A 57,671-nucleotide genomic window follows, 5' to 3' on the forward strand; every position below is an offset into this window, starting at 1 on the left:
TTTAATCAAGGAATCGATAGAGATTTATAATCAATTACGGCCGCACCTTAGTTTAGGAATGAAAACCCCAAATGAGGTGCATGAAAAAGCCAGTTGGGAATACCAACTGGCTTAATAAAAACCGTCAACCTATTTTAGGACTAGACAACCTCATTAAACTGGGTTATCAATATCAACAAAATGATGAGTTAAGCCAAATTGAGTCGCTAAATGCTCACCCAATGCTTTAATCCCATAGCGTTCGGTCGCATGATGCCCTGCACTAAAATACTGAATTCCCTGCTCTACTGCGCTGTGGTAGGTGCGCTCCGACATTTCTCCACTAATAAACGCATCTGCGCCAGCATTAACCGCGATATCAATATAGTCTTGTGCGCCACCTGTACACCACGCCACTCGTTTGATCTGTTCGACCTCAGCACCAAAATAAACAGGCATGCGGCCTAGGGCATGATGCAGACGTCCAGCAAATGCCTCGGGGGATTCTGGCGTCACTAACTCGCCTTGCCATACTAAACCTTGCGCAACCCCTTCTATTGATGCCGCATTAGCCATTCCCATTTTACGTCCCAGTTCGGCGTTATTGCCGATTTCTGGATGCCCATCGACGGGTAAGTGATAGCCTAATAGATTAATATTATTGTCCATTAAGGCTTTAATACGCCGATACTTCATGCCGGTTATTACCTCTGGCTCGCCTTTCCAAAAGAAACCATGATGCACTAGCAATGCATCGGCATTAAGCTCAACCGCTCGCGCTATCAATGCCTGACAGGCGGTAACACCGGTCACAATAGTGGTTATGTCATTGCTGCCTTCAACTTGTAAGCCGTTTGGCGCATAGTCCTTGTATAACCCTACCTGTAAATACTCATTGAGGTATGCGGTTAATTCTGTACGTTTCATTTACTTTCCTCAGCTAACAATACTTGCTTTAACCCTTTAATTGCTCGCGACCAGCACTGATGTTGGACCGGACACAGACCAATTGGCTAGCGAACTCACTGCCAGTATATAACAGTGTATTGAATAATTAACCTAGCACGAGCAATAAAGCGGCGCGGGTGAATCACTTAGAATAACAGCGCTTTGCACAGAGTAAAAATCCTGCAAGTAGTGGGTCTCATAAATGCAAATTTCAGCGTCTCATGTCACTGAAATGCATTGAATGTTAGTGAAAATTGGACATTTTAGTGCTTTGCGCTATAAAATTAGGCCAAACCTTCAAGTAAACATTATAAATAAACAGGTTATTACTATGTCAAAACTGACCAAAGAAGAAGTGATCAGCGCACTGGAGTCAGCCCTTTCTAAGCAAGAAGGAAAGGCTGTTGCGATTGAGCAAAAAGGTAGCTGGTACAAAATCGATGGCGGTAAGTCGCTACGTTTTAGCGAACTTGAAACTATGCTTGCAGAAATGGGTGGTGAAGCACCAGCGGCTAAAGCTGAACCAGCTAAAGCACCTGCTGCCAAAAAGAGCGCTGCAAAACAACCAGCAGCCAAAAAAGCTGCAGCTAACAAATCTGGTGGCAAAACACCTAAAGAGCTATGGCGTGAAAAGTTGGCAGGTAAAGGCCAATTGCCACGTGGCTTTTAATCATTAGCAACAGAAAATATTAAGGAGCCAGATGGCTCCTTTTTTTTGCCAAATAACCCTCCAAATAGCTAACAGCGTTCAAATATCAGAATAAACTGTCACTTTTATTTGCTTTCCCCCTGCAATCAAAAATCGCGGTAGCAAAGCACCAGCGCAGCATTACCGATAGTGAAACCAAGCTCACAGTTTGCCAACAACGCCGCCAATATGTGATTAGTATTATTTGTATCCGGGCCGCATACTATTATCATCCGCACTCAAGTTGGCTAACTGTCGGCTCACTATCGTGCAACTGAATCAAGGTAATACGCGCAATGAAAGGCATCATCTCTATTCAATCTCATGTGGTATTTGGTCACGCAGGCAACAGCTCGGCAATATTTCCTCTGCAGCGCATGGGAATAGAAGTGTGGCCGATACACACGGTGCAATTCTCTAACCACACTCAATACGCTCAAGGATGGACTGGGCGAGCTTTTGCTGCTAGCGATATCGATGATCTCGTCAATGGCCTGATCAATATCGACCAACTGCGCCACTGCCAGGCGGTGATAAGCGGCTACCAAGGCAGTGCTGAGCAATGCCAGGCCATTATCAACACCGTTACCAAGGCTAAACAACACAACAGTGATGCCATTTATGTTTGCGACCCAGTTATGGGCGATCCACAAAAAGGGTGTATTTTAGCTGATGGGATAACAGATGCGCTGATAAAGCACGTGATGCCCATCGCGGATGTGATTGTACCGAATCAATTTGAGCTGGCTCAATTTACTAAAATGGCCATTAATAACTTAGAAGATGCTCGAAAAGCGTGTGATAAAGCCTTGTCTTTAGGCCCTAAAGTCGTGCTGGTGAAGCACTTACACAGTGTATCAGATACACATTTTACAATGATGCTAGCCACGCAGGAGGGGCACTACCTCATCCAACGTCCTCAGCTTACCTTTGACAAACAACCCGTTGGAGTGGGAGATCTCATTACCGCCCTTTTCACTGCGGCGTTACTTCAAGGCCAAGATACCGTTGCGGCATTTGAACACGCAACCAACGCCAGCTATGGAGTATTAACTGAGACGCAAAAACGACAACAATGGGAATTACAAACCATCGCCGCACAGCAACAATTGGTATCGCCAACGGCAAACTATCGCGCTGAACGTTTGTAATCTGTTGTACTGCGTCTTAGCTGACTAAATCACTAGCTAGTAGCCAGGCAACTTTGCGGCTTACATCGCCATATCAACCCGTACGCCGCTGGCTAGATACACCACTCTCACCTCATCTCCGGCATTAAATATCATGCCGGGGTCTTTGTCTTGGATCACCATCACTCGCTCATCATCTTCATAGCGGATCATCAACTCTACCAATTGTATTTGTTGGTAATAGCTTTGACCTGAGCGATGGCCTATTCCGCCACCCAATATGGCACCTAACACGGTCGCCACATCTTGGCCGCTACCGCCACCAAACTGATGACCAATAACGCCACCAATTAATGCGCCACCAAAGGTGCGCCAGCCCTGATTACGGTCTTCAACCAGCTGGCTTTCGGTAATATTGCGTACCGACTCAACTGTGCCATATTCGACTTTTTGCACTGGCTGTGCAGTATTACGATCATAATTGGCCGATACGTTAAAGATACAGCCAAAAATTAACCAAACATAAGCAAGTGCATGTACTTGAGGTTTCAACATCGCTATTTTTCCGCTAACTTATTAGTAGGCCCTATAAGGAATTTTACTCAAAAGTGAACTCTCTGTCTTATTTAAATAATGACCTCGCCCCCTTCCCCTCACCTGAGCAAGCCCTCAGGGATCCAAATGGGTTGCTGGCCATTGGCGGAGATTTACACCCAGACAGGCTGTTAAGCGCTTATTACAATGGAATATTTCCTTGGTTTAATGCCGATGACCCTATCTTGTGGTGGTCACCGGATCCACGTGCCGTATTTGTGCCTGGCAGTTTGCACATCAGCAAGAGTTTACGCAAATTTGTCCGTAAACAAGCTTGGCGCTTTACCATTAATCATGCCTTTGATGATGTCGTCAAAGGGTGCGCAGCACCAAGGCCTGATCAAGATGGCACTTGGATAACGGCCGACATTGCCACTGCCTATGGTCTATTACACCAACAACGCCAAGCCCATTCACTAGAGGTGTGGCATGAAAAAGAGTTGATTGGTGGCTTATATGGAATAGCCATTGGCCAAGTGTTTTGTGGTGAATCTATGTTTCATCGACAAACCAATGCCTCAAAAGCCGCCATGATGATGTTGCATCAATATTTATTGGCCAATCAATTTAAACTGATTGATGCACAAGTTGTGAACCCGCATTTAGAGTCTTTGGGGGCGAAAGCATTAAAACGCAGTGATTTCATTTCTCTATTAAAACGTTTTCGTGATAATCGCGTCGCCGATGATGTCTGGCATCCCAAGGAGATATTCCTTGACCTCTAAGTCACAAACCATACAACTTGGTATGACTGGTACCTTCGCCTGTAGTTATCTGCCTAGCAAGCAAGAACAACTGCTAGTACTACAAGAAGATCATCTGAACGATAATTTGTTTGAGCATCTACTGGCGCTTGGCTTTAGGCGCAGTGGCGGCACGATATATAAACCACAATGCCCTCAATGCAATGCCTGCTTGCCGATTCGTATTCCTGTTGAGCAGTTTGTGCCTTCTCGGCGTCAAAAACGTACCATGCGCAATAATCGCGACCTAAGCTGGCGTATAGCCGATGCCCACACACCTGCGCAATACGCTTTGTATGAGCGCTACGTAAACGAGCGCCACAAAGACGGACCAATGTACCCAGCTACACCGGAACAATACCAACAATTTGTGAAAGCGAAATGGACCTCGCCAATCCTGATAGAAATATTGCATGAAGATGAACTGATTGGCGTCGCTGTCACCGATGTACTGCCTAACTCGCTTTCGGCAATCTATAGTTTTTTTGCCCCTGAGCAACATAAACGATCATTAGGCAATATGATGATTTTGATTCAGTTGCAACTGGCGAAACTGATGCGCAAATCGTTTATCTATTTAGGTTACCAGATCGATGAATCTCGCAAAATGAACTACAAACGCAATTTTCACCCCTACCAGGTTTTAACCCAACAGGGATGGTTGCAAAGTGAAATAGACAAGTAATACCAATCAGTATAAGAATTTGATCTACTCAGCGCGCTTTTGGCAAACTAATTCAAGGCCGGCTAATTCAAAGTGAGTACTGAAACAATGGTTGCTCCCTTGTGAGGTTATTCAACGCAGAAGTAGGTAGCCAAAAACGCGCCAGAATGGCGAGTTTTAGCGATTCTGATGCTGTGTTAACGAGCTTAACCGTAGAATAACTATGCTCTTCACTCGTTGCCTTGCCTCAGAACCGCTAAACTCTCGCTGAGTGACTAAATGTTTATGCTGATTGGTATAATCATCACTTAAACGCTAAGTTTTAGCTGCGAAACTTAACCTGAGCTTTACAGCGGCTTGATTTTGCGGCATGATACGCCCGTTTTTAATATTTGAAGGCTAACAGGATAACTGATTAATGGCGAAAGAAGACAACATTGAGATGCAAGGCACTATTCTTGAAACCTTGCCAAATACAATGTTTCGAGTTGAGCTTGAGAATGGACACGTAGTAATTGCCCATATCTCTGGTAAAATGCGTAAAAACTACATCCGTATTCTAACGGGTGATAAGGTCACAGTTCAGCTGACCCCTTATGATCTGAGCAAAGGGCGCATCGTCTTCCGTTCACGCTAAGTTAGCTAACGACGTATTATTAAAAACCAGCTGTTCGCTGGTTTTTTTATGCCTGATCTCAACAAAAAATAAAAAACCGCTTACTAGAAGCGGTTTTTTCATAGCTAAGTTAAATCAGTTTTTAGCTGGTGACCTTTTCCTGGCTGTGAGTTTCAATCACAATCTCATCGCCGTTAGCATCGACATGGGCTACGCCACCTTTTTCAAGGTTGCCGAACAAAATCTCATCGGCTAATGGGCGCTTAATCAGCTCAGTCACGACTCTTGCCATTGGGCGTGCCCCCATGGCTTTGTCATAGCCTTTCTCAGCTAATAACGTCCGTGCTTCATCACTGACCTCTAAAGTTACTGATTTATCGTCCAGCTGCGCCTGAAGCTCTACTAAGAACTTATCAACCACTTTAGCAATAACTGTCATATCAAGATGATTAAACCAAATGATCTCGTCGAGTCTATTTCTGAACTCAGGAGAGAACACCTTGTTGATCTCAGACAGAGCATCTTGACTGTGATCTTGCTGTTTAAAGCCAATTGATTTACGCACGGTTTCTTGCACACCGGCGTTAGTGGTCATCACTAACGTCACGTTTCTAAAATCAGCTTTGCGGCCATTATTGTCAGTCAAGGTACCGTGATCCATCACCTGCAATAGCAAGTTGTACACATCTGGGTGGGCTTTCTCAATTTCATCGAGCAATACCACACAATGTGGATGCTTAATTACGGCGTCAGTTAACAAGCCACCTTGATCGTAACCCACATAACCTGGCGGTGCACCAATCAGCCTTGAAACAGTATGGCTTTCCATATACTCCGACATGTCAAAGCGCACTAAATTAAGCCCTAGGCATGATGACAATTGATTAGTCACCTCGGTTTTACCCACACCTGTCGGTCCAGCGAACAAAAAGCTACCTACGGGTTTTTTATCGACCCCTAAGCCACTTCTTGATAACCGAATAGCGGAGCTTAGCGCTTCAATCGCTTGATCTTGACCAAACACCACCATCTTCAGATTGCGCTCAAGATTCTTAAGCATATCTTTGTCGGTAGCCGACACTGACTTCTCAGGAATTCGCGCTATTTTGGCAATAATGGCTTCAATTTCTAGCTGGCCAATGGTTTTCTTGCGGCGGCTTCGCGGTTGCATCGCCATACGCGCCCCAGCTTCATCTATCACATCAATGGCTTTGTCAGGCAGGTGACGGTCGTTAATATGCTTATCGGACAATCTCGCTGCAGTGCTTAACGCCGCTTGTGTATATCGCACGCTATGGTGCTCTTCGTATTTAGACTTCAGCCCTTGCAGGATCTTAGTGGTTTCTGCAACCGAAGGCTCATTGATGTCTATTTTTTGGAACCGGCGTGCTAAGGCGCGGTCTTTTTCAAAAATACTTTGGTATTCTTGGAAAGTCGTCGAGCCCATGCAGCGTAAGTTACCACTAGATAGCAGCGGCTTTAACAGGTTAGATGCATCCATCACCCCGCCTGATGCGGCACCAGCGCCAATGATGGTATGAATTTCATCAATAAATAAAATGGCATGCTCATCATTTTTAAGCTCTTTAAGTAACGCCTTAAAACGTTTCTCAAAATCACCACGATATTTGGTGCCGGCTAGCAATGCGCCTAAATCCAATGAATAAACAGTTGCCTCTAGCATCACTTCTGGTACTTCTTCATTGACAATGCGGTACGCTAGCCCTTCAGCTATAGCGGTTTTACCAACACCAGCCTCCCCCACCAGTAAAGGGTTATTCTTACGGCGACGACATAGAATTTGAATCGAGCGCTCAATTTCATCAGCTCGGCCGATCAAAGGGTCAATATTACCGGCCTTAGCTTCTTCATTAAGGTTGGCGGTAAACTGGGATAACTTGCTCTTTTCCTCTTGCGCCTCGCTTTGGTCCTCTATTTGCTCTTGCTCTGATGGCGAGTCGATTTCATCTTTGCCCACCCCGTGGGAGATATAATTCACCACGTCTAATCGTGTGATTTCACCATTGCGCAGTAAATAGACCGCTTGTGACTCTTGTTCGCTAAAAATAGCAACCAGCACGTTCGCGCCAGTCACTTCGTTGCGCCCAGACGATTGCACATGAAAAACGGCGCGCTGTAGTACTCGTTGAAACCCCAGCGTCGGCTGAGTTTCGCGGTCATCTTCTGGATCGGAAATAATTGGGGTTGTTTGTTGAATAAAACTGGAGACTTCTTCGCGCAACTTATCTAAATTGGCGCCGCAAGCTACCAAGGCTTCTTGCGCAGCTGGGTTATCGATTAACGCCAACAATAGATGCTCTACTGTCATATATTCATGACGCGCGTCTCTGGCTTGTTGAAATGCCAGATTCAAGGTGACCTCAAGATCTTTGTTTAGCATAAGCACCCCCTAAATGAACTACAAAACTCACAAATTTAGGCTTTCTCTAATGAACACAGTAACGGATGTTGGTTTTGTCTGGCAAATTGATTTACCTGCGCAACTTTAGTTTCTGCGATTCCAAAAGGAAAAACACCGCAAATCCCTTTGCCTTGATGATGAATGGCAAGCATGATGTTGGTCGCTTCTTGCTCATTCTTCTTGAAAAACATTTGTAAAACCTCAATGACAAAATCCATCGGGGTGTAATCGTCATTATTCAAAATGACTTTGTACATGGAAGGCGGAGTGACTTCTGCTTCAACTCGTTCTTCAACATGTTCAATATTTCCTGCTTTACCCATTGTTAAATATTAGCCTCTAGTTTTGGCTTATTCCAACTGTTAGCCATTACAACTAACAATTACCCTTTATGTCTACATCTAAAAGTGCAATTGATACAACTTTTTTGTTTAATTGTTGCTTTTTTGTTAACTAAGTCTTGACTTATTCTTGTACTGCTTTCATTCTGTTCAATAGACGGTGAATATTTCCCGTCATTATAAGTTTTACTATCTTACTGGTAAGTAAACAACAGAAGGAAGTGGAAGTATGGCAAACGGAACTGTTAAATGGTTCAACAACGCCAAAGGTTTTGGGTTTATCTGCCCTGATGCTGGTGGTGAGGATGTTTTTGCACACTATTCTACCATTGAAATGGAAGGCTATCGAACTCTAAAAGCAGGCCAACCGGTTCAATTTGAAGTAGAACAAGGTCCAAAAGGGATGCACGCTTCAGCAATATCGCCCACAAAATAGTCGGCGCGATCATAAAAAGGCAGGGACATTACCCTGCCTTTTTTATGTCTGCAAGATAATTATCACCACTATATATCCACTTCCATTATCAACATGCTATTAACCTAATATCGAAAATAGCCTAAGCCCTCTTCAGTCAACACGGTTAAATATACCTTATCCAATTTCAGTTACACATTTGAATAAGCAGATTTATGCTGATTGATATTACACCGCAAGCAAGCTTAAAAATAAAAAAGGGAGCCTTAGCTCCCTTTTACCATCATAACGTATGTATTAGCTAAACAAGCTGTTCAATGTCGCACTTGGGCGCATTGCCGTTGAGGCTTTAGCTGCATCTAGTCGGAAATAACCGCCTAGGTCAACCGCTGGGCCTTGCGCGCCATTTAGCTCGGCAACGATTTTAGCTTCATTCTCAATTAACGATGAAGCTAATCCTGCAAACTGGGCTTTTAAGTCAGCATCGGCATCTTGCGCAGCTAAGGCTTCAGCCCAGAACTGTGCTAGATAAAAATGGCTACCACGGTTGTCAAGCTCACCTACACGGCGTGAAGGTGAACGGTTCTCATCTAAGAACTTACCAATCGCACTATCAAGCGAATCAGCTAACACTTGGGCACGTGGGTTATTATTAGTTTGGCTTAAATGCTCTAGCGAAGCCGCTAATGCTAAAAACTCACCCAATGAATCCCAACGTAAATGACCTTCTTTCTCAACCTGCTGAACATGCTTAGGTGCACTACCACCAGCACCGGTTTCAAATAAACCGCCACCATTCATTAGCGGGACAATTGACAGCATTTTAGCACTAGTGCCAAGTTCTAAGATTGGGAATAAGTCAGTTAGATAATCACGAAGTACGTTACCTGTTACTGAGATAGTATCTTTGCCTTCTTTAATGCGCGCTAGCGAGAACTTAGTCGCGTCAACAGGCGACATGATATGCAGCTCAAGGCCGCCAGTATCATGATCTTTTAGGTAAGTATTTACTTTAGCAATCAGTTGCGCATCGTGAGCACGATTTGCATCTAGCCAAAATACCGCAGGTGTATTCGACAGGCGTGAACGGTTAACCGCTAATTTAACCCAATCGCGGATAGGTCCATCTTTAACTTGGCACATTCTCCAAATATCACCCTGCTCAACGCTATGCGATAGTAATACGTTACCTGCAGCGTCAATCACTTCAATGCTACCGTTAGCCGCAACTTCAAAGGTTTTGTCGTGGCTACCGTACTCTTCCGCTTTTTGCGCCATCAGGCCAACGTTTGGTACGCTGCCCATTGTGGTTGGGTCAAATGCACCATTTGCTTTACAGAAGCTAATGGTTTCTTGATAGACACCAGCGTAACTACGATCAGGGATCAAGGCTTTAGTATCTTTAAGCTTGCCATCAGGTCCCCACATTTGACCAGAAGAGCGAATAGCCGCTGGCATAGATGCATCAATGATCACATCGCTTGGTACATGTAAGTTAGTGATGCCTTTGTCTGAATCGACCATGGCAAGTTCTGGACGCTCGGCATAAATTGCAGCGATATCGGTTTCAATTTCCGCGCGCTTAGCAGCATCAACATTGGCTAGTTTGGCATAGACATCGCCAAAACCATTGTTAACATCAACACCTAATTGCTCAAATAGCTCGCCGTGCTTAGCAAAAAGCGACTTATAGTAAACTTTAACTGCATGACCAAATAAAATGGGGTCAGACACTTTCATCATGGTCGCTTTAAGGTGCAGTGACAGCAATACATCTTCATCTTTCGCTGCAGCAATTTCGCGCTCTAAATAGGCAACCAATGCTTTGTTGCTCATCACAGCGGCATCAACAACCTCACCTGCAAGCAGCGCTAAACCAGATTTAAGCGTAGTTTGTTGGCCATCGGCCTGCTTAAGTACGATATCAACTTGGGTATCAGCAGCAAGGGTCAATGATTGCTCGCTACCATAAAAGTCACCGCCATCCATATGGGCAACGTGTGATTTAGACTCGCTGCTCCAGGCGCCCATTGAGTGTGGATTTTTCTTGGCATAGTTCTTAACTGAACCTGGTGCACGACGGTCAGAGTTACCTTCACGCAATACTGGGTTTACTGCGCTACCTTTAATTTTGTCGTAACGAGACTTCACCTCTTCTTCCTGAGCATTCTTTGGCTCATCAGGATAGTTAGGCAGATCGTAACCTTTAGCTTGTAGCTCACTGATACAAGCTTTGAGCTGCGGAATAGAGGCGCTGATGTTAGGCAGTTTGATGATGTTAGCTTGAGGCTGCTTAGCTAGCTCACCGAGTTCAGCCAATGCATCTGATATACGCTGCTCAGCAGTTAAACTCTCTGGAAAGTTGGCAATTACACGGCCAGAAAGTGAAATGTCGCGTGTTTCAACACTTACGCCTGCTGCTTGGGTAAACTTTTGAATAATCGGTAAAAAAGAAAGTGTTGCTAGCGCGGGGGCTTCGTCAGTTTCCGTATAGATAATCGTTGGCTTATCGTTCATTTTGTGTCCTACGTGTTTTATAAAATAAAGCGTTAATAATTAATAAAAATCTTCTAATTCTTATAAAGTTTCGATGAGGGTCTACGCCCTTTTTTTGGCGAGTAACGATGAGAACTGGTGTATTGATGGGCCAGCAAACGCATTACTACGCGCGTTGTACATATCAAAATGGGTTAATAACTTGCTTTAGATCACATTTTTATGGCGAACATCATAAATGATCCACAGTAATATTCAAATTCCACTAATGGCGAATGCCAAGTACAATAGTCGAATCAATCCTCACTATGCCAGAACTTAATTGCCTTGACTGCATCAAATTGTTCCAAACCCAAAGGTCAAAACGGCCGCAAAACATCGTGGCGAAACAAGCAAAGACCTGCCGCTAGCCAGAGTAAGGCTGCGCCGCAGCGACGTGGCAAACCTAGTCGCGCCAGTACCAAGCCGCGCAGTGACAATCCGGTTATCGTATTATTCAATAAGCCATTTGATGTGCTGTGCCAATTTACCGATGAGCAAGGCAGGCAAACTCTAAAAGACTACATACCGGTCGAAGATGTCTATGCCGCTGGCCGACTAGACAGGGACAGTGAAGGTCTACTGCTGTTGACTAATGACGGTCAGTTGCAAGCCAAGATTACTCAGCCAAAAAAGAAAACTTTCAAAACTTATTGGGTGCAGGTCGAAGGTGAACCGACAGCCGAAGCTCTTGAACAGCTAAGAGCAGGCGTGACCTTAAAAGATGGCCCCACCCTGCCCGCCAAAGTCAATGTGATACACGAGCCTGCGGTTTGGCCACGGAATCCCCCCATTAGAGAGCGCAAGAATATTGCGACCACTTGGTTGTCGATTGAGATTTGTGAAGGGCGAAATCGTCAAGTAAGGCGGATGACTGCCCATGTGGGTTACCCGACCCTCAGATTGATTCGTTATAAAATAGGCCAATGGAGCCTAGATAATCTAGACAACGGCGAATATCGCGTGTTGGCGCAATAAATAGGAGGCAAGATGACAGAGCGCTATAAACCTAATACTACCGTTGCTTGTGTCGTTCACTGCCAAGGGCGCTATTTAATGGTCGAAGAGATCATTGATGGCCAACTGCGCTATAACCAACCTGCTGGTCACCTTGAAGCCAATGAATCAATTATCGATGCCTGTGTGCGCGAATGTTTGGAAGAGACCGGATTAACACTAAGCCCTGATCACTTACTGGCCATTTATCAGTTCAGCGCCAATGACTGCTTAGCCTTTGTGCGCTACACCTTTGTTGTTGAGCTAAATGAGCCATTAGCATCGGCACCTATCGACACCGCAATTAACCGCACTTTGTGGCTCAGTGCGGCGGAAATTAACCAGCGGGCCGATAAATTACGCAGTCCGTTAGTCATGCAATCGATAACAGATCATCAAAATGGAAAACACTTTCCGCTGACGCTTCTCAATTCGCGCTTTCTGTAGTTAGCCCCGCGTGATAATGCATGATAGAATATGCCCCCGCTAAATGCGGCAAACTGAAATCTTAACTTGCTCTCGGGCCGGTAGGCTCAAGCGGTCATGATTTCGCTGTAAAGAATTAAACGGTTTTTAGGATCTATGGCATTAATCGAACCCAATCCAAACGGTAAAAAAGTCATCGTCGGCATGTCTGGCGGTGTGGACTCTTCTGTATCTGCATATTTATTGATGAAACAAGGCTATCAAGTTGAAGGCCTATTCATGAAAAATTGGGAAGAAGATGATACCGACGAATACTGTGCAGCAGCTGAAGATCTAAAAGATGCACAAGCGGTATGTGACAAATTGGGCATTACCTTACACACGGTCAATTTTGCTTCGGAATACTGGGACAACGTCTTTGAGTACTTCCTCGCTGAATATAAAGCAGGCAGAACACCTAACCCAGATATCATGTGTAACAAAGAGATTAAATTCAAAGCGTTTCTAGACTTTGCTGACGATATTCTCGACGCCGACTATATTGCCATGGGCCACTATGTCCGCCGCAGCGATGACACAGGCCAAAGCCAAATGTTACGCGGTGTAGACAACAATAAAGACCAAAGCTACTTCTTATATACACTTAGCCATGAGCAGATTGCCCGCTCGTTATTCCCTGTTGGCGAACTGCAAAAAAGTGAAGTTCGCGATATTGCTAAAGAGATGGGCTTAATTACCCACGATAAAAAAGACAGTACGGGTATCTGCTTTATTGGCGAGCGCAAGTTCACCGATTTCCTCAGCACATTCTTGCCGGCACAACCGGGCAAAATTGAAACCGCTGAAGGTGAAGTTATCGGCGAACACCAAGGGTTGATGTATCACACGCTGGGCCAACGCAAAGGCTTAGGCATTGGTGGCATGAAAAACAGCAACGATGATCCTTGGTACGTGGTCGATAAAGATCTTGACCGCAATGTGTTGGTTGTAGGCCAAGGTGGTCAACATCCACGCTTAATGTCGGTTGGCTTTTATGCTGACCAACTGCACTGGGTCGATCGCACCGGACCGGCAACTGGGGCAAAAATTACCGTTAAAACCCGCTATCGTCAGCGCGATGTGGCATGTACCTTAACCATTGAAGGACCTGATCGTATTAAGGTGTTGTTCGATGAGCCCGTTGCAGCAGTAACACCTGGTCAGTCTGCCGTATTTTATGATAACGATGTCTGCCTCGGTGGCGGCATTATTGACAGCCTAATAAGAGAATAATCTGTGAGCGATCCGATTTTTGACCGCACCATGGCGTTTGCTGGTATTTTACAAGCCATCGCCCAAGTACAATATGTTGCTCGCCACGGCCGAACTGATACCGACCAATTAGCCGCGGCACTCTCAAGCATACTCGTCACAAATCCTGATAACACCACCGATGTCTATGCCGATAAAGTCGCCTTAAATAAAGGCTACCAAATGATCGTGAATCAACTGGGCGATGACAAATCAAAAGACGTTGAGGTCACCCGTTACTTAGTGGGCATTTTAGCGTTAGAGCGCAAGTTAGCGCGCGCATCAAACGCCATGGGCATGCTGGCTGAACGGATTAACCAAGTTGATCGTCAGCTGCACCATTTTGAAATTACCGATGAACAGGTTGTCGCCAATTTTGCTGGTATCTATAGCGATATCATCAGCAATTTAGGGCCAAAAATCCAAATCTCTGGCAATCCAGAGTTTCTAAAACAACCTCAAGTTCAACAAAAAATCCGGGCGTTATTGCTGTCTGCCATGCGCAGCGCAGTATTGTGGCGCCAACTCGGAGGCAAACGTAGACACCTTGTCTTCGCAAGAAAAACAATAGTCGATATAGCTAAAAAAAGTCTTACCCTATAATAAGCCAAGTTCATTAAGGAGCTTCTAATGGAACTTTCCGCACTAACTGCTATCTCTCCCGTAGACGGTCGTTATGGTAGTAAAACCGCCTCTCTTAGAGAGATTTTCAGCGAGTACGGCCTGACAAAATACCGTGTTCAAGTCGAAATTAACTGGTTAAAGCTGTTATCTAGCTGCCCAGAGATTGAAGAAGTTCCACCCTTTAGCGAAACCGCGCTAGCTTTGCTTGATCAAATCAAAGACAACTTTAGCGAAGCAGACGCACAGCGAGTAAAAACCATTGAAGCGACCACCAACCACGATGTAAAAGCGGTTGAGTACTTCATTAAAGAAAAAATTGCTGACAATGCCGAACTTGTCGCCATTGATGAGTTTGTTCACTTTGCTTGTACTTCTGAAGATATCAACAACCTATCTCACGGTTTGATGCTGCTTGAAGCTCGCGAGCAAGTGTTAGTGCCATATTGCCAACAAATCGTTGATGCAATCAAAGCGCTAGCCACTGAATACCGCAGTGTACCTTTGATGTCACGTACCCACGGTCAGCCTGCTTCACCATCAACCTTAGGTAAAGAGATGGCTAACGTTGCAGTCCGTCTTGAGCGTCAGCTTAAGCAGATCAACAGCGTTGAAATCATGGGTAAAATTAATGGTGCTGTAGGTAACTACAACGCTCACCTTTCAGCCTACCCTGAAGTAGATTGGCACACGCTATCACAACGTTTTGTTACTAGCCTGGGTCTAAACTGGAACCCTTACACCACTCAAATCGAACCGCATGACTATATTGCCGAACTATTTGATGCTGTAGCTCGCTTTAACACGGTACTGATCGACTTTGATCGTGACGTATGGGGTTATATCGCACTGGGTCACTTCAAACAAAAAACCGTTGCGGGTGAAATTGGTTCATCAACCATGCCACACAAAGTTAACCCAATCGATTTTGAAAACTCAGAAGGTAACTTAGGTATTGCTAACGCGTTAATGCAGCACCTTGCCGCTAAGCTTCCAGTATCAAGATGGCAACGTGATCTTACCGATTCAACTGTATTACGTAACCTTGGTGTGGGTATGGCGCACTCATTAATCGCCTACCAAGCAACATTAAAAGGTATTGGTAAGCTACAAGTTAATGAAGAGCATCTACGTGCTGAACTGGACCAAAACTGGGAAGTATTGGCTGAGCCAGTACAAACCGTTATGCGTCGTTACGGCATTGAGAAGCCATATGAGAAACTCAAAGAGCTCACTCGTGGTAAACGTATCGATGGCGAGCAATTAGCTATCTTCATCGATAACCTAGAGTTACCTGCAGATGTTAAAGTTGAACTGAAAAAAATGACACCTGCAAACTACATCGGCCGTGCTGAAGCATTGGTTGATGAGCTAAAATAATCTAAGCGATTATTTTGCTGACAAAGCGGTAGTTTTTCTACCGCTTTTTTATTGCGCCTACGGAGCCTTATCCATGTACCAAGTCAATTTCGATATCGCAGATTTCTTAACGAACTATTGGCAAAAAAAGCCCGTCGTGATTAAACAGGCTTTTAAAGATTTTCACGATCCAATCAGCGCAGAAGAACTGGCTGGCCTCGCTTGCGAAGAAGAAGTGGCGTCGCGTGTCATCCTTACTGAACAAAACCAATGGCAGATCATACCCGGTCCTATAGAGGATTACAGCGCCTACGGTGAGCAAGATTGGCAGTTGTTAGTTCAAGCAGTAAACCACTGGTTTCCTGACTCTATTGCGCTGGTTGAAGCCTTTCGTTTCATTCCAGATTGGCGATTTGATGATCTTATGGTGTCGTTCGCTACACCCGGTGGTGGCGTGGGCCCGCATATAGATAACTATGATGTGTTTTTGCTGCAAGGCAGTGGCGCTCGCCGCTGGAAAGTGGGTGATATCGGTAAATACCGTCCCCGCAATGGCGACACCCATACTGCTCTGATTGATGATTTTGACCCGATGCTAGAAGTCACCTTAGAGAAAGGTGGCATGCTTTACATACCACCAGGCTTCCCCCATTGCGCCAAAACTCTCAGTACTGCGTTGAGCTACTCTATTGGTTTTCGTGCCCCTAGCCAGCAAGAGCTTTTTAGTAGTTTAGCTGACCAACTAATTGATCAAAATACCGGCTTAAAACGCTTCACATCCAACGGTGAGCCCACTTCACCTAGCTGTGTATCAACGGCGCAACAACAAGGCTTACAGGCCATGTTAGCGGAGCTCATTGCTAATGAGACCACCATGCAACCGATATTGGGCCAGCTGCTCAGTCAAAACCGTTTTGAATTAGATTTGTGCCCAGCGGATGAGCCCTACACCAAAGAGATGTTAATCGAAGATATCGGCCACGGCGCGCAGCTATGTCGAGTGGGTGGTTTAAAGATTATTCAGCTAGAAGCAGATCCATTAAATCGACTATTTATTGATGGTCAAAGCCATACTCTGCCGGAACACCTGCAACCTTTGGCAACGCTACTCAGTGACAATATTCACTTAAGCCAAGCGCAAACATCTACGCTGCTTGCCGAGCCAGAGTTAGTCACACTGATTGTTGAGTTGATCAACTCAGGTCATATGTACCTAGCTGAATAAGTAAAAATCCGCTTAGGGATACTTCAGAGTAATTATCAGACTAAAAAGGCACCTTGAGGTGCCTTTTTTAATGGTTAACTAGCTCATCGTTCAAATGGCCTTAGCCCCAAAGTTTATCATCGCTCTGAATTTTGTATAAACTTTCAGCGCGAGAAACTAAAAGCTCGGCAAATTTAGCTTGAGTCGGATCTTGAGTTGCACCAGACTGAATTAGGTTTTCCGCTTTCATTTGCCACATCATTGAAAAGTGACGTAAAGCTTCTCGAGCAGTGCCCGCCACTTTGACATCGACATAGTCTGACGGTAGATCACCTGACATTACCCAGTAAGTATTTTTGCTTGGTTGTTTAGACTCAATTTTCCAAACCGCCACATAGGGGGCTAAATAGCGACATTCATCGACCAACACATTACTTGGAATCACCCCTTTTTCAGCTAAAAAGCGATTGGCCTTCTGGTAATGTTCTTTAATCCACTGCTGGCGCAGTTCCTCTTGTTGTTGTGCTTCTTCTGGGGTGAGTTCGACTGCTTGCTCCGCCATACTTCTTCCTAATCTTATTGTTATAAACCGCTTGGATATGCTGTTCGCTAGCGCAAATTGGTGAATAAAACAACGATCAACTTTACGTTAACGTAAAGTGGAAACCAAAATTGCCACGCGGATCACATTTAATCCAAATCTTTACTTTGTTGAGAGTATCGCTAAATGCTATCGTTCTGCAATAAATATAACAAGCCGCCAGAACTGGCTACTTAAGCCCTTTGGCGATTAAATTCCCACAGTGGAGAAAAAGTACGTGGCAGTATTCAATCATATCTCTTTTGACGACCATGAACAGGTTGTCTTTTGCCAAGATAAAGACAGTGGTTTAAAAGCCATTATCGCAATCCATAACACCAATTTAGGTCCTGCGGTCGGTGGTTGCAGAATGTGGAATTACGACTCTGATGATGAAGCACTTAACGATGTGCTTAGACTCTCTCGCGGTATGACATACAAAAACGCCCTGGCTGGCCTCGCCATGGGCGGCGGTAAGTCGGTGATTATTGCTGACCCTAAAACCACTGACCGAGAAGCCCTATTTCGTGCTTTTGGTCGCTGTATCCATACGCTAGGTGGCAAATACTATTCTGCAGAAGATGTAGGAGTGTCAACCAGCGATATTATGATTGCCCATCAAGAAACCCCCTACATGGCAGGGCTTGAAGGACAAAGCGGTGACCCATCCCCCTTTACGGCTTTAGGAACGTATTTAGGCATTAAGGCTGCGGTTAAACACCAGCGCGGCGTAGACAGCCTTAAAGGCCTTAAAATTTCAGTTCAGGGCGTGGGTCATGTAGGTTACTACTTATGCCGTCACCTGCACGAGGAAGGCGCTGAGTTAATCGTTACTGACATTCACCAGTCATCGTTAGATAAGGTGGCAACAGAATTTGGCGCAACCGTTGTCGCACCGCAAGATATCTATCATCAGGAAGTAGACGTATACGCCCCGTGTGCCTTAGGTGCAACCATCAATGACACTACCATTCCGCTACTTAAAGCGACGATTGTTGCGGGTTGTGCCAACAACCAACTTGCTGAAGCGCGCCATGGTGAGAAGCTAAAAGAACTGGGTATCCTATACGCGCCAGATTATGTGATTAATGCCGGCGGTATCATCAATGTGTCGTTTGAAAAAGACTACGATGTGGATGCGTCAACCAAAAAAGTGGAAGAAATTTATAACACCTTGTTACGTATCTTCACCCAATCTGATGAGCAAAATCGCACGACTGCAGATGTGGCTGACGAATTAGCTAAACAGATCATTGAATCTGCAAAATAAAATCCAATTAAGCTAAAATTTTAAAGCCAAAACGGTCTCGTTTTGGCTTTTTTTATCGCAAAATTTATTTTTCCTTTGCCAGCAAACAGATAGTATTTAGACACAGTTTTTTCATCAAACCGTACTGGAAAATGTCATATTCCTCTGCTTGAATTAGTCACTCGTCACGCACAAACAGGAAGTCAGTATGGTGAGTTTTAAATACGATCTCAATCAAGACTTTATCGAACTACAAGCCAGCAATTGGAATGGATTAGAGCGTGTGTTTGTTAATGGTAAAATGGTGTCTAAGAAGCTTAACTTTAGTAAAAACAGTGAACACCACTTTCAACTAGACAATGGAACATCCTGTAAATTTCAATTACTTATAGACCCTAGTACAGAACAGTTAGTCTGCCGTATTTTTAAGAAAAATAACCTAGTGACTAGCCTTAAACAGGGCAAAGATAACCTCTTAGCCAGTCAACATGCCATGCAAGGTATGGTGTTGTTTAGCTCAATCGCAGCATTAGCCTTGGTATTGGTGAGTTAACACGCCATCAGGCCCCATCGCTAAGCTAGCAAGCTTTGAGTGTATTAGCTTCAATACACACGAGTTGACTCATTTGATAGTTACCACTGCCGGCTGTTGCTGTTGTGATAGCCAGTTTTTGCTTATCTTCACCATTTTCTATCAGCACCGCCTTAATGATGGTGCCATCGCGACTAAAACTGATCGCCTCAACAAAGTCACCAACGACAATATCGCGGTATAATTTCACTGTCATACTGCCAATAGAGCGTGGCTCTAACCGCCCTTCTGTCACCACTACTGTTTGTCCATTGGCTAACGGGATGGCTTTGGCATAAACACCCGATGCCTCAGGAACTGGCACGTCTACTGGTGGTGTCGCACGATTAACATTAACTGAGCAGGCAGCCAAGCTCATGCTTGACAACAAAATGAGCAATTTTTTCAACATAGCAATCTCTTATACCAATCAGTATAAACATTTAGTCACTCAGCGAGAGTTTAGCGATTCTGAGGCAAGGCAACGAGTGAAGAGCATAGTTATTCTACGGTTAAGCTCGTTAACACAGCATCAGAATCGCTAAAACTCGCCATTCTGGCGCGTTTTAGGCTGCCTATTTCTGCGTTGAATAATTTCACAAGGGAACAACCATTGTTTCAATCATTCGCCTTGAATTAGTTTACCCAAAGCGCGCTGAGTAGATCAAATTCTTATACTGATTGGTATTATACTTGTGACTTAAGCAATCAAATTAAGACTGTAATAATTTAACTGACTAGGCGCAAATCAGATCGTTTGATGGCAGGTTTAACTAACAGCAGAATGAACATGCGCAACTATGACGCGTTGCCATCACTGCGTTGGATCTTGTTTAGGATATGCATAAAAGCACCGCGCTCGTCATCATCAAGCACCGACAAGTAGCGCTCGTTAACTCTCTCCGCTTCTCGGATCAGATCTTGTTCGAGTGCTTTGCCATTGTCGGTTAGATAAATTTTAAATGCACGCCGATTTTCCGCTTCTTGATGGCGGGTAATTAACTGCTGCTGTTGCAGTTGATCAAGCAAGCGGGTCATGGTGTAGTTGGCAACATCACAGCGTTTTGATAACTCTGTTTGGGTCACGCCTTCTTCCTGCCATAAACTAAATAGCACCGGCCATAACTTGATGTCTAATTGGTAGCGTTTAAGGCGTTGGTCTAAAGCATCTTGAAGTTCATTATTCAAATGCGAAACCAGATAGCCTAAGCTTTCATATTGTTTCAATGCTTACCTCCAAATGAACTCGCACCTTGTATTAATACTACCACTTGAACAGTAAGAAACTAGCCGTTGAGGTAACAAATTGTATTCAAGTGAAGCTAATTTAGCTTCACTTGCTGCACGACTCATCATCAACTAACAGAAATTGTTCAATAAATCGATAATAACAACTACGAGAAAGTTTGGCGCAAAGATCACCAGGCAAGATTAATTTTATTTCACTATCGCTAACAACAAACTGTTTCACACTTTCGAGCTGCCATTGACGCTTGACCGAACTCGTCACAGTGACCCGCCCCGTATCATCCAATTCATAATCAACGATGATAAATGGATATTGCTCAACATCGACCAAACAGCGCTCAACCGGTGTTTGTAGGCAATGGCCATCACCCTCGGCATGATTGACTAAAATCGTTGCAAACAAACAGGCAAACTTGTCCGGCAACGGCGAGTGTTGATAATACCACTGCCCTTGCCGATCAATTTGAAATCGCACTTGCTCATCACACAGTTCCACCGACTGAGTTAGCTGCTGAAGTGCGGATGCCAGTGCTTTGCTATCGGCCATCAACTAAACCTAATAATGCCTCAACCGGATGTTTAGGCTTAAACCCACCAAAACGCTTCACTTGGCTACGGCACGAATAACCAGAGACCAAAATCTTATCTTGCGGCAGCGATTTAATGGTGTCATCCCATGACATCTGGTACAGGGTTTGCGAGCGTTCAATATTGTCTGCTTCATGGCCATAGGTGCCAGCCATGCCACAGCAACCCAAACTAACTGTATTTAATTTAGCACCAAAATGACTGAATATCTGTTGCCATTCGCTAGCTGTTTTTGGCTTAGCGGTCGACTCGGTGCAATGACTAAACCAAGTAAACTCAGCTTGTTGCTCATCGCCTGTGGCTGTAGCGGGAAGGTTCACTATCGCCGACAACAACCATTCGTTAGCCAATTGCACATTAAAGTCACCGCGGTCACTGCCCAGCACTTCTTGATATTCATCGCGATAACACAGCACCATCGCCGGATCTACGCCAACCATCGGCATATTAAGCGCGAATACTTGATTCAAGAAATCCGCACTCGACTTAGCGGTTTTGGCAAATTTATCTAAGAAACCTTTAATATGAATAGGCTTACCGTTAGGTTTAAACGGTAATAGCACAGGCTTGTAACCCAGCTTTTCAATCAACTTAATAAAGTGATAAACCGTGGCTGATTCATAAAAACTATTAAATGGATCTTGCACCACAAGCACATATTGCTCTCGGTCTTGCTGCGGTATCGCTTTTAGTGCATCTAAATCATAGCCTCGACAGGCGTGGCCATCTAAGCGCTGTTTTAGTGTCGGTACCGACAATGCGGGTGAGTCAACATAACCCAATGACTTCTTAATCACCCATTGGCTTATCGGATTTTGAGACGCTAAATTTGTCGCTCTAGGCACCATCGCCATATACGGCAGCGCATCTTCAATACCGGCCACCAGATAATCTTTTGCCGGGCGCAGATAACGCTGATAATAGATATTGAAAAATTGCGCTCTAAACTTAGGCACATCAACTTTAACCGGACATTGAGCACTACACGCTTTACAGGCTAGACAACCTTTTAGCGAATCCATCACTTCGTGGGAATAATCATATTCGCGATCTTTCTTTAAGGTGTTCTGAGTGCGCTGTAACCACCCTAAAGGTTTGGCTTTGGCTAACGCTTCAACATCCACATTTTCAGCTTCCAATAGTCGCAGCCATTCACGCATCAATCCAGCTCGTCCTTTTGGCGAGTGAATACGATCGCCCGTCACCTTAAACGACGGACACATAGGCGAGTACACACTGTAATTAAAGCATAAGCCATTTCCATTACAGTTCATTACATCGGGAAAAGCATCACGGGTGTTAACCGGAATTTGGCGATCGAATGCACCACGCTTGGTGCTATCAACATTGTATTGCAATTCACCGGCATCAATTGGTGCAACCAGTTTGCCCGGATTAAGTTTATTATGGGGGTCAAACAAGGTTTTTACCTGTCTAAGACTTTGGTAAAGCGTGTCACCAAATACTGCTGGCCCATATTCGCCGCGAACACCTTTACCATGCTCGCCCCACATCAAACCACCGTACTTTAAGGTCAGCGCTGCCACTTGATCAGACACGGTTTTCAGCAAACGCTCATCTTGCGGATCGCACATATCCAATGCGGGTCTAACATGAAGTACACCAGCGTCCACATGCCCAAACATACCGTACTGCAATTTATGGCTATCGAGCAGCGCACGAAACTCCATAATAAAATCGGCTAACTTTTCTGGCGGCACAGCGGTATCTTCGGCAAAAGCTAACGGCTTACGTTTTCCTTTAGTCGCACCCAACAAGCCTACCGCTTTTTTACGCATCGCATAAATGGTATTAATACTGCTCTTGTCAGCAGTAACTTGATAGCCCAGCAAACCAGCTTCACCGCCAGCTAACTGCTTATCTAACATGGCCGATAGTTTGGCAACGCGAGACTCTACATCATCGGTCTCACCGGCAAACTCCACCATATTGAGACCATCAATAACACCACCGGGTACCGCTTTAATTAAATCTGACACTGAGTGCCAAATAATGTCTTGCTGCGCCAAATTCAGCACTTTGGAGTCTATCGTTTCAACGACGGTTGCATTGGCTTTCACTAAATCAGGTGCATGGCGAAGCGCTGATTCAAATGAGTCATATTTGATATTGACCATCATCCGGGTTGTCGGCAGTGGCGTAATATCTAATTTGGCTTCGGTGATCACCGCCAATGCGCCTTCTGAGCCGGCAATAATGCGCGATAAGTTAAATTGCTGTAGCGACTCATCCCATACATTTTTAAGATCGTAGCCGGTCAAGAAACGGTTCAGTTTAGGAAACCTTGCTTCAATCTCATCGCGCTGTGCTAAGGTCAATGCCGATATGGTTTGCTGCAATTTAGCGGCAATGCCCGTTGGCTGTTGTTCAAGTTGCTCTTGTAACTGCTCACGGGTAACCGCATCGGTTTCTAGGACTGAGCCATCGTGCAATACACTGGTGAGTGCTAATACATGATCGGATGTCTTGCCATAAACTAACGACCCCGCACCGGAGGCGTCGGTATTAATCATACCGCCTAGCGTTGCGCGATTAGAGGTCGATAAATCGGGACTGAAAAAGAAACCATGAGGACGCAAGGCATCATTTAACGCATCTTTGACGACCCCAGCCTCGACTTTAACCCAGCGCTCCTGCGGGTTAATCTCAATCACTCGGTTCATGTAGCGTGACATGTCCAAAATGATACCGTGGGTCAGTGATTGGCCGTTGGTACCTGTGCCGCCACCGCGCGCGCTAAACACCACCGATTTAAAATCGGGCTGCGAAGCCATTTTCATCACAAGTCGCACATCGGCCTGGGTTTTCGGGTAAACCACCGCTTGGGGAAGAAATTGATAAACAGAGTTATCTGTCGCTTGGGCAAGCCGTGCGCTATAGCGCTTATCAATATCACCAGTAAACTGACTGCTGGCCAACGCGTCTAAAAATTGCAGATAAGTTGGCTCGAGTGTTTGTTGATGCGATAGCTTAGGGAGCATGTTGGTGTCTAATGTCGTTATTGGATTTATAACGCCATTATAAACAAAAAAAAGCCGCTAAAAAGCGGCTTTTTTGAGATTAGCTTATTCTTTTTAAAGAATAATTAACCGTGTTCTTTACCTAGGTATAACCAAGTGTCGATTACGGTATCAGGGTTAAGTGACACAGTATCAATACCTTGCTCCACTAACCAAGCCGCAAAATCGGCGTGATCTGATGGGCCTTGACCACAGATACCCACATAGGCACCTTTATCTTTTGCAGCTTTAATCGCCATGGCTAGCAATACTTTAACTGCTTCATTTCGCTCATCAAATAGATGACTGATAATGCCTGAGTCACGGTCAAGACCTAATGTCAGCTGAGTTAAGTCGTTTGAACCAATCGAGAAGCCGTCAAAATGCTCTAAGAACTGTTCAGCAAGTAGTGCATTTGATGGTAATTCGCACATCATAATAACGCGCAAACCATCTTTGCCGCGCTCTAGGCCTTGCTCTTTCAGCAGTTCAATCACCTGCTCAGCTTCGCCTAAAGTACGTACGAACGGAATCATAATCTCAACATTGGTTAGACCCATCTCGTTACGTACACGCTTAATTGCTTCACATTCTAGCGCGAAACAATCACGGAATGATTCAGAGATATAACGGCTCGCACCGCGGAAACCAAGCATTGGGTTCTCTTCTTCTGGTTCGTAGTGCTCACCACCGACTAGGTTGGCATATTCATTTGACTTAAAGTCAGACATACGCACAATCACTTTCTTTGGATGGAAAGCAGAAGCAATAGTTGCAATACCTTCAACCAAACGTGCCACATAGTATTCAACCGGTGATTCGTAGCCAGCAATCATCTCATGGATTTCTTGCTGAAGCGCCGCATCTTGCTGATTGAACTCAAGCAATGCTTTAGGGTGAATACCGATCATGCGGTTAATGATGAACTCAAGACGAGCTAGACCAACACCTTCATTAGGTAGACGGGCAAAGTCGAATGCACGATCAGGGTTACCCACGTTCATCATAATCTTCATTGGCAGATCAGGCATAGAGTCAACACGTGAAGACATCACTTCAAACTCTTGAATACCGTCATAAATGAAACCAGTGTCACCTTCGGCACAAGATACAGTCACTTGTTGACCATTTTGGATACGGTCAGTGACATCACCACAACCTACAACTGCTGGAACGCCAAGTTCACGGGCAATGATGGCTGCGTGACAAGTACGGCCACCACGGTTGGTAACAATCGCACTGGCACGCTTCATGATTGGTTCCCAATCAGGATCGGTCATGTCTGTTACCAGTACATCACCTTCTTTGATTTGGTCCATATCATCAATTGATGCAAGTACCTTAGCCACACCGCTACCAATCTTATGACCAATAGCACGGCCTTCACTCACAACCTCACCTTTAGTCTTAAGGTTATAACGTTCAATCAGCTGAACATCTTCGCGTGAACGTACGGTCTCTGGACGGGCTTGCACAATATAAAGCTTACCGTCGTTACCATCTTTAGCCCATTCGATGTCCATTGGACGACCGTAGTGCTTTTCAATGATCATGGCTTGCTTAGCAAGTTCTTGCACTTCAGCATCGTTAATAGAGAACTGGCGACGGTTGTCAGCGGGTACGTCTTCAATCTTAACTTGCTTGCCGTGGCTAGTATCATCGGAGTAAACCATCTGGATAAGCTTGCTACCAATATTACGGCGAACAACAGCCTTGTGACCGGCGGTTAAGCTAGGCTTATGCACATAGAACTCGTCTGGGTTTACGGCGCCTTGAACAACCATTTCACCTAGACCAAATGATGATGTGATAAATACCACGTCGTTGTTACCTGATTCTGTGTCCATGGTGAACATAACACCAGAAGCAGCAGTATCAGAACGAACCATGCGCTGTACACCGGCAGATAACGCTACGCCTTTATGGTCGTAACCTTGGTGCACGCGATAAGAGATAGCACGGTCGTTGAAAAGTGAAGCGAACACGTGCTTGATAGCCACAAGTACTGCGTCATAACCTTTCACATTCAAGAATGTTTCTTGTTGACCAGCAAATGAAGCATCAGGCATATCTTCTGCAGTCGCTGAAGAGCGAACCGCAAATGAAGCGTCTTTTGTTTCAGATGAAAGCTGGTCATACGAATCACGTACAACCTGCTCGAATTCAGGGTGGAATGGGGTATCGATAACCCACTGTCTTATCTGTGCACCGGCTGTAGCGAGTGCGTTCACGTCATCTACATCTAGAGATTCTAGAATATCGTATATCTTCTGGTTCAGTCCGCTTTGTTCAAGAAATTCGTTGAACGCAAAAGAGGTGGTCGCAAAGCCACCAGGCACTTGAACACCTGCATTAGCTAGATTGCTGATCATCTCCCCAAGAGAGGCATTCTTACCGCCTACCTTGTTGACGTCACCCATGCCTAATTCTTGATACCAGAGTACATATTGCTGCACAGTTCTATCTCCGCAAGTTTATTTCAGTGTGGCCCCTTCACATGAGGGCAGCGGCATTTTACACTCCATCGCAACAAGCGTAAATCTATAATTTTATTTGTAATTTTATTACTACAAGAGGTCAAAATGTTACGTAAAGTCTTTTATATCTCAGATGGGACCGCGATCACAGCTGAAGTGTTTGGCCATGCCGTTCTTTCACAATTTCCAGTTGAATTTGAATCACTTACAATTCCGTTCGTTGAGACCACACAGCGAGCTGAACAAGTTAAAGCGCAAATAAATGATAGTTTTATTACAACAGGTGAGCGACCTTTGGTTTTCCATTCTATTGTCAAACCTGAGATCCGGGACATTATTTACAGCAGTGAAGGCCTAGATCACGATTTTTTGAACACTTTTGTCGCGCCACTGGAAAAACAACTGGGTGTCACCGCCGCTCCAGTGCTTCATCGCACCCACGGTAAAGCCAATGACAGTTACGAAGCGCGAATCGACGCCATTAATTTTGCCATGGATAATGACGATGGCCAGACACTCAAACATATAGATAAAGCCGATCTGGTGTTGTTGGGCGTATCGCGCTGCGGCAAAACGCCAAGCAGCCTCTACCTTTCAATGCAATTTGGTATAAAAGCAGCAAACTATCCTTTCATCGAAGATGACATGGATAACCTTAAATTACCTGAAGCATTAAAACGGAATAAGCAAAAACTATTTGGTCTAACTATCGATCCTGTACGCCTACATGAGATCCGCCAAAGTCGCATGGAGAACAGTCGTTACTCATCACTGCGACAGTGCCGTATAGAAGTCAAAGAAGTAGAGATGATGTACAAACGCGAGCGTATCCCCTTTGTAAACACCACTAATCATTCAGTGGAAGAGATTGCCACTAAAATACTCGATGTAACCGGATTAGAGCGTCACATGTTCTAATTCTTAAGTGTACTGAAGTCGACTTTTTGGCATTTTTGTACACTAAAAGGCACAGTTGCTTAAAATTTGCTACAAAATAGCTGTTTTAAGCGCTGTGTTACAGCGCGCTATTGGTTATAATCCGAGGTAATACGGCAATATGCCCATACGAACGCTCGGTAGAATGAATGACCATTAAAACAGACGAACTCCGTACCACCCTGCTTTGCAAAGCAATTTCACCTGCAAAGTTGGCCGCAGAATATCCGCTGACCCAAGAAGCTGCAGACTACTTAGTACAGCAGCGACGTGAAGTTGAAGCCATATTAACTGGTGAAGACAAGCGTCTACTTGTCATTATCGGCCCATGTTCAATCCACGATACCGAAGGCGCTATCGATTATGCCAAGCGCTTAGCTAAGCTCCACGCTGAGCTAAAAGATGATTTATGTATCTTAATGCGGGTATATTTCGAAAAGCCGCGCACGACGGTAGGCTGGAAAGGCTTGATTTCAGATCCCGATCTTGATGGCAGCTTTAATGCCAATAAAGGTCTACGTTTAGCCCGTGAACTACTGCAACAGATAACCGAGCTTAAGTTACCCATTGCGACTGAGTTTCTCGATATGGTGAACGGTCAATATATTGCAGATTTGATTACTTGGGGAGCGGTTGGCGCTCGCACCACCGAAAGTCAAATTCACCGAGAAATGGCATCAGCCCTCTCTTGCCCAGTTGGGTTTAAAAACGGTACCGATGGCAATATTAATATCGCTGTCGATGCTGTGCGCGCGGCAAAAGAGCCACACATTTTCTATTCGCCAGACAAAGACGGTGCCATGGCGGTATACCGCACCAGTGGTAACCCCTATGGCCACATTATTCTTCGTGGTGGCAAACAGCCAAACTACCATGAAGCCGATGTACAAGCAGCAGCCGATAAACTCGACCAAGTTGGTGTGTCACATCGCATGGTGGTTGACTTCAGTCATGGCAATAGCCAGAAGCAGCATAAACAACAGCTTAATGTGGCAAAAGATGTCATGGCGCAGATCGAAAAAGGCTCCACTGCCATTGCCGGTATTATGGCAGAAAGCTTTATTGAAGAAGGCAATCAAAAAGTCGTTGCTGGCGAGCCGCTTTGCTATGGTAAGAGCATCACCGATGCCTGTTTGCATTGGCAAGATTCAGAGCAGCTTATTCGCGATCTGGCCAAAGCGTCGCGTGTACGTATTAATAAACTGAGCAAATAGCCCAACAATTAAGTCAGCTAGTAATTAAAAAATAAAAAGCCAGTCCCAATAGGACTGGCTTTTTTATGCCTCGCTAACGTTATTAGCTATGGGGGATCGGCTGCATCATTTTATCTAACAGCTGATCAAACCGCGCTTGGCGTTGCTCACCGCTTTGCTCGAAATCAGTAAAACCTTGCGCTAACACTCGCCATATAGGCTGGATTTGATGGGGGTTAAACACAGCAATTAGCACTGAGCCTTTTTCATATTTATCATGATCGACATTTTGGGTCGACAAACCGGGAACTAAACCGGCTCTTTTCATTATTTCGGCGTCACTCATTTCCGCTTCAAGGGCAAGCCCGTAGCCAATCAACATGGCAGGTGACGATGATAATGACACCAACTGGTAACCTTTTTGGCTCATCACCTCATTGATGGCTTGTTGCATATGTGCCTTTACTGCCACCTGATCAATCCGCTCATCAGCCATCACGTTATCGACAGATGGATGCCAAGCATAGGTATTTTTTTGCTGTGGTACTAAACTGATATCACCACTGGTGACCATCGTAGTGCGAGACAAAGGGTTGCTAACACTTTCTTGTGTGGCACAACCAACCGTCAACATCAAGATAGTCGCAGCTATACATTTCTTCATCATAATCAGTCTGTTTCCTTATTTGATGAGATCCCTTGGTGGATGAATTCAATATATCAGTGACTAGGTTAACCTAAGCTGACTCATTTGTAATCAAAACAAAAAAGCACCGACCTAAGGTCGATGCTTTTGTTTAACAATAGTGCCTATTGATTACAATTATTGCGCAGTGATGTTGACCACTAAGCTTGCTCCTTGGCTACTTGGTGCGCCATCAGCACTGACATAGTACCAACCTACTGCTGGCGAGTTTACTGTAATTGACTCAGCATTACCGGCATTTTCAGACTTTGCATCATAAGCAGATGCACTTGCCCAGGTTGAACCATTGGCGTAAATATCAACGTTGCCGCTACCATGATCGGTATCTATTTGGATACTCGCTGTCCCTGCTGGCACATAGAAGTAGTAGCTTGAATGATCATCGGCGATACATACTGCCTCACCAAAATTGAGCCCGCCATAACTGTATGGTGCTTGAGTAGCACAAGCATCATCAACATTGCTGACTCCGCCATTGTCTCCACCACCATTGTCACCGCCGCCATTATCTCCTCCACCGTTGGTTGGTGCCGACTCGCTGACCGTTAAGCTAACACCATCGAAAGCAACACTGGCGACAGTAGAGATGTATACCCAGCCACGGTTGGCCACAACACTGATTAACTCTTCATTGCCCGAAGTCGCTGACAATGCTGTGTAACTTGTGGAGCTCGCCCAGGTATTTTGATTAAAGTACAAATCAACATCACCGTTACCACCACTGGTCGAGATGTATAGCTGGGTGTTGTCACTATCAACATAGGTATAATATGAGTTTCTTCCGGTTCCCGCGACACATGCAGTGGTATCTTGAATCAAATTACCGCTACTGATTGTCGCCGTTCCGCAGTGTGCTACCGGATCGCCACCGCCATTATCGGCATCAGCATTGTCACCAATACCATTGCCGTTTTCGTCGGCCCACTCGTTCGGGTCGCTTGGGAATGCATCACTATTATCACCATAACCATCACCGTCACTGTCTACGGTTTCGCTCGCATCATTAGGGAAAGCGTCGGCATTATCACCTACGCCATCACCATCTGAATCTTTGGTTTCACTAGGATCAAACGGGAACGCATCTTCACCATCAACCACACCATCGCCATCGCTATCCACTGGCGTGACAACCCCTCCACTAAGTGGCGTATCGTTACTCGTAACGGTCGTTAACCAAGTGTTCCATTCTGCGTCATATTGAGTGCCGATATCGTTGTCTATATAGGCAAGCCATCCTGCTGCATCACCGCCGCGAGCCAGAACCAATAGCTCATCAACATCAGATCTATGCTGTTCAAACAGGAATCTAACGGCTAGATAGCCCCAACGATAAACCCTATCGGTACCGCTGTTATAGGTGTTGGATAAAATTTCACTGAGACTAAACTCTTGAGTACGTGCAAGGGCCACGGCATCATCATTGCGATTTTGCTGAGAGATGTATTCTGCTAATCCTTCAGACCACCACACCGATTTACCCGTATCAATGTCAAAGTAGTTAAATGCGCCATATTGATTGAAACGACCATCGAGGTAATGCACATATTCGTGGCGTAAATTCCATACCAAAATATCTTCGGTCCACGTCGCTTCATGGGCAATAAAGCGCGCCTGATTACCCACTTGTGATGGCGTCCCTTCTAGATACATCCCGCCGTTATCAGTGCTAATGCCAAAAATCGTACCCGCATATTGGTCATAGTCATCGTAACTATCAAAAATATTAACTTCTAGGTTGGTATTGTTGTCGTCTGCGACTGGCTGATACCCTGTCGCCAAAACGTCGTGAAACAACACTTCTTCTTCACCCATGAGATCGCATGATTGCTGTAACTCAGCATTGGACATCTGTTGAGCACGAATATTAATCGTGTCGCTACAGTTATAATGAATCGATAAAACAGTATCTTCTAATTCCTGTTCCCAATTACAAATACCAAACTGCTCACACTCGCCAGGGTTGTAATAGTCTAAGTATCCGGCTGCATCAGCCCACTGTTTAGATAGGCGCTCAAACTTATTCATGTAGGTTTGTGTGCCAGTGTTCAACTCTGTTTTCAAACTCGCTGGCAGATTTCCATCAGCTTGATATACGTAGAATCGGCCATATTCGTGGAAAGCGTCCGTCGACTCCCAATCATAGGCAGAATTAATAATGTAATCAGAGGTGGCTACGTTTAATAACGCGGCTCTTAACTCACCAAGCTCCATCGCCGCTTGGGTGTAACGGCTTTCCCACTGCCCATAATACAAGGTCGTTAGCGCTTTGGTCATCGCTGTACGATGAGCTGGCACGGCTAAATGCTCAGCATTAAAGCCATCAAGATATTGGGTGATTGCCCCGACTGACTCATAGATGCTGTCAGCACTATCCCAAGCAATAAAGAACTCTTGAAGAGTGTTACCTTGCATCTCACTGGTATCGTTAAACACTGGATTGGCGGTATAAGCTATCAGTAGATCACGTAGTGCATCTGCTGGCTGGCTATTGGCGTATGTCAATGCATCGTTGTAATACTCAATGTAAAACGCACCGCGGAGGAAATAGATCAGGTTAAGCATTTCACTGCCCGTGCTACTGTCATAGCTGGCAGCCTGTGCTTTAGCAAAATTAGCAACATCAATGACATTTTGTGGCTGGTAAGCGGCAACAGCCGTAGCGTCATTATTTGAATACAGTTCTGAAATACAGGCAAAATCTGCGCTGCGAACAAAATCATACAATGCCGCACCCGTTAGATTGTTGAACTGATCGTAACCATTACATGGATCGGCTTCCGCTTCTGGTCCAGCGTTGCCAAGCATACCTAGAGGCGCAGTAACCTTAGCGCGATCGGCTTTATCAGCTTGTTTTAGGCTAGATAAATGACGCTCATTAACGCGAGTCGTTGCATGCTGACCGGGTTGACGGTCAACCAATGATGTTGTGGTCACTGGCTTTACTACAACTGGAGTCACAGCATCCTTGCCGTGTTGTAAACTGTTTGCTAGGGCACCTGAAGCGGGAATTAACGCGGCTGAGCAGGCTAAAGCCAGCAGCGAAGCGCGAAACTTACCGCGAGTGCTTAGCAGGTGTTGAGGTGGATTTTTCATGCTGATTCTCCAATCAAAAAGTCAGCAGGGCCTTCGCCCTGCAGCAATGTTACTCATATCTGATGCTTGATTATTTCTCTGCGGAAATATCTCAAACGGTATTTGTTATTTTTTGAGAACAAAAAGTTAAATTTTTGTTACGAAATTATTTATAACAAATATTGTATGCAATATGCAACATTCAGTCGGAGACAAAATTTCACCATCACAGCAGTCCATTACAAAAATACGATTGATAGCGCTACAAGATCAGTCAGTTAACTTAAACAACATATTTAACGACCTTGGAGCTAAATAACCTTGATACCAAAAAATCTCTGGCTTATCCCGCTTAGGTTAGCGACTATATGCAGCTGTACGGCTACAACGACATTACGGCAGGCATGGAATTTATTATTGCAGTTGCACTCTTTGCATTTTCATCGGGTATCACCCCAGGTCCAAACAACATCATGCTGATGACATCAGGGGTGAATTTTGGTGTGCAGCGTTCACTACCACATTTGTGCGGGATCTGTTTGGGATTTCCAGTAATGGTATTGGCCATTGGCCTAGGATTAACAACACTATTTAACCAATACCCTATTTTGCATACGATAATTAAGTATGTTGGCATTGGCTACTTGCTATACTTAGCTTGGCTAATCGCCAACAGTAGCAGCAAAATGGAAGGGGTTGCGAAAGCTAATCCGTTGACCTTTATTCAAGCAGCAGCGTTTCAATGGGTGAATCCAAAGGGTTGGATTATGGCGATTGGCGCCGTTGCCACCTTTACCTCAATCGAGCAACCTCTGGTGCCACAAGTGGTGAGTATTGCCAGTATTTTTCTTGCGGTTGCCCTACCCTGTGCTTTGGTATGGCTAGGTTTTGGCGTTGCCTTAAAAAGGCTCTTAAAAAATCAACGTCAACAACGGGTTTTTAACATCAGTATGGCGCTCTTGCTTGTTGCCTCTATCATACCTATGATTGCTCCCCAATAACGTACTTAAAAAGATTGTCCATGGATACTGTTGAACTAAGCCCGGCGCAACAAACAAGAAACTGGGTAGAAAAGGTCATCATGAAATACAACATATGCCCTTTTGCCCGCCAAGAAGTGCTGCGTAATAGCATTTGCTACCAAGTCGTTGACGAGCAAGCACTAGCCGAAGTCTTGACCGCCTTTATCAAGGCTTGCCAAACGCTTGATGAAAACCCTCAAATAGAGACTAGCTTATTTATTATACCGCGAGGGTTTGAAGGCTTTTATCAATACTTAGACTTGGTCGATATCGCAACCGACTTACTTATCGAACAAGGCTATGAAGGCACTTACCAGTTGGCAAGCTTTCATCCTGATTACTGCTTTGATGGCGAGCCACAAAATAGCGCTGCCAACTATACCAACCGCTCTCCTTTTCCAACAATACATATCATTAGAGAGACGAGTATGGAACAGGCCTTAGCTGACTATGACGACCCAGAATCGATACCTGAACGCAATATTGCTTTTGCCAATCGTAAAGGCAGTGAGTTTTTTGCAAATCTGCTTCAGTCTTGCGCACATAAGAGCCAATAAACATATAGTCAATTTGGTTGAGCAATAAATTAGTTAACCTAATGGAATAACAATGGCGACAAAATACTACGTAATTTGGGCGGGACGTCAAACCGGAATTTTTACCGATTGGCCTACAGCAAAAGCACAAGTCGACGGTTTTGCCGGTGCGCGCTACAAATCATTTAAAAGCCGTGAAGAAGCTGAATCGGCCTTTAAGCACCGCCCAGCTCCCCAAAAGGCCACATCCACAAAAGCGGCATCAAAAACCGATACCCAAGCCAAGTTATTGGCTGCTAAACCTAACTCTGATATCGATATCTATACCGATGGCGGCTGCGAACCTAATCCTGGAGAAGCGGGCTCAGGCATTGCCGTATACAAAACAGGTCAGTTAGACCAGCTTTGGTATGGGCTTTATCACCCGGATGGTACTAACAACAGTGCGGAACTCAATGCACTCTATCAAGCGCTTCTATTAGCGAAGAAGTATATCGCGCTAGATCTCCAAGTGCATATTCACAGTGACTCTCAGTACTCTCTTAATTGCATCACTAATTGGGCATATTCATGGAAAGCCAAAGGTTGGAAGCGCAAGACTGCTGGGGATATTAAAAACTTAACCATCATTCAGCAAGCTCACGCGCTATATGATGAAATTAAAGAACAAGTCACAATTAGCCATGTAGCTGCCCATATTGGCATTGAAGGTAATGAGCTCGCGGATCGCATGTCTATTTATGCCATCGATGTAAAAGATTCTGCTTTTACGCGTTACCCAGACCCTATCGATGTTGACGCAATACTCGCACTAAGAACAGGCTAGTCGTCAACATTAGCCTATTTTGCTAACGCTAGCGTTGTTAGTCAGCGCTAGCGTTATAATAAGTTTTTCTTAGTGTTTTAATCACAAATCTTTAGCGCTACGAACTAATCAACACCCTGCCTATATTCTAATAACTATATTCTAAGAACTATATTCTATACCTCGGCATAACTCGTTCACTCTAAATATATATTTACTATTAACCAACGAAAGTGCGACATGATACACACTGGCTTTTTCGATCGAACCCCACCCGACAATCAACTGTATACACAAATAGATATAAACCATATTTCCTAGCTTCATTGCTAAATACCTTAAAAATATTAGTCACCCCAGAATAGGATTTATTATTGTTCTGCCGTACTCACAACAAGCGCATTAGCGGTACTTCACTATGGCATAAGGTTTTATTCATAATTAGCTATCGTAAACCCTAATGGTGATAGTAGATACCACCGCATGACTTAAAAAATTGGTAGATTTTATGGTATACATCCCGCCTAGAGAAATTATCATCTGCATCGATAGCGATGAGCATCACTATGGCTTGTACAAGTGCTTTGGGTTACATCGAAGGTTAGTAATCGGCTAAGGAAAGGTAGGATAACCCTCAGGTATTAATATAGACAGCAATACATAACGGATAAATATTATACAAACAGCCCAACTAAATAATTTTAATCGCTAGGGTAACGAATAAATAAGATAGCAATCTAAACAATCAAAAAATACACACCCCATTAAAAAATTAACACAGCAAGCCAAATTAAATAACCACAAAAACACAAAAGAAACCAATTGTATCGACAGTGTTATGCCTCCTGTATAATTTTCGACCAAACAGTAGATTCAACTTGTTAAACAGCTCAACATTTGTATTGATAAACATCAAAAATGTTGTTTAAATGTGCCGGAATGATTAGTGGCAAATAAATTACATCTATTATTTTAGCAAATATACCTTGAGCTAGCGGTATACAAATATATGTAGAGCAACAAAGTATAAGAGTTAAGTTGAGCATAGATTAAATACAAGAGCTGTTAGTAAACCGTACTGAGGTGATATCAGTGCATGGAAGTTTAGACTTGACTGGTGTCATCGTGCAGTCAATATGTTCAACATGGAAAAGTTCACTTAAATCACTCCCCCAGTCGCAATTCCCTAACAGAATATCCAGTTAATTATCAAGCTTTGCTTTGGCCGTAAGTCAACAATTTTTATAGCAAAATTTTTGCCTAAAAGGGACTTATATACTAGTAACTATATAGCTAGGTAATCTACTCGTTAGCATCGGCTTTCAGTTAAAAAGCGGTTACAAAAATAGTAAACCATTGATAATTAATGTTAAACGTTTTGGCTAACGTGATAGCCGCACTACCTGCTAATTCTATTCATAGTTTGAATATTTGAACACGTGAGAAGCTTAGGGCTTAAATATATGAAATTAAATCGCATTAAGATCAAACACCGAATAGCCTTACTCACGCTAGTAGCTATTTTGTCATTCATTTGCTCATTGGTGATCAACAATAATAGTGTTCAGGAAAACGCTGAACGACTCAACCGTGTCAACTCTCAATTGTTTCCAGTGTTAAAACTGGCAACGGTCAATGAAGGATTGATGATTCAGCTGGATCAGAATATTCAATCTGCGGTCACCACCGGCGAAGAAGATGCGCTGATCACCGTAGAAAAAATGGTTGGCCAAATTACTACTAACCTCAACGACATAGCCCGATTGTTGCCGGAAGAAGCCAACGATGCCCAATTTATGCGCAATGAACTTGGCGTTTATCACAACAATGCTAAGAGCCTGGTAGCCGAGTTTCTTAAAGACGATGTCGACTTTAATCGCATCAAAAATCAGGCGGCGGACAATGCTGCACGTTATGAAAAGCTGTTAGGACAGTTTCATCAGAAACAGCTCAATTTTTCAGAACAGTTTGCTCAGTCTATCCAGCAAACCCTCGACAGCTCAGACAGTGCTTCAATTTCGATGTTAACCATTGGCATTATTGCATCGATATTGCTTGTTATCGTCGGATTACTGGTCAATCGCTCAATCATTGTCACCATTAGGAGTGTCAGCGATTCCTTGCAAAATATCTCTGAAGGAGAAGGCGATCTACGCTCGCGAATTGAGTACGATGGCAAAGATGAAATTAGCACCCTTGTGCACTGGTTTAACCAATTTGTGGGCAAACTGCAATCCTCTATTGCTGACACTCAAAAAACCACCGAGAGCTTAGGCCAAGTATCAAACACCTTACTGACAAGCTGTAAAAACAGTGAAATAACCGTGGCTGAGCAAAACCAATCGGTGGAACAAATTTCCAATGCTATGCGTGAAATGTTTGTCAGTGTTGAACACATTGCTGAATATGCAACCAATGCGGCTTCGGAAGCTGAGAATGCTAATCAAGAAGCCCAACGTGGCCAAGATGTTGTTGCCAATGCGATTTCAACTATTAATCGCTTATCGGAAGAGGTGAAAACCACCGCTGTTGTGGTTAATCAGCTTGATGCCTTTACCAACAACGTTAACGACATCTTAGATACTATTCGTGGTATTGCTGAACAAACCAACCTATTGGCACTCAATGCTGCCATTGAAGCGGCACGGGCCGGTGAGCAAGGCCGCGGCTTTGCTGTGGTCGCCGATGAGGTTCGAACTCTCGCCTCACGCACACAAACCTCAACCGAAGAGATCCAGCAAGTCTTACAAGAGCTACGCTCAACTTCAACACAAGCGGTTGAAGCGATGCAGCGTGGCATTGAAACCGCTGACGAAGGGGTACAAAGCACCTCACTTGCAGGCGATGCACTCATTAGCATCACCGACAAAGTCAGCGCAATTGTAGTGGTTAACGAACAGATAGCCGCTGCCACTGAGGAGCAACACAATACCTCTGTTTTGATTCAGCAGTATGTTGCTGAAATTGAAAACAATGCACAGAAAGTAAAAATCACCACCGATGAATTAGGTGGGATCAGTTATGACATCGAAGGCGTGAGTAATCAGCTTGGTGCGATTACTGATCAATTTAAAGTGTAACTGAAAAATAATAACCGTATCGGGGATATATAGAGATGAACGACAAAATCAACTTCAACTTTGCGTTGAAAAGCCTAGCCATGGCGGTTTCAGTGGCATTGGTACCAGCTCAAGCTTTTGCAGCTGACGAGCAAAATACCGATGAGAAAATCGCTAAACTAGAACAGCAAGTCAAAGACTTGCAGCAACAACAAACCGCCAGTTTAGCTGATCGCTTCAAGTTCAATGGCTTCATGAGCGGCGCCTATGTTTCAGCTGACAACAACTCAGGCTATCTGGGTAGCAGCACCTCTGCTGATTTTAGCGAAGAGAGTAAAATGGGCTTCCAAGCTACGTTTGCCATCACACCACAAACCCAAGCGGTCATGCAGCTGATGATGAAAGGCGAAAATGACTGGGACGTCGAGGCTGAGTGGGCGTATGTTTCTCATCGTTTTGACGGCGGTGTTCAAGTACGTGGTGGTAAGTTACGCGTACCATTATTTATGTACTCAGATTACTTAGATGTCGGTTACGCCCAACCGTTTGCACGTCCACCAGAGGAAGTCTACGGCACGGTACCTTTCACAACGTACACCGGTGGCGATATCAGTTATGACATTGACTTCGACGATTCAACCTTAACTATGCAAGCTTTTGGTGGTGAATCTGAGGAAGCTGGCATCGACATCAGCAATATTATCGGTGCCAACGTAAGTTGGACAGATGAAATCTGGACTTTACGGGCAGTATACGGTCAAGCGAGCCTAGATGGCCCAGTGACACGCCCTACCACAATCACAATGGCCGATCCGACCACGGGCCTACCAGTTGATGTGAACGTTAACGTGCGCATTTTAGATCTTGATAGCGAAAAAGCCACATTTGCGGGTGTTGGTGCCAGCTACGACAATGGCCAATTTTTGGCAGTCGCCGAATGGACACGCGCAGAGGTTGCAGGTCAATACTCAGACTCAGATGCAGGTTACATCACGTTAGGTTACCGCATTAACGCATTTACTCCCTATGTCACGGCCGCTTACTATGAAACACAAGATGACGATGAAAGAGTCGTAGTCGATGAAAATAGCGCGATCCTTGCGGCGCTTTTCAACGGCCAACGCACATCGTACAGTGCCGGCCTGCGTTGGGATGCACTAGATAACTTGGCGGTGAAGTTTGATGTAACTTACGCAACCGACTTTGGTGACACTTCAGGTGGATTCCAGACAAATGTGTTGCGTGAGTACGACGATGTGACTGTCTACACTGTTAAATTTGACGTCGTATTTTAAGGAGCGCAGCCATGAACAAGTTATTATCCGTCATCGCGCTTAGCTTAAGTGCAGTCGTATCGGCTCAAGCAGCCGTTGTCGTTATTGGTGCGCCAGGTGCAGCAGACATTTCGGCATCAGATGCCAAAAAGATGTTTCTCGGTAAAGGTTCATCGTCAGCTGTGGTATACGAGCTTGATGAAGGCAATGCCACCCGCAGCGAGTTCCACAGCAAAGTCACTAAAAAATCAGATGCGCAGCTTAAAGCGTTCTGGTCTAAACAGGTATTTACCGGTAAAGGTAACCCACCTGCAACGGTCAATAGCGCCTCTGCGATGAAATCGACCATTGCCAGTAATCCCAACGCAATCGGTTATATTGACGAAGCCGATCTTGATGACAGCGTTAAAGTTATTTTAAAGCCGTAATCGTTATCATGCCGTAGAAACATCAAAGCCACTTGTTATTAGCAAGTGGCTTTTTTCGTGTCATCAGTCAGTTAAAGCACGATAAGTCTCGATACCCATAAGGCACTATTGTGGATCTAGCTGAGTCTGATATAGCAACATCTGTTGTTGCCATTGTGGCGATTGCAATAGCTGCAAAATTAAGGGTTCTACCACTTGCAGCACATCCTTCATCTGTTTAGGCATGAGCAGGTGCCTTGTGTATCTATCATGGGGTTTTGACGAAAAGTGCAACTCTTGATTGGTGTTCAATAACGTCTGGTAATAGATGGTCGTTGCACGCGACACAATGGCGCAGTCAAAGCGCCGTTTAAGTAGCATTTTTAGCAGCCGTGATTCATTAGAGGTATCGATGCGATTTACTAGCCCCTCGGCCACCAGCTTATCGACGGTATGATAACGAAAACCACTAATGCCGCCGACTTGCTTATCATAAAGGGACGCTTTATCGACATATTCGAACGGCTGACTTCGATGCGATAGAAATTCATCTTGGTCTTGCATTAACGCGCCAGTCCACAAATATTTTTGTTTTTCACGATCTTGAAACCACACAGGATTAACACCAATCACCACCCCATCAAATTCATGCTGAGCTAATTGATAATTTAACCGTTTACGTGGAATATAAGAGACTTGGAAATTATATTGTTGCTGATGTTGATTAAAAAAACGCGCCACATCATAAAACAAACCAATTTGTTTTTGCGAGTCGACTACATATGGCGGCATATAGTGATAGGTATACAGTGACACAGGTTGGCGCTGGGTATTGGATGAATACCCATACTCGCTGTAGCATAGCAATACTAACCACACCCCCAACCACTTCAAATGCCACTCTCCTTATTGCCCTCTATTAAAGTTAATTGGGATTAGCTAAGAAGCAAGTTTTAGCCGTATTATTAATATAATACCAATCAGTATAAGTCATCACTAATTTACATTAATTAACGTCAACTTCAAATTAAAGGTTTCCGCACAAAAAAACGCCAGTCATGCGTTCAGCACAACTGGCGTTTTTAACAGTAAACAACATCTGCTAATGACTAAAAGGCACTCTCACCCAACCTTCCATCAATATACGTGCACTGCGACTCATAGAGGCTTGTGTCACTACCCATCCTCTTTCGCTCAAGCTCGTTTTAGCTCCTACTTTTAAGCTACCTGAAGGGTGGCCAAAGTTAATGCTATCTATTGCTACAGGCGATTGCTGCTGCTCAGCATTAGCACTTGCAGCTAGGTTAACTAAGGTACCTGGTACGGCCGCTGCCGTGCCAATGGCTACCGCAGCAGTGCCCATCATGGCATGATGAAGCTTACCCATAGATAGCGCTCGCACATTAAAATCAATCGTGTCCGCCTTTACCGTCTTACCGCTAGACGCTTGATAAGTTGATGCTGGAGCCACAAATGCAATTTTGGGTGTATGCTGGCGACCCGCTGCCTCACTGATATCTTTAATCAATCCCATTTTTACCGCACCAATAGCCCGCAATGTTTCAAACATTGCCAACGCTTGGGAGTCATTATTAATATCATCTTGCAGCTCATCACCGCGATAGCCGATATCCTCAGCATTGACAAAAATAGTCGGGATGCCAGCATCAATCATAGTCGCCTTAAGTAACCCGCCCTTAAACACCGCCTCTGGTAACTCAAGGGTGTCGACCACTTGTCCGGTTGGAAACAGTTTACTCATCTCACCTGCTGCAGGCATTGCAGCGGGGTTATTGAAGTCAACGCCGATTTCTGCAGCTGCAAAGGTAACACCATCAAGCTCAAAATCTCCGGTTTCCTGTACTTGTCCATCGGTAATGGGTACATGAGCTATAATGGTTTTATTGATGTTAGCTTGCCAAATCCGTACCGATAAAATGCCGTTATCAATCATTTTGTCGGCATCAATTAAGCCAGCGTGGACCGCAAACGCGCCTACGGCTGCGGATAGATTGCCGCAATTACCACTCCAATCAACAAACGCTTTGTCTATGGCAACCTGACCAAATAGATAATCAACATCATGATCGGCACGGTTGCTTGCGGCTACAATCACTATTTTACTGGTACTTGATGTGGCGCCCCCCATCCCATCGGTCTGCTTACCGTATGGGTCTGGACTGCCAATCACACGTAACAACAACTCATCACGCGCGGCACCAGCAACTTGTGCGGCGCTGGGCAGATCCGTTAAAGAGAAAAACACCCCTTTACTGGTTCCGCCTCGCATATAAGTCGCGGGGACGCGAATTTGCCCTGCAAACTTTGCCTTTTGAGTCATTAGCAATCTCCTTGCTCAAGGAAATCTTGGGCAAAACGTTGCAGTACACCACCAGCTTCATATATCGACAGCTCCTCTTCAGTATCTAATCGACATTTCACTGCGAAGCTGAGCTGTTCACCACTGCGCCTGGTCATCACCACGGTTAATTGTGCCCCTGGTGTGCGTTCGCCAACAACATCATAGGTTTCACTACCATCAATTTGGAACGTATGGCGATTTTGGCCATTAATGAACTCAAGTGGTAGCACTCCCATGCCCACTAAGTTAGTGCGGTGAATACGCTCGAAACCCTCTGCGACAATCACTTCTACACCGGCGAGGCGTACACCTTTGGCAGCCCAATCACGACTCGAACCTTGACCGTAATCAGCACCGGCGATAATGATCAACGGTTGTTTACGTTCCATGTAAGTTTCAATCGCTTCCCACATACGTGAAACCTGACCTTCTGGCTCAATACGGGCGAGTGAACCTTGTTTCACTTGGCCATTTTCCTGCACCATTTCATTAAACAGTTTAGGGTTAGCAAACGTGGCACGTTGCGCAGTTAAATGGTCACCTCGATGGGTGGCGTAAGAGTTAAAATCTGCCTCAGGTAAACCCATTTTGTCTAAGTAGGCTCCTGCAGCACTGTCGAGCATAATGGCATTTGATGGCGACAAGTGATCGGTCGTAATATTATCCCCAAGTACCGCAAGCGGACGCATGCCCTTCATTGTACGCTCGCCAGCTAAGGCGCCTTCCCAATAAGGAGGACGACGAATGTAAGTACTTTGGGGACGCCAGTCATACAAAGGCTCAGTACGGTTTTCTGCTTCACCGTAGTCGACTTTAAGATCAAACATGGGTTCATATACTTGGCGGAAATGATCCGGCTTAACGCTGGACTCGATCACCGCATCAATTTCTGCATCTGACGGCCAAATATCTTTTAGTGTTACGGGGTCACCCTGACTGTCATGGCCCAACACATCTTGCTCAATATCAAAACGCACGGTACCGGCAATCGCATACGCAACCACCAAAGGCGGCGAAGCTAAAAAGGCTTGCTTAGCATACGGATGAATACGGCCATCAAAATTACGGTTGCCCGACAACACCGCAGTGGCGTAGAGATCGCGATCGATCACTTCTTGCTGAATCACCGGGTCGAGTGCACCGCTCATGCCGTTACACGTGGTACAAGCAAAAGCGACAATGCCAAAGCCTAGCTGTTCCAGTTCGGGCAATAAGTTGGCTTCTTCTAGGTACAATTGCACCGCTTTAGAGCCAGGTGCTAAGGATGTTTTCACCCATGGCTTTCGCGTTAACCCTTTCGCATTGGCATTGCGGGCTAATAGGCCGGCGGCAATCACATTGCGCGGGTTACTGGTGTTAGTACAACTAGTGATAGCAGCAATGATACACGCACCATCTGGCATCAACCCTGGCTCATTTTCAACTTCACCACTAATGCCCGCTTTCGCTAAGTCTTGAGTCGACACCCGTTTGTGCGGATTTGATGGCCCAGCAATATTGCGACCCACAGCCGATAAATCAAACTGCAACACCCGCTCATACTGCGCACTATCTAGCGCATCAGCCCACAAGCAAGCTTGTTTAGCATAGGTTTCTACTAGCGCGACTTGTTTGTCATCACGGCCTGTGAGTTTCAAATAGTCGATGGTTTTTTCATCGATATAGAACATGGCCGCAGTAGCACCAAATTCTGGGGTCATATTTGAAATTGTGGCGCGGTCGCCCAAAGTTAATGCTCGTGCACCTTCACCAAAGAATTCTAGATAGGAAGAGACAACTCGTTGTTCGCGTAAAAACTCAGTAATCGCCAATACGATATCTGTAGCGGTAATGCCTTCTTGACGCTGCCCCACCAGCTCAACACCTATGATATCCGGCAAGCGCATATAGGAAGCGCGGCCTAACATAACGCTTTCTGCTTCCAACCCACCTACCCCGATAGCAATCACACCGAGTGCATCCACATGTGGCGTATGGCTGTCGGTTCCCACTAAGGTATCAGGAAAAGCCACGCCGTCGCGGTCGTGCACCACAGGGGACATTTTCTCAAGGTTAATCTGATGCATGATACCGTTGCCTGGGGGGATCACATCGATGTTTTCAAAGGCCGTTTTGGTCCAATTAATAAAGTGAAAGCGATCTTCATTACGGCGGTCTTCAATAGCGCGGTTTTTCTCAAACGCATCAGGCTCAAAGCCAGCATGCTCAACGGCCAGTGAGTGATCGACAATCAGCTGAGTAGGTACTACAGGATTCACTTTAGATGGATCGCCACCTTTAGCGGCAATAGCGTCCCGTAAGCCGGCTAAATCAACCAGCGCGGTTTGTCCCAAAATGTCATGGCAAACGACTCGAGCGGGAAACCACGGGAAATCGAGCTCACGTTTACGCTCAATAATCTGGCTTAAAGATGCACTCAGTTTATCAGGGTCACAGCGACGCACTAAATTTTCAGCAAGGACTCGGGAGGTATAAGGTAAACCGGCGTAAGCACCCGGTTTAATGGCATCTACAGCAGCTTGGGTATCAAAATAATCCAACGCTGTACCGGCCAAGGGCTTTCTATATTGACTGTTCATATGCAGTTCCACTGGTAAGGCTATTTTTGATGCCATAGCAAGCGCGGCTATGGCATCGAAAAGCAGGGTTAGCGTGTAGCAATCGGCGTGACTTTACGCGGCTCGCTCCCCGTGTAATCAGCACTTGGGCGGATAATACGGTTATTGCTACGCTGCTCCATGACGTGCGCAGCCCAACCCGTCAAACGTGAACAGACGAAAATTGGCGTAAATAATTTGGTTGGAATACCCATGAAATGGTAAGCCGAGGCATGGAAAAAGTCGGCATTACAAAATAGCTTTTTGGTATCCCACATAAACTCTTCACAAGCCACAGAAATATCGTACAGACTGGTATCACCATGCTCCTGCGCCAACTTCTCAGACCAGGCTTTGATGATCACATTACGGGGATCTGAGGTACGGTAAATCGCATGACCAAAGCCCATGATTTTTTCTTTACGGGCTAACATTCCCGCCATTTGCTCTTTGGCATCGGCCGGTGAAGTGAATTTTTGAATCATATCCATAGCCGCTTCGTTGGCGCCGCCATGTAATGGTCCACGCAACGTACCAATAGCACCGGTAATACATGAGAACATGTCAGATAACGTTGAGGCACACACACGGGCGGTGAACGTCGAGGCATTAAACTCATGCTCAGCATAGAGGATCAATGACACGTCCATCACGCGGCGATGCTGCTCTGAAGGAGTCGTACCATTTAGCAAACGTAAGAAATGCCCACCTATTGAGTCTTCATCGCTCACACAGTCAATTTCAATCCCTTCGTGTGAGTACTTATACCAGTAGCACATGATGGCGGGAAATGCCGCGAGCAAGCGGTTGGCAGCTTGATTTTGCTCTGAAAAATCGTTTTCAGGCTCTAGGTTGCCTAAGAAAGAACAACCAGTACGCATCACATCCATAGGGTGTGCATCTTGAGGAATGCGCTGTAACACTTCTTTCAGTGCTTGTGGTAAATCTCGCATATCCTTTAACTGCGCTTTATACGTGGCGAGTTGGTCTTCAGTTGGCAGTTCCCCATTGAACAGCAAGTAGGCCACCTCTTCAAAAGTAGCATTATCTGCCAAATCAGACACATCGTAACCACAATAAGTTAATCCGCTGCCTGATTTTCCAACCGTACACAAGGCTGTTTCACCAGCACTTTGACCACGTAGACCTGCTCCACCTAATTTTTTATCAACCATGACGCTCTCCTCAATCTATTTGTAACCACTAAACTGCGGTGCTATCCATCACATCCGCCTGCTTGGGTCATCTTATTTTGTTGCTGTGTTGCATTTATTTACGCGGCATAGGAGTTAACTACACCGCAGTAGGGCTTGTTCGTTTCGCTAATGATTTATTTATTCTTACCTTCGCTGAACAAAGCATCGAGCTTCTGCTCATAGTCGTGGTAACCCAGGTAATCGTATAGCTCCATACGAGTTTGCATTTTATCAGTGACCGCTTTTTGGTCTCCATCGGCCAAAATAGTGCTATAGACTAGCTCCGCAGCTTTATTCATGGCTCTAAAGGCACTTAATGGATACAACACCATCGCGCATCCCCACTCACCCAGTTGCTGCTTGTTCCACAGTTCGGTTTGACCAAACTCGGTAATATTGGCCAAAATCGGTACATCTAAGGCTTCGCTAAAGGCGCGGTAATGGGCTTCAGTTTTCACTGCTTCAGCAAAAATGCCATCAGCACCCGCTGCAACATACGCTTTAGCACGTTCAATTGCCGCCTCTAAACCTTCCTGTGCAAAGGAGTCGGTGCGCGCCATTATGAAAAAGTCTGGATCAGTACGGGCATCAACCGCTGCTTTAATGCGATCAACCATCTCTTCGCAAGAAACAATCTCTTTGTTGGGACGATGACCACAACGTTTTTGCGCTACCTGATCTTCCATATGTACCGCTGCTGCGCCGGCCTTTTCCATATCACGAATGGTTTTAGCAATGTTAAATGCCCCGCCCCAACCTGTGTCGATATCAACCATTAATGGCAAATCACAAGCCGCGGTGATCCGCTGCACATCCACAATCACATCATTGAGCGAAGTCATACCTAAGTCGGGCAATCCATAAGAGGCATTTGCAACACCACCACCTGATAGGTAAATGGCTTGATGACCTATCTGCTTGGCCATCATGGCCGAATAGGCATTAATCGTACCGACGATTTGTAAAGGTTGGTTATCAGCTAGTGCTTGGCGAAACTTCTTTCCTGCGCTCATAGTGTTGCTCTCTTATGATTTGGTAAGGATTTAGGCTAATTTTTTTTCGATATTATTTTTTGAATAAAGAATATGGCGACGCATTAGCATCTCGGCTAATTCTTCATCGCGATTACTGATGGCTTGCACAATGTGTCGATGCTCATCAAAGGCGGTGGTGACACGTGGCCCCGCCATCCCCAATTGCACTCGGTACATACGTACAAGATGATAAATGCCATTAGTTAACATATTGATAAGATGTTTGTTTTTACTTCCGATAATGATGCGATAGTGAAAATCTACATCACCCGCTTCTTGATAATAAGACTCACCGCTTCTGACTTTGTCAAAATGGTGGTTGAGCAGTGCATTAAGATCGGCGATTTCGGAATCTGACATGTTTTTTGCCGCCAAGCGCGCCGCCATGCCTTCTAAGGCTTCTCTGACTTGGTATAGCTCTATCAGTCCTTCAGTGGTTAACGATGCCACCCGTGCACCCACATTGGCTTTGCGCTCAACGATACGGCAAGACTCTAATCGATTAATCGCTTCGCGGATAACGGCACGGCTAACTTGATACTTTGTCGACAATTCAGCTTCACTGAGTTTAGTGCCTGCAGCAATCTCTCCTTCAACGATATCTTGTCTAAGTTGAATGAAGGTTTTATCGGCCGCTGTAACCGGCTGCTCAGAAAAGAAGCTCATTTGATCTGGCTCACAAAATTAACTAATTGTCGACAATGTAGGTAAATATGACGTTAACGTCAAGCCAAAAACCCGCATATTGTCGACAAAGTTAGTCTTTTACTGTTTTAGTCGCTGCTTAAGTGCTTGCTAACGCCCGTACAATGCACACTTGCATAAAAATTGTACACAACTTAACCAATCATAGACATTAGTCGCATAAGACGCGCCATGGGGGGATCAAAAGATAGGTGTTCGTGCCAAGCTATGGCACAATCCGCGCAATGAAAATCTACCGTCACCTTCATAAAGCCCCTGTGCGCGTGCTTCGTATTAGCCAGCGTCGTTTTTGGCTACGCCTAAAACGAGACATGTTAGTGCTTAAAGATGCGTTATCGCAGGAGAAACAAGAAACCAAAGATATGTTGGTGACTTATAAGCGCTATACCCGCAATCAAGCCAGTAAAGAAGAACTGTCTTTGGCCAATAAGCAGTTAGCAGACTTAGTGAAAGGGCTTGGTTTAGGTGTGTTTGCGGTACTGCCTTTCGCGCCCATTACCATTCCTGTGGTCGTCAAACTCGGCAAACTCGTCAAAGTCGATATTTTGCCCAGTTCATTTAATAATTTGGCGCAACGAAAAGCACAACTCAATCGTCACAAGCAAAAAATTAAGCGTGCTGGACTGTCCAGTGGTGAAAAAGACATCACTAAATAGTCACTGGCTTTACCCTCTACCAATTCCCCTGCTAATCTAGCCGTTAACTTTTGTATGACCTATAAGTGAAGCGCGCAATGACCAGCTCTAAAATAACCAATCTGATTATGCAAGGCAGCGAAGGGATCCCGTTGCTAATAATGGCAAGTGATCAATATGACTCTTGGCTTACCGAGCAGCCTGAGCAAGTAAAAAATTGGCTAACGAACACTCGATTTAGCGGCCAGGGCCACAGCGTTATCCCTAGCGCAGACGGTACAATCAGCCAAGTGATTTTAGTAAACAACGACACTCAGTCCTATTGGTTATGCGGTGAGCTAGTCAACCAATTGCCAGCCGGTGAGTACCTTCTGCACGGCGATAAAGAACAGTTAAAAATGGCGGCGTTTAGCTGGGGGCTAGGTGCATATCAGTTTGACCGTTACAAGCCAAACAACAAAACCTACCCGAGCCTGATTATTAATGATTCAGCATTGGTCAGCGAATGTCACAAGCTGGTGCGGTCTGTCACTATAGTGCGCGACTTAGTTAACACCCCTGCCGCCGATATGATGCCGCAACATTTAGGCGACACCATGACTGCACTCGCTGCAGAATTTGGCGCACAAATCAGTCAAATCATCGGCGATGAACTGCTAGAGCAAAACTACCCAACCATTCATATGGTGGGCCGAGCCAGCGCTAACCAGCCACGACTGATTGATCTGACTTGGGGTGATGAAAATGCGCCTAAAGTCACCTTGGTGGGTAAAGGGGTGTGTTTCGATTCTGGTGGACTGGATCTCAAACCGGGTGCAGGCATGCGTTTAATGAAAAAGGACATGGGCGGCGCGGCCCATGTGATTGGCCTAGCCCATCAAATTATGGCATCAAACTTACCTATCCGTTTACGCGTACTGGTACCTGCGGTTGAAAACGCTGTATCCGCTAACGCGTTCCGCCCAGGCGATGTGATTAAGACCCGTAAAGGACTCACCGTTGAAATTGACAACACTGACGCTGAAGGCCGTTTAGTATTATGTGATGCCCTAGCGGAAGCCAACAATGATAAGCCTGAGCTGATGATTGACTTCGCTACATTAACCGGTGCAATGCGTATCGCGTTAGGCACCGAGTTACCGGGCTTTTTCAGCAACGATGATGAGGTCGCTGCTGGCATCACAGCATCAGGCCTGAATGTACAAGATCCTGTGTGGCGTATGCCTTTACATAAGCCGTACCTTGAACTCACTGGCAGTGACATAGCCGATATTGCCAACTGTGGTAAAACCCCCTTTGGCGGCGCAATCACTGCTGCATTGTATTTAGAAGCCTTTGTCGATAGCGATATTAGCTGGAGCCACTTTGATGTGATGGCGTGGAATAATCGCAAATTACCAGGGCGTCCAGTTGGCGGCGAAGCTTTCGGCATTCGAGCGGTATTTGACTACTTGCAAAACCGCTATGCCAACTAATATCTAACAAGCACAGAAGCACAACAATAGACGCACAACAAAAAACGCAGGCCATGGCCTGCGTTTTTTATCACCACAAATTGCTTTTTAGCGATTTCAGCGCAAACACCCGCCTATTAAAGACCCATGTTTAACGAACAGATGCCATATCTGGCACTATGGTGACGGGATCAAGTCGCATCTGATACCAGTTAATGCGCCAATCGAGGTGCGGCCCGGTCGCGCGGCCAGTAGCGCCCACTTCTGCAATTGGCTCGCCTTGTTTAATCTGCTGACCTGGCTCAACGTATAGCTTACTCAAATGCAAAAAGCTTGAACTGACGCCATAGCCGTGGTCGAGAATAATAGTCCCACCAGAGTAAAACATATCTGCTACCGCTAAGGTAATCACCCCATCTTGCGGCGCAACCACGACGGTCCCCGTTTTTGCGGCTACATCAACGCCATAGTGCGGGTTACCCGGATTGCCATTGTAAACGCGTTGGCTGCCATACACGCCAGATATTCGCCCAGTTAAAGGCCAAATAAAGTCCTGACTAAATGCGTTTTGATCTGAAAAGGTATTGCGTGCGGCTTTAACTTGTTTGCTGTCTTTCGCTGAGCGAGCTTGGGCTTTAGGATCAGGCTTCATGATTTTTTTAGCAATGCCATTAACCCGATCAATTTTATACTCTTTCTCAGTGAGCGTTAGCGGCTTAATCTGAGTAAGCCCATCGGGATACACTAAGGTCAGTTGTTGTGACAAAGGCGCTTGACGTTCGAAACCAAATACAAATTTACCTTCTGGGCTCACATCAATATCGGTATCGTTTAAACGGATTTGAGTGCCAGGCAGAGTTTCCCCGCGAATTAACGCACCCTGCTCCATTTTGCCATGCAGTTGCACTTGGGCAACACTGGCTGTACTGACTACCCCCAATAGGCCTGCAAACAGTGCCTGACCCATTCGCTGAGTCATTTTTTGTGACGAAATTGATAAGCGCAAAGCGGTGTCCTTCTTTTTAGCGACTATAAATAACAGGTTACAAAACAAGAGAAATTAAACGGCTAACACATCATCACTTACATCATCATTTGGCGAAGCTAACGATGGGCACTTAGCCCATCGTAAGCGGCTAACCGCAGTTATGCTTGCGCCCCTTTAACCGCAATCGCACCTTTGCCAATACCCTCATAGGCAATCACTTTATATTCATGCTCTGGGGCCATTTCAACCAAGCTAGTGGCAATAAAATCGGCCAGTAGTTCTACTGTGGTGTCATGGGGAATGATTTCACAGCGCTTCTTAGGCATTGCCAGCTGAAAGTCACCTTGAGGCGCGCTATAGCGGAAACCATAGTGGCTATCGTCAGTGGCTGTGCTTTGTGGTGACAAAGTAAGCTCATCAACCGCGACCACATCCTCTGCAGTACCTAAGTAAATGTCTTGCCAACGTTTAGCCCAGTATTCATCTAACTTGGGCGCCGAAATACCGTTTTCAAAAATGTTAATCGGACTACGGTGGCCGTGGGCTATGCGTTGACAATTGCCGTTGTGCTTTTTCAGGCCATGGGAGTAATGATAAAACGGCGCATCGTGGATTTCGTTGCGTAAGGTCAACGCGATACCTTCTACATTATCGGGTAACACTTCCTTTAACGCCTTTTGTAGAAAGGCATTCACACTATCGAAATCGATAATTTCAGTTGGGATTAACGCAAATGCTTGTGACGGACAAGCTAAGTGCATGCTGCCTTTAAGGCTATTAAAATCCATCCATACACGATCGCCCTGTTGCTGCCAGCGCACTTCAGCGCAAGCAGTCGGAATGAGCAGACGATGATCGGCAACATCATCAATCGTGTCTTTAATGGTGCGCTTAACTTTAGAAAAGTCCAACACCATATTTTGATCGTCTAGGCCACCATCAAGCAGCACATCCACAATCCAGCTTTCGCCTACCATGCCACGAATGGGACAAAGGTAAGAAAAATCTATTACCGTTAAATCTCTAACAAACAGTTGCATCTTTTCTCCTAGGCAGAAAAACAGTCCACCTTAAATACCGCCCACAAGCAACATGCCAAGGGCTTTATGTCGATACTTCGCGAGCCTTCATGCTGTGATGCTGACATGATGAACGCCCTGTGCCGAAGTAGGGTCAAAATAACAGCCAAAGTATACCTATGAAAATGCCAAAGATTAACTGCTGAGGCAAGATAATCACAATCATGCTGTTAATCCCACCAAGTTACCGCTTATCAAACTGCTACTGGCTGAATACTTGTTAAGCAATACCAGTTAAAAAAGGCGCTCTTTTGAGCGCCTTTAATCATCGATGCCGCTGTTACGCTACAACATCTGCACCGCTTATTGGCCGCCCTTTAAGCGACGGTCTAACTGATCTTTTAAATTGGCGGGTACGCCCTTAATCAAAATCGAATCTGAAATAGGGTCATAAATGACCCGCTCACCTAAATGGGCACCGTCAAAACTCAGGGTTACGCCACCGCCAGTGCCAGAGAACTTTTTCAGCTGACGTAATGTGGGCTTATCGCCAGGAAACTCATCTTCTAATTCATAATCGCCGCCTTGGGCAAAATCATAGAAAGAGTCCATGCCAGAATCAGCTAGCTCATCTGCGAGATCTTTTAGCTCAATATCAGCACCGACTTCACAGCGCTCGGTACAATAGTCGAACACTTTTTCCCGCGCTTGCTGACGCTCGTCTTTAGTCAGTTCACTACTGGCAACAAAGTCTTCTACTGCGTTCATCAACTGCTTGTTTTGAACTTTAGTGTTAACGCCTTCAACGCAGCCCATAAAATCTAAGAAGAAGTCGGCAACTTTACGGCCCGCACGACCCCGTACAAAAGAGATATACTTTTTCGACTCTTCATCGGCTTGCCACTCAGTTAAATCGATACGTGCGGCCAGTTGCACGTTATTCAAATCTAAGTGGGTGTTTTGTGACAGCTCCATATCATCCAATACGGTCATGGACGATTTCGCGTTAAGTAGCGACACAAACAGATAGTCACTGGTCATATAGGTGTAGCAAGACAGCAGCAGGAACCCGCCTTGGCTGAAATCATATTTTGCCAGCTCTTCTTGCAGTAATTTACCAGCAATACTGGAAAACTCGACAAAACCGAGTTCACCAGCGCGGTACTCAGTCAGTGCTTCCTTAAATTTAGGGTTAGCTTCACCGTCTTCGCCATGGGTACCAAAGTGGCCAAAGCCTTTACCTGCTTTAGTGGTATAGGTTTGGTGCAACTCATCGAGCATGGCCTCAACCGCTTGACTGTTTAACAGCGGTTGTGGACGCAATCGGCAACTTAGTTGTCCTTCACCATCTTGAGAGATAGCATGAATAATTGCTTGTTCAACGTTGATACTCATAAGCCTCGACTACGATAACTGTGGCTATTATATAGCCAGTAAAAAATAACAAATGCGGGTGATATCCATCGACAAGCGTAAGTCATCGATGATTCAATCTTTGGCCGATATCATACCAGAGATAAGTGATAAATCTATCTTAGGTTATTCGCTAATAATGCAAGCCATATCTGATAAAAACATACGGCATAGCCCCCTAAAATACGCTATCATAGCCAGTTATTTCGTATTACCAGTGAACACTGTTTAAAATTATGGCTATTCAATCAAAATATTCTAACACTCAAGTCGAAACCATCATTGCTGAACTGCTAGCCGTTTTAGCAAAACATGATGCACCAACAGATTTAAGCTTGATGGTATTAGGTAACTGCGTCACCGACCTACTAGAACGTAAAGTCCCTGCTGAAGCGCGCCAAGCGGTAGCCGAGCAATTTGCCAAAGCACTGGCGCAGTCGGTAAAAAGTTAATCGGTTGGCAAAGTAAACCCTAGGTGATTACTTTGCCAGCTATGCATTACTCGCGTACAGTAGACATTAATACGCATAAAAACATCAAGATTAGCGGAACCCTATGATTGAGCGGAAAAAAGAGTTAGGACGTGATCGAGTATCACGCTTAGTGAGTTGGGGGCACTGGTTCGCCCTTTTCAATGGTTTTTTGGCAATGATTGTCGGGGTGCGATTTCTTGATAGCGTAGGCACACCAGATACATGGATAGGCTGGGGTTATTTAACCCTCAGCACCATAGGTCACTTTAGCTTTCTGGCCTTTATCGTTTACTTGGTGATGATATTTCCAGTCACCTTGTTACTGCCTTATTCTAAAATCCTACGCGGGTACGCGGCCGTCGTCGCCACCTTAAGTTTGTGTATCTTACTGTACGATACCGTCATTTATGACGACTACGGACTGCATTTAAGTCCGTTTGTATTTGATATTGCTTGGGAAGATCTTAATGCCTTATTACAAGGCACGTCTTATATCGTCACCCCGATTGGTATTTTAATTCTTGAACTCACTGCGGCTAATTTTCTTTGGAAACGCATAGACAAAATACAGAAGGTCAACTGCGGCAATAAAGTCGTCGCGTTTATCGGGATCTGTTTTGTTAGTAGCCATTTAATTCACATTTGGGCTGATGCTGCAGAAGTCCATGAAATCACCCGCTTTGACGACACCTATCCGTTATCTTATCCAGCAACGGCTAAGACCTTTATGGAAAGCCAAGGCGTTGAGCGCATTGCCAGTAACAACTCTGTGCTGCCGCAACCGACTTTGAGCTACCCTAAAGCCGTACTTCAATGCAGCGTGACAGAGCAGCCGAACATGCTGTTTATCACGGTAGAGAGTTTTAGAGCCGATATGCTCGATGCGCAAACCATGCCGTTTTTGTATCAGTATGGGCAACAAAACCAACGTTTTAATGAGCATTTAAGTGGCGGCAATACCTTCGACAGTGGCATGTTTTCCTTGCTATATGCCATGCAAGGCAGTTACATCAATGCCGAAGATTTAAATTATACCTCGCCCATTTTTACCCAAAAGCTCAAGCAGCAAGGATACCAGTTAGCGCTATTTGGCCCACAAACTGAACCGCGCCCTGCAGCCATATTTAACGACTTCAGCGCCCAAATTAGCCCAGATAACGAAAGCATGGCAGAGACAGACATTATCTCTGTGCAACATTTCAACCAGTGGCAACATCAACAAACGGCACCTTGGTTTGCAATGGTGAACTTAAAATCACCAGAAAACTTTGACACGCCAGTGGGCTTTTTAGGCATTGAAACTGTGCGTCCAAACAGCCCATTACGTCCGGCTCAAAAAGTCTTGTTTAATCAATATCGTCAGTCACTCAACTTTATTGACGGCCAAATTGAAGCCATGCTTGCGGATGTGCCCGCGAATACGCTAGTGATCATCACCGGAGTCAACGGCAAGCTATTTAGTAGTAATCATGCCGAATCACGCTCAAACTATTCACCGGCAAACGTACAAGTGCCGCTAATCGTTAACTGGCCTGGTTATGACAAAGCAAAAGATGTGAACTACCGCACCAGCCACTATGGCATCGTGCCCGCTATCATGACTCAGTTGATGAACTGCACCAATCCTGCAAGGGAGTACAGTGCCGGACGTAGCATCTTAAGCCCAAATAGTGAGACTTGGACTTATGTCGGTAACAACCGCCAGTTTGCCATCTACCAACAAAATGAAATTACGGTGATCGACCGTCATGGTAAGTATCGTATTTATAACCGTGATTACGATAAACGTCTGAAAAAGAAAATTGGCGCGCCAGAGTTAATTCAGGTGATGCGTGAAGGACGACGGTTATACAATAACTAGCCAGGCAGCTTTGGTCATATCGTTAACGCTTTGCTGAATCACACATTTGCTTCAGCAAAGTGCTTTTAACCAGTGACGATTACAAACTAGCCAGTCAGTTAACTGTCAAGCCACAAGCACTTGCGCAACGGTAAATGACTTGCTAAAGTGCTGCCTCATCTGTTTGGACCCCAATGTAAAACCAAATGGATGCGATAAAAATTCGGTATGTAGCGCAGCCCGGTAGCGCACTGTCATGGGGTGTCAGGGGTCGGAGGTTCGAATCCTCTCATACCGACCACATTCTTCAAAAAAGCCAGCTTATTGCTGGCTTTTTTGTGTCAGTTATTTAACAACTTATCAGATACATAGCCTAATATGGGAGAGGTTTTGGTGTTAACACAACGATTGCGTGTAAACGCCAGCGGCTAAAACGCAGCTGGCAAAACTCAGTACTTTAAAGTTCAAACTCAGCACTAGCCTATATGATAAAACGCGGCTTTGGTTTGATACTCGTCGGTAATACATTGCATCTGGTTCACGCCTTGGGCTAATTTTTGTATTTGCTCAGACAGCAAGGTGGCAGTTTCCGCATTACTAACAATTTCATTGCCGATATTAGAGAGTTGTTCGCCCTGTTGCAGGGTTTCATCGGCGACATCGCGACTTAAATTCGCTACTTGTGTGATTTGCTCAGCACGCTCGCCCAGTCCAGATGCGATGCTGTTAGTATGCTCTACATTGTCGCTCGTTCTTTGTTTACCTTCATCCATCGATTCCACGGTTTTTATCATACTTTGATTAAGCCGCGATAATACCGTTTCTATCTCATCAGTAGATTGACTCGTACGCTGCGCCAGCGTACGTACTTCATCCGCCACAACCGCAAACCCACGGCCACTTTCGCCCGCCCTTGCAGCTTCTATCGCAGCATTGAGTGCTAACAGGTTGGTTTGCTCTGAAATACTGCGTATGGCCTGCAATAAGGTCGTAATGGCAGAGACATCATGGGTCAACTCTGTGAGTGACTCTGTCACTTGACTGGTGTTGGTTTCCAGCAATTGCATGTCTTGCATAATGGTCAAAGCTCGCTGCCGATCTTGAGTGCTCGCATCAGCGGCACTTTTGGCCTGCTCTGCCGATTGTTTACTGTTGTCTGTCACTTGATGAAAATTGTTGATCACTTGCTGAGTTGTGTCTGAAATGGCATGGGCTTGATTATGCTGACTGTGAACGGCTTCTTGGGTTAATTCGCTAAGTGATATTAGCTCATTGGCCGTTGTAGACATATTTTTAGCAATCTCACTGTAATCGGTAAACAGTTGATTAAGCTCTTCCAGCATTAAGTTAAATGCTTGTTCGGCCTCTGTGTCTGCGGGGGCTAAGCGCACAGTTAAGTCCCGATTAGCAGATATCGATTCAATGGCATTGGCAATACGCAAGTTCGCCGATGAGTTTTTACGCATAAAGTGGGCAATTCGTACTAAAATAGCCGTTTCTGCAGCAGCAAAAACCGCGTGGATCAGCATAATGCTCCAAGAACATTCCCCCGCAAAAATCATGATGGCCGTACCAAACATACTGCCAGATGATAACTGAATATAAGTAAACAGCACATGATGAATAGCAACAGTTAACAGAGCTGCAACCAGTGGCTGCCAACGCTGATAAATGAGAAACAAAGCCATGGAGGCAAATATATGAAAATGCATCTCAATCATGCCCATTTGCGATTGCACTAACAGGGCTGATACCGTCATCATTAGCACCGCGGCCACAATACCAAAAAGCGATGTCCCTTTAAGCACACTGTAGGCAACTTGTACCAGTACCACTAACGCAATGGCGGCAATAACAGTGAAGGTCAACATCCCTGCACCTAGCAAGCCACTGATGATCAAAATCGGCGCTTGAGCGAGTAAAATTTTGTAAATATAGGCGTCATTTTGCAGTTGAATCTTGTCCGATGCATTTTGGCTCATTACAGCTCCTTAATTGGAGATAATTAAGTGCTTCAATTCGGCTAACATCTTGTCGGTCGATAATTTTTCAGCGGAGTAAATACGGCCAATGGTTCCATTTGGCTTAATTAAAAATAGCTTACCAATGTGATTGCGGGTAGTGCTGAACGATGAAAAGTTTTCGGTAAGGTGTGATGACAAGCGATAAAGTGTTGTTTCATCCAGCTCAGCACTAATGAAACGGGGAGACTGCGCATCAATGACCTGCTGGCGAATTTCT

At 45.1% G+C, this 57,671-nt stretch carries 50 protein-coding genes and 1 tRNA gene (1 of these 51 running past the window's edge); 27 read left to right on the top strand and 24 right to left on the bottom strand.

The window, feature by feature from the left end; all coding sequences use genetic code 11:
• Positions 1-153: 153 nt before the first annotated feature.
• Positions 154-906 (bottom strand): Nif3-like dinuclear metal center hexameric protein, encoded by a 753-nt coding sequence (locus tag L865_RS0105770; RefSeq protein ID WP_028772359.1) that lies wholly within the window; start codon positions 904-906, stop codon positions 154-156.
• Positions 907-1,258: 352 nt separating this feature from the next.
• Between L865_RS0105770 and L865_RS0105775 the strand changes: the two genes are divergently transcribed.
• On the top strand, positions 1,259-1,597 hold the full coding sequence (locus L865_RS0105775; RefSeq protein ID WP_028772360.1) for a hypothetical protein: 339 nt from the start codon (positions 1,259-1,261) through the stop codon (positions 1,595-1,597).
• A gap of 314 nt (positions 1,598-1,911) precedes the next feature.
• A complete protein-coding gene (gene pdxY, locus L865_RS0105780) occupies positions 1,912-2,766 on the top strand; it encodes a pyridoxal kinase PdxY (RefSeq protein ID WP_028772361.1) in 855 nt (284 codons plus the stop codon).
• A 60-nt stretch (positions 2,767-2,826) separates the two neighbouring features.
• On the opposite strand, the gene L865_RS0105785 is transcribed toward pdxY, so the two are convergent.
• Positions 2,827-3,300 (bottom strand): outer membrane lipoprotein, encoded by a 474-nt coding sequence (locus L865_RS0105785; protein ID WP_028772362.1) that lies wholly within the window; start codon positions 3,298-3,300, stop codon positions 2,827-2,829.
• 53 nt (positions 3,301-3,353) lie between these two features.
• Here L865_RS0105785 and aat point away from each other — a divergent pair, with 53 nt between their 5' ends.
• The 3 genes from aat (at position 3,354) to infA (ending at position 5,383) form a co-directional block, all read left to right on the top strand.
• Positions 3,354-4,064, top strand: a complete 711-nt coding sequence (gene aat, locus L865_RS0105790) for a leucyl/phenylalanyl-tRNA--protein transferase (RefSeq protein WP_028772363.1) — start codon at positions 3,354-3,356, stop codon at positions 4,062-4,064.
• Positions 4,054-4,767, top strand: a complete 714-nt coding sequence (locus L865_RS0105795) for an arginyltransferase (RefSeq protein WP_028772364.1) — start codon at positions 4,054-4,056, stop codon at positions 4,765-4,767. Before aat ends, L865_RS0105795 begins: the two co-directional genes overlap by 11 nt.
• A 397-nt stretch (positions 4,768-5,164) precedes the next feature.
• The gene (gene infA, locus L865_RS0105800) at positions 5,165-5,383 is read left to right on the top strand and encodes a translation initiation factor IF-1 (protein ID WP_011865366.1); all 219 of its coding nucleotides are present in this window, start codon (positions 5,165-5,167) and stop codon (positions 5,381-5,383) included.
• A 121-nt stretch (positions 5,384-5,504) separates the two neighbouring features.
• On the opposite strand, the gene clpA is transcribed toward infA, so the two are convergent.
• Positions 5,505-7,763, bottom strand: coding sequence for an ATP-dependent Clp protease ATP-binding subunit ClpA (gene clpA, locus L865_RS0105810; RefSeq protein WP_028772365.1), 2,259 nt, complete (start codon positions 7,761-7,763; stop codon positions 5,505-5,507).
• Positions 7,764-7,798: 35 nt separating this feature from the next.
• Positions 7,799-8,107 carry an ATP-dependent Clp protease adapter ClpS gene (gene clpS / locus L865_RS0105815; RefSeq protein ID WP_028772366.1) on the bottom strand — a complete coding sequence of 103 codons (309 nt, stop codon included), beginning with the start codon at positions 8,105-8,107 and terminating at the stop codon, positions 7,799-7,801.
• A gap of 247 nt (positions 8,108-8,354) precedes the next feature.
• Here clpS and cspD point away from each other — a divergent pair, with 247 nt between their 5' ends.
• A complete protein-coding gene (gene cspD, locus L865_RS0105820; protein ID WP_028772367.1) occupies positions 8,355-8,561 on the top strand; it encodes a cold shock domain-containing protein CspD in 207 nt (68 codons plus the stop codon).
• A 276-nt stretch (positions 8,562-8,837) separates the two neighbouring features.
• Here the strand turns inward: cspD and L865_RS0105825 are convergent, their stop codons facing one another.
• On the bottom strand, positions 8,838-11,057 hold the full coding sequence (locus L865_RS0105825; protein ID WP_028772368.1) for an NADP-dependent isocitrate dehydrogenase: 2,220 nt from the start codon (positions 11,055-11,057) through the stop codon (positions 8,838-8,840).
• A gap of 306 nt (positions 11,058-11,363) precedes the next feature.
• Here L865_RS0105825 and rluE point away from each other — a divergent pair, with 306 nt between their 5' ends.
• The 6 genes from rluE to L865_RS0105855 all read left to right on the top strand — a co-directional run bounded on the left by rluE (position 11,364) and on the right by L865_RS0105855 (position 16,992).
• The gene (gene rluE, locus L865_RS0105830) at positions 11,364-12,053 is read left to right on the top strand and encodes a 23S rRNA pseudouridine(2457) synthase RluE (RefSeq protein WP_037470620.1); all 690 of its coding nucleotides are present in this window, start codon (positions 11,364-11,366) and stop codon (positions 12,051-12,053) included.
• A 12-nt stretch (positions 12,054-12,065) separates the two neighbouring features.
• Positions 12,066-12,518: an NUDIX hydrolase gene (locus L865_RS0105835; RefSeq protein WP_028772370.1), complete on the top strand. Its 453-nt coding sequence runs from the start codon at positions 12,066-12,068 to the stop codon at positions 12,516-12,518.
• Positions 12,519-12,653: 135 nt separating this feature from the next.
• The gene (gene mnmA, locus L865_RS0105840) at positions 12,654-13,769 is read left to right on the top strand and encodes a tRNA 2-thiouridine(34) synthase MnmA (protein WP_028772371.1); all 1,116 of its coding nucleotides are present in this window, start codon (positions 12,654-12,656) and stop codon (positions 13,767-13,769) included.
• 3 nt (positions 13,770-13,772) lie between these two features.
• The gene (gene hflD, locus L865_RS0105845) at positions 13,773-14,390 is read left to right on the top strand and encodes a high frequency lysogenization protein HflD (protein WP_028772372.1); all 618 of its coding nucleotides are present in this window, start codon (positions 13,773-13,775) and stop codon (positions 14,388-14,390) included.
• A gap of 27 nt (positions 14,391-14,417) precedes the next feature.
• Positions 14,418-15,788, top strand: a complete 1,371-nt coding sequence (gene purB, locus L865_RS0105850; RefSeq protein WP_028772373.1) for an adenylosuccinate lyase — start codon at positions 14,418-14,420, stop codon at positions 15,786-15,788.
• A 73-nt stretch (positions 15,789-15,861) separates the two neighbouring features.
• Positions 15,862-16,992 (top strand): ribosomal protein uL16 3-hydroxylase, encoded by a 1,131-nt coding sequence (locus tag L865_RS0105855; RefSeq protein WP_028772374.1) that lies wholly within the window; start codon positions 15,862-15,864, stop codon positions 16,990-16,992.
• A gap of 100 nt (positions 16,993-17,092) precedes the next feature.
• On the opposite strand, the gene L865_RS0105860 is transcribed toward L865_RS0105855, so the two are convergent.
• Positions 17,093-17,533, bottom strand: a complete 441-nt coding sequence (locus L865_RS0105860; RefSeq protein WP_028772375.1) for a DUF4826 family protein — start codon at positions 17,531-17,533, stop codon at positions 17,093-17,095.
• A 256-nt stretch (positions 17,534-17,789) separates the two neighbouring features.
• On the opposite strand from L865_RS0105860, the gene L865_RS0105865 reads away from it, so the two are divergent.
• A complete protein-coding gene (locus L865_RS0105865; RefSeq protein ID WP_028772376.1) occupies positions 17,790-18,821 on the top strand; it encodes a Leu/Phe/Val dehydrogenase in 1,032 nt (343 codons plus the stop codon).
• Between the two features lie 187 nt (positions 18,822-19,008).
• Positions 19,009-19,353: a hypothetical protein gene (locus L865_RS0105870; RefSeq protein WP_028772377.1), complete on the top strand. Its 345-nt coding sequence runs from the start codon at positions 19,009-19,011 to the stop codon at positions 19,351-19,353.
• A 25-nt stretch (positions 19,354-19,378) separates the two neighbouring features.
• Here the strand turns inward: L865_RS0105870 and L865_RS0105875 are convergent, their stop codons facing one another.
• The 5 genes from L865_RS0105875 to ppsA form a co-directional block, all read right to left on the bottom strand.
• A complete protein-coding gene (locus tag L865_RS0105875) occupies positions 19,379-19,783 on the bottom strand; it encodes a PliI family lysozyme inhibitor of I-type lysozyme (RefSeq protein WP_037470622.1) in 405 nt (134 codons plus the stop codon).
• A gap of 386 nt (positions 19,784-20,169) precedes the next feature.
• The gene (locus tag L865_RS0105880; protein WP_028772379.1) at positions 20,170-20,598 is read right to left on the bottom strand and encodes a MarR family winged helix-turn-helix transcriptional regulator; all 429 of its coding nucleotides are present in this window, start codon (positions 20,596-20,598) and stop codon (positions 20,170-20,172) included.
• Between the two features lie 106 nt (positions 20,599-20,704).
• Positions 20,705-21,166, bottom strand: coding sequence for a DUF1285 domain-containing protein (locus L865_RS0105885; protein ID WP_028772380.1), 462 nt, complete (start codon positions 21,164-21,166; stop codon positions 20,705-20,707).
• Positions 21,156-24,209, bottom strand: a complete 3,054-nt coding sequence (ydiJ, locus tag L865_RS0105890; protein WP_028772381.1) for a D-2-hydroxyglutarate dehydrogenase YdiJ — start codon at positions 24,207-24,209, stop codon at positions 21,156-21,158. Before ydiJ ends, L865_RS0105885 begins: the two co-directional genes overlap by 11 nt.
• A gap of 104 nt (positions 24,210-24,313) precedes the next feature.
• Entirely contained in the window at positions 24,314-26,683 is a 2,370-nt protein-coding gene (ppsA, locus tag L865_RS0105895; RefSeq protein ID WP_028772382.1) for a phosphoenolpyruvate synthase, read from the bottom strand.
• A 126-nt stretch (positions 26,684-26,809) separates the two neighbouring features.
• Between ppsA and ppsR the strand changes: the two genes are divergently transcribed.
• Both ppsR and L865_RS0105905 read left to right on the top strand, forming a co-directional pair.
• Complete coding sequence (gene ppsR / locus L865_RS0105900) at positions 26,810-27,622, top strand: posphoenolpyruvate synthetase regulatory kinase/phosphorylase PpsR (protein ID WP_028772383.1); 813 nt, start codon at positions 26,810-26,812, stop codon at positions 27,620-27,622.
• Positions 27,623-27,789: 167 nt separating this feature from the next.
• Positions 27,790-28,854 (top strand): 3-deoxy-7-phosphoheptulonate synthase, encoded by a 1,065-nt coding sequence (locus tag L865_RS0105905; protein ID WP_028772384.1) that lies wholly within the window; start codon positions 27,790-27,792, stop codon positions 28,852-28,854.
• Between the two features lie 82 nt (positions 28,855-28,936).
• Here L865_RS0105905 and L865_RS0105910 read toward each other — a convergent pair whose 3' ends face one another.
• Both L865_RS0105910 and L865_RS0105915 read right to left on the bottom strand, forming a co-directional pair.
• Entirely contained in the window at positions 28,937-29,500 is a 564-nt protein-coding gene (locus L865_RS0105910; RefSeq protein ID WP_028772385.1) for a DUF4136 domain-containing protein, read from the bottom strand.
• A 156-nt stretch (positions 29,501-29,656) separates the two neighbouring features.
• Complete coding sequence (locus tag L865_RS0105915; RefSeq protein WP_084632476.1) at positions 29,657-32,632, bottom strand: M9 family metallopeptidase; 2,976 nt, start codon at positions 32,630-32,632, stop codon at positions 29,657-29,659.
• A gap of 383 nt (positions 32,633-33,015) precedes the next feature.
• On the opposite strand from L865_RS0105915, the gene L865_RS0105920 reads away from it, so the two are divergent.
• From L865_RS0105920 to L865_RS0105945, 6 genes are all read left to right on the top strand, one after another.
• Positions 33,016-33,612 (top strand): LysE family translocator, encoded by a 597-nt coding sequence (locus L865_RS0105920; protein ID WP_028772387.1) that lies wholly within the window; start codon positions 33,016-33,018, stop codon positions 33,610-33,612.
• Positions 33,613-33,632: 20 nt separating this feature from the next.
• Positions 33,633-34,190, top strand: a complete 558-nt coding sequence (locus L865_RS0105925) for a DUF1415 domain-containing protein (protein ID WP_028772388.1) — start codon at positions 33,633-33,635, stop codon at positions 34,188-34,190.
• A 52-nt stretch (positions 34,191-34,242) separates the two neighbouring features.
• Positions 34,243-34,995, top strand: a complete 753-nt coding sequence (locus tag L865_RS0105930; RefSeq protein ID WP_028772389.1) for a ribonuclease H1 domain-containing protein — start codon at positions 34,243-34,245, stop codon at positions 34,993-34,995.
• A gap of 1,442 nt (positions 34,996-36,437) precedes the next feature.
• Complete coding sequence (locus tag L865_RS0105935) at positions 36,438-38,054, top strand: methyl-accepting chemotaxis protein (RefSeq protein WP_028772390.1); 1,617 nt, start codon at positions 36,438-36,440, stop codon at positions 38,052-38,054.
• A 35-nt stretch (positions 38,055-38,089) separates the two neighbouring features.
• Complete coding sequence (locus tag L865_RS0105940; protein WP_051484467.1) at positions 38,090-39,328, top strand: outer membrane protein; 1,239 nt, start codon at positions 38,090-38,092, stop codon at positions 39,326-39,328.
• Positions 39,329-39,339: 11 nt separating this feature from the next.
• Entirely contained in the window at positions 39,340-39,735 is a 396-nt protein-coding gene (locus L865_RS0105945) for a type 2 periplasmic-binding domain-containing protein (RefSeq protein WP_028772392.1), read from the top strand.
• A 105-nt stretch (positions 39,736-39,840) separates the two neighbouring features.
• Here the strand turns inward: L865_RS0105945 and L865_RS23215 are convergent, their stop codons facing one another.
• The 6 genes from L865_RS23215 to L865_RS0105975 all read right to left on the bottom strand — a co-directional run bounded on the left by L865_RS23215 (position 39,841) and on the right by L865_RS0105975 (position 47,569).
• On the bottom strand, positions 39,841-40,608 hold the full coding sequence (locus tag L865_RS23215) for a hypothetical protein (RefSeq protein ID WP_051484468.1): 768 nt from the start codon (positions 40,606-40,608) through the stop codon (positions 39,841-39,843).
• Positions 40,609-40,816: 208 nt separating this feature from the next.
• A complete protein-coding gene (gene prpF, locus L865_RS0105955; RefSeq protein ID WP_028772393.1) occupies positions 40,817-42,055 on the bottom strand; it encodes a 2-methylaconitate cis-trans isomerase PrpF in 1,239 nt (412 codons plus the stop codon).
• Complete coding sequence (gene acnD / locus L865_RS0105960; RefSeq protein ID WP_425423611.1) at positions 42,055-44,655, bottom strand: Fe/S-dependent 2-methylisocitrate dehydratase AcnD; 2,601 nt, start codon at positions 44,653-44,655, stop codon at positions 42,055-42,057. The genes prpF and acnD overlap by 1 nt, the downstream gene beginning before the upstream one ends.
• Before the next feature lie 68 nt (positions 44,656-44,723).
• Positions 44,724-45,848, bottom strand: a complete 1,125-nt coding sequence (prpC, locus tag L865_RS0105965) for a bifunctional 2-methylcitrate synthase/citrate synthase (RefSeq protein ID WP_028772395.1) — start codon at positions 45,846-45,848, stop codon at positions 44,724-44,726.
• A gap of 155 nt (positions 45,849-46,003) precedes the next feature.
• Entirely contained in the window at positions 46,004-46,882 is an 879-nt protein-coding gene (gene prpB, locus L865_RS0105970; RefSeq protein ID WP_028772396.1) for a methylisocitrate lyase, read from the bottom strand.
• A 30-nt stretch (positions 46,883-46,912) separates the two neighbouring features.
• Positions 46,913-47,569 carry a GntR family transcriptional regulator gene (locus L865_RS0105975; protein WP_028772397.1) on the bottom strand — a complete coding sequence of 219 codons (657 nt, stop codon included), beginning with the start codon at positions 47,567-47,569 and terminating at the stop codon, positions 46,913-46,915.
• A gap of 263 nt (positions 47,570-47,832) precedes the next feature.
• Here L865_RS0105975 and L865_RS0105980 point away from each other — a divergent pair, with 263 nt between their 5' ends.
• Positions 47,833-48,264: a hypothetical protein gene (locus tag L865_RS0105980; protein WP_028772398.1), complete on the top strand. Its 432-nt coding sequence runs from the start codon at positions 47,833-47,835 to the stop codon at positions 48,262-48,264.
• A 77-nt stretch (positions 48,265-48,341) separates the two neighbouring features.
• Entirely contained in the window at positions 48,342-49,718 is a 1,377-nt protein-coding gene (locus L865_RS0105985; RefSeq protein ID WP_425423612.1) for a leucyl aminopeptidase family protein, read from the top strand.
• A 130-nt stretch (positions 49,719-49,848) separates the two neighbouring features.
• On the opposite strand, the gene L865_RS0105990 is transcribed toward L865_RS0105985, so the two are convergent.
• The 3 genes from L865_RS0105990 to yejK form a co-directional block, all read right to left on the bottom strand.
• A complete protein-coding gene (locus tag L865_RS0105990; RefSeq protein WP_028772400.1) occupies positions 49,849-50,664 on the bottom strand; it encodes a M23 family metallopeptidase in 816 nt (271 codons plus the stop codon).
• 179 nt (positions 50,665-50,843) lie between these two features.
• Positions 50,844-51,725: a 6-carboxytetrahydropterin synthase gene (locus tag L865_RS0105995; protein WP_028772401.1), complete on the bottom strand. Its 882-nt coding sequence runs from the start codon at positions 51,723-51,725 to the stop codon at positions 50,844-50,846.
• A 342-nt stretch (positions 51,726-52,067) separates the two neighbouring features.
• Positions 52,068-53,099 carry a nucleoid-associated protein YejK gene (yejK, locus tag L865_RS0106000; RefSeq protein ID WP_028772402.1) on the bottom strand — a complete coding sequence of 344 codons (1,032 nt, stop codon included), beginning with the start codon at positions 53,097-53,099 and terminating at the stop codon, positions 52,068-52,070.
• A gap of 254 nt (positions 53,100-53,353) precedes the next feature.
• On the opposite strand from yejK, the gene L865_RS0106005 reads away from it, so the two are divergent.
• The 3 genes from L865_RS0106005 (at position 53,354) to L865_RS0106015 (ending at position 55,731) form a co-directional block, all read left to right on the top strand.
• A complete protein-coding gene (locus L865_RS0106005) occupies positions 53,354-53,569 on the top strand; it encodes a YejL family protein (protein WP_028772403.1) in 216 nt (71 codons plus the stop codon).
• 103 nt (positions 53,570-53,672) lie between these two features.
• Positions 53,673-55,451 carry a DUF3413 domain-containing protein gene (locus L865_RS0106010; protein ID WP_028772404.1) on the top strand — a complete coding sequence of 593 codons (1,779 nt, stop codon included), beginning with the start codon at positions 53,673-53,675 and terminating at the stop codon, positions 55,449-55,451.
• Between the two features lie 203 nt (positions 55,452-55,654).
• Positions 55,655-55,731 (top strand) — tRNA-Pro (locus L865_RS0106015).
• 175 nt (positions 55,732-55,906) lie between these two features.
• Here the strand turns inward: L865_RS0106015 and L865_RS0106020 are convergent.
• Together L865_RS0106020 and L865_RS23220 are read right to left on the bottom strand one after the other, a co-directional pair.
• Complete coding sequence (locus tag L865_RS0106020) at positions 55,907-57,412, bottom strand: methyl-accepting chemotaxis protein (RefSeq protein WP_028772405.1); 1,506 nt, start codon at positions 57,410-57,412, stop codon at positions 55,907-55,909.
• A gap of 9 nt (positions 57,413-57,421) precedes the next feature.
• Positions 57,422-57,671, bottom strand: the 3' end of a protein-coding gene (locus L865_RS23220; protein ID WP_169732694.1) for an SCO family protein. Its footprint extends 314 nt past the window's final position; 250 of the gene's 564 nt are visible here — the last part of the coding sequence; its start codon lies off the right edge, out of view; its stop codon occupies positions 57,422-57,424.

Origin of the sequence: Shewanella waksmanii ATCC BAA-643, from assembly GCF_000518805.1 — a bacterium.
Lineage (GTDB): Bacteria > Pseudomonadota > Gammaproteobacteria > Enterobacterales > Shewanellaceae > Shewanella > Shewanella waksmanii.

Excerpts from the sequence above, each read along its gene's own strand:
- L865_RS0105770 (WP_028772359.1), bottom strand. The coding sequence starts at position 906 with ATGAAACGTACAGAATTAACCGCATACCTCAATGAGTATTTACAGGTA.
- L865_RS0105775 (WP_028772360.1), top strand. The coding sequence starts at position 1,259 with ATGTCAAAACTGACCAAAGAAGAAGTGATCAGCGCACTGGAGTCAGCC.
- pdxY (WP_028772361.1), top strand. The coding sequence starts at position 1,912 with ATGAAAGGCATCATCTCTATTCAATCTCATGTGGTATTTGGTCACGCA.
- L865_RS0105785 (WP_028772362.1), bottom strand. The coding sequence starts at position 3,300 with ATGTTGAAACCTCAAGTACATGCACTTGCTTATGTTTGGTTAATTTTT.
- infA (WP_011865366.1), top strand. The coding sequence starts at position 5,165 with ATGGCGAAAGAAGACAACATTGAGATGCAAGGCACTATTCTTGAAACC.
- clpA (WP_028772365.1), bottom strand. The coding sequence starts at position 7,763 with ATGCTAAACAAAGATCTTGAGGTCACCTTGAATCTGGCATTTCAACAA.
- clpS (WP_028772366.1), bottom strand. The coding sequence starts at position 8,107 with ATGGGTAAAGCAGGAAATATTGAACATGTTGAAGAACGAGTTGAAGCA.
- cspD (WP_028772367.1), top strand. The coding sequence starts at position 8,355 with ATGGCAAACGGAACTGTTAAATGGTTCAACAACGCCAAAGGTTTTGGG.
- L865_RS0105825 (WP_028772368.1), bottom strand. The coding sequence starts at position 11,057 with ATGAACGATAAGCCAACGATTATCTATACGGAAACTGACGAAGCCCCC.
- L865_RS0105835 (WP_028772370.1), top strand. The coding sequence starts at position 12,066 with ATGACAGAGCGCTATAAACCTAATACTACCGTTGCTTGTGTCGTTCAC.
- mnmA (WP_028772371.1), top strand. The coding sequence starts at position 12,654 with ATGGCATTAATCGAACCCAATCCAAACGGTAAAAAAGTCATCGTCGGC.
- purB (WP_028772373.1), top strand. The coding sequence starts at position 14,418 with ATGGAACTTTCCGCACTAACTGCTATCTCTCCCGTAGACGGTCGTTAT.
- L865_RS0105855 (WP_028772374.1), top strand. The coding sequence starts at position 15,862 with ATGTACCAAGTCAATTTCGATATCGCAGATTTCTTAACGAACTATTGG.
- L865_RS0105860 (WP_028772375.1), bottom strand. The coding sequence starts at position 17,533 with ATGGCGGAGCAAGCAGTCGAACTCACCCCAGAAGAAGCACAACAACAA.
- L865_RS0105870 (WP_028772377.1), top strand. The coding sequence starts at position 19,009 with ATGGTGAGTTTTAAATACGATCTCAATCAAGACTTTATCGAACTACAA.
- L865_RS0105875 (WP_037470622.1), bottom strand. The coding sequence starts at position 19,783 with ATGTTGAAAAAATTGCTCATTTTGTTGTCAAGCATGAGCTTGGCTGCC.
- L865_RS0105885 (WP_028772380.1), bottom strand. The coding sequence starts at position 21,166 with ATGGCCGATAGCAAAGCACTGGCATCCGCACTTCAGCAGCTAACTCAG.
- ydiJ (WP_028772381.1), bottom strand. The coding sequence starts at position 24,209 with ATGCTCCCTAAGCTATCGCATCAACAAACACTCGAGCCAACTTATCTG.
- ppsR (WP_028772383.1), top strand. The coding sequence starts at position 26,810 with ATGTTACGTAAAGTCTTTTATATCTCAGATGGGACCGCGATCACAGCT.
- L865_RS0105905 (WP_028772384.1), top strand. The coding sequence starts at position 27,790 with ATGACCATTAAAACAGACGAACTCCGTACCACCCTGCTTTGCAAAGCA.
- L865_RS0105910 (WP_028772385.1), bottom strand. The coding sequence starts at position 29,500 with ATGATGAAGAAATGTATAGCTGCGACTATCTTGATGTTGACGGTTGGT.
- L865_RS0105915 (WP_084632476.1), bottom strand. The coding sequence starts at position 32,632 with ATGAAAAATCCACCTCAACACCTGCTAAGCACTCGCGGTAAGTTTCGC.
- L865_RS0105920 (WP_028772387.1), top strand. The coding sequence starts at position 33,016 with ATGGAATTTATTATTGCAGTTGCACTCTTTGCATTTTCATCGGGTATC.
- L865_RS0105925 (WP_028772388.1), top strand. The coding sequence starts at position 33,633 with ATGGATACTGTTGAACTAAGCCCGGCGCAACAAACAAGAAACTGGGTA.
- L865_RS0105930 (WP_028772389.1), top strand. The coding sequence starts at position 34,243 with ATGGCGACAAAATACTACGTAATTTGGGCGGGACGTCAAACCGGAATT.
- L865_RS0105935 (WP_028772390.1), top strand. The coding sequence starts at position 36,438 with ATGAAATTAAATCGCATTAAGATCAAACACCGAATAGCCTTACTCACG.
- L865_RS0105940 (WP_051484467.1), top strand. The coding sequence starts at position 38,090 with ATGAACGACAAAATCAACTTCAACTTTGCGTTGAAAAGCCTAGCCATG.
- L865_RS0105945 (WP_028772392.1), top strand. The coding sequence starts at position 39,340 with ATGAACAAGTTATTATCCGTCATCGCGCTTAGCTTAAGTGCAGTCGTA.
- prpF (WP_028772393.1), bottom strand. The coding sequence starts at position 42,055 with ATGACTCAAAAGGCAAAGTTTGCAGGGCAAATTCGCGTCCCCGCGACT.
- acnD (WP_425423611.1), bottom strand. The coding sequence starts at position 44,655 with ATGAACAGTCAATATAGAAAGCCCTTGGCCGGTACAGCGTTGGATTAT.
- prpC (WP_028772395.1), bottom strand. The coding sequence starts at position 45,848 with ATGGTTGATAAAAAATTAGGTGGAGCAGGTCTACGTGGTCAAAGTGCT.
- prpB (WP_028772396.1), bottom strand. The coding sequence starts at position 46,882 with ATGAGCGCAGGAAAGAAGTTTCGCCAAGCACTAGCTGATAACCAACCT.
- L865_RS0105975 (WP_028772397.1), bottom strand. The coding sequence starts at position 47,569 with ATGAGCTTCTTTTCTGAGCAGCCGGTTACAGCGGCCGATAAAACCTTC.
- L865_RS0105980 (WP_028772398.1), top strand. The coding sequence starts at position 47,833 with ATGAAAATCTACCGTCACCTTCATAAAGCCCCTGTGCGCGTGCTTCGT.
- L865_RS0105985 (WP_425423612.1), top strand. The coding sequence starts at position 48,342 with ATGACCAGCTCTAAAATAACCAATCTGATTATGCAAGGCAGCGAAGGG.
- L865_RS0105990 (WP_028772400.1), bottom strand. The coding sequence starts at position 50,664 with ATGGGTCAGGCACTGTTTGCAGGCCTATTGGGGGTAGTCAGTACAGCC.
- L865_RS0105995 (WP_028772401.1), bottom strand. The coding sequence starts at position 51,725 with ATGCAACTGTTTGTTAGAGATTTAACGGTAATAGATTTTTCTTACCTT.
- yejK (WP_028772402.1), bottom strand. The coding sequence starts at position 53,099 with ATGAGTATCAACGTTGAACAAGCAATTATTCATGCTATCTCTCAAGAT.
- L865_RS0106005 (WP_028772403.1), top strand. The coding sequence starts at position 53,354 with ATGGCTATTCAATCAAAATATTCTAACACTCAAGTCGAAACCATCATT.
- L865_RS0106010 (WP_028772404.1), top strand. The coding sequence starts at position 53,673 with ATGATTGAGCGGAAAAAAGAGTTAGGACGTGATCGAGTATCACGCTTA.
- L865_RS0106020 (WP_028772405.1), bottom strand. The coding sequence starts at position 57,412 with ATGAGCCAAAATGCATCGGACAAGATTCAACTGCAAAATGACGCCTAT.